The organism is Halomonas flagellata (assembly GCF_022487945.1).
Lineage (GTDB): Bacteria > Pseudomonadota > Gammaproteobacteria > Pseudomonadales > Halomonadaceae > Halomonas > Halomonas flagellata.
In genome coordinates, this window is sequence record NZ_JAKVPY010000014.1 from 55,530 (window position 1) to 112,055 (window position 56,526).

Sequence of the window (56,526 nt, forward strand, 5' to 3'; positions counted from 1 at the left end):
GGTCAGGGTCAGCGGTGGCGCCGCCTGGCCGACGGCCGGAAAGTCGCCGGCCACGTCCACCGGGACGCCGGCGCGGGTTACCTGTTTCATGCGAACTCCTCGTTCGTGGCGGGATAAGACATGTCAGGGATGCTGCGCCTACAGCCTACCCCAGTCGCCGGCCGCCGGTCAGCCTCGGCGCGTCTCGTCGCGAAGCGCCACCAGGGTCTCGGCAAGCCGGTCCCGGCCCAGCCGGTGCATCTCGGCGATATTGCGCTCGGGGATCTGTGCCGGATCATCGGGGTAGTGGGCCAGCGCCTGCTCCAGGCTCGCCTCGCGCAGCAGGTGCAGCATCGGCCAGGGCGAACGGTTGGTGAAGTTGCCGGGGTCATCCGGCTCAGCATCCTCGAAGCAGTAGTCGGGGTGAAAGCTCGCCAGTTGGTAGATCCCCTCGTAGCCCTGCCGGGTCAGCAGTTTTTCGGCGATGGCCAGCAGGTCGAGGTAGTCATCGAAGTCCTCGACGCCGCGGGTCAGCACCAGCAGGGTGGTCTCGATGCCGGGGGTCTCGTCGAGCCGCTCGCACTCCTCGATGAGCGTCAGCAGGGCGGTCTCCCAGTCGTCGGCGGCCACCTCGGCATAGCGAATGGTGCCGCGGGCGAGCTCGCGGCCGGCGAAGGGGCAGACATCGTGGGCGACCACGAAGGTCTCGACCCAGGTGCGGGTCGTGGCGAGATAGCGGGAATCGGGCGAAGTCATGGCGGGGCTCGGCAGGGGGCGGCCCCCCATGGTCGACCGCCGTCGGCCGGATTGCAAAGCCGCATGCCATGTCGCAGCATGATGGCTCGGCCTTCGAGGTAGGCTGCCCTTCCCGAGGCCCACCAGCGAACCGACAGAGGACCGCCATGGCTGACAGCCCCCTGCCCCGGGTCCGACTCCCGGCCACCGCCGCCCAGCCTGCTTGCGACCTGCCCGCCATCGGTCAGGGCACCTGGTACATGGGCGAGGGCCTGGCCCCGCGGCGCGACGAGGTGCGCGCCCTGCAGCAGGGGCTCGAGCTCGGCCTGACGCTGATCGACACCGCCGAGATGTACGCCGACGGCGGCGCCGAGGAGGTGGTCGGCGAGGCCCTCGCCGGCCGTCGCGACAGCGCCTTCCTGGTCTCCAAGGTCTACCCTTGGAACGCCGGGCGTGACAACGCCATCGCCGCCTGCGAGCGCAGCCTCTCGCGACTCGGGACCGACCACCTGGACCTCTACCTGCTGCACTGGCCCGGCAGCATCCCCCTGGAGGAGACCCTGGAGGCCTTCGAGCGCCTGCGCGAGAGCGGCAAGATCCGCCGCTTCGGCGTCTCCAACTTCGACGTGGACGAGATGGAGGCCCTCGCCGGCGTCCCCGGCGGTGGCGACTGCGCCGTGAACCAGGTGCTCTACCACCTCGGCTCCCGGGGCATCGAGCACTCGCTGCGGCCCTGGCAACGCCGCCACGCCATGCCGCTCATGGCTTACTGCCCGCTGGCCCAGGCCGGCGGCCTGCGCCGCGAGCTGCTCACCCACCCCGAGGTGCTGGACCTGGCCGCGGGGCTCGGCGTGACCCCGGCCCAGCTGCTGCTGGCCTGGGCCATCCGGCCGGTCGAGGGCCGGCGCGACGTCTTCGCCATCCCCAAGGCGGTGCAGCGCGAGCATGTCACGCAGAACGCCGCCGCGCTGGCCATCGAGCTCGACGACGAGGCCCTGGCCCGGCTCGACGCGGCCTTTCCGGCACCCGACCGCAAGCCGCCGCTGGATATCGTCTAAAAGGACCGGGAGGCCAGCCGATCGGCCAGCCGCGTCGGCTCGGGCAGCTTGGTGCACCCCAGGCAGCGCACCACCCAGTCGAGTGCGGTGGCAAGCGAGACCCGGTGCCCCGGCGAGACGAAGACCGGCTTGACGCCGCGGCGCGAACGCAGCACGGCGCCGATGGTCTCGTCGCCGTCCACCAGTGGCGCCCAGTCGCCGCGCTCGGGGCCCGGCTCGGCGTGACACCCGCAGAGCCGCGACTTGGCCACCCCGATGGTCGGCAGGTCGAGCCACAGCCCCAGGTGGGAGGCCACCCCCAGTCGCCGTGGATGGGCGATGCCCTGGCCGTCGACCATCACCAGCTCGGGCCGCACCGCCAGCTTCTCGAAGGCCGCCAGGGCCGCCGGCACCTCGCGAAACGACAGCAGCCCGGGAATGTAGGGCATGCGCGTGGGCTCCCGGTGCACGGCCTCCTCGACCACCTCGAGCCCCGGCACGGCCTTCTCCCCCAGGGCCAGCACCACCACCGCGGCGCGGGTGACCTCGCCGTCCTGCTCGAAGCCGATATCCACCCCGGCGATGTGGCGCACCGGCGCGAGGCGATCCTCGCGCTCCACCCGCGGCGCCAGCCGTGTCTGCAGGGCGATGGCCTCCGGCGGCGCGAGGTCCCAGTCGTGCAATGGTGGCGAAATCATCGCGCATCTCCCTGATCGTCGTCTCCTGTCGCGTTAGACTACGGGCTTTCCACCGTGATGGACCACCGGGAGATGCAGGTGAAGCTGATCCACACCGCCGACTGGCACCTGGGCCAGAGCTTCCATGGCCAGGAGCGCCACGAGGAGCACCGCGCCTTCCTCACCTGGCTGCTCGACACCCTGGCCGAGCGCCAGGCCGATGCCCTGCTGGTCGCCGGCGACCTGTTCGACGTGGTCAACCCCTCGCTGCGGGCCCAGGAGCTGCTCTTCGAGTTCATCGTCAGCGCCCACGAGCGCCTGCCGAGGCTCGACATCGTGCTGATCGCCGGCAACCACGACAGCGGTAACCGCGTCGAGCTGCCCGCCCCGCTGATGCGCCGCCTGCGCACCCACGCCCTGGGCCGGGTCCGCTGGTGCGACGACGGCAGCCTCGATGCTGAGCGGCTGCTGGTGCCGCTCACCGATGCCGAGGGCGAGACCCGTGCCTGGTGCCTGGCGCTGCCCTTCCTGCGCCCGGCGGAGGTGACCGGCAACGGCATCGCCCGCGACATCACCGACGACATCGACGGCGACGGTGGCAATGACTATGTCGCCGGCATCACCCGCGTGCACCGGCAACTGATCGAGGCCGCCCGCCGCCGGCGCGTCCCCGGCCAGGCCCTGGTGGCCATGAGCCACGCCCACCTGCACGGTGCGGCGGTCTCCGAGGCCAGCGAACGGCCCATCGTGATCGGCGGCGAGGAGTCGATCTCCGCCAGCCTCTTCCCCGCCGACATCGCCTATGTGGCGCTGGGCCATCTCCACCGCGCCCAGCGCGTCGGCGAGGCGCGCATCCGCTACAGCGGCAGCCCCCTGCCGCTGGACTTCAGCGAGGTCGACTATCCCCATCAGGTGGTGGAGGCGACCCTCGACGGCGAGGCCCTGGCCGGCGTGGAGCCGATCCTCGTACCCCGCCCGGTGGCCATGCAGCGCCTCGGCCCCGCCCCCCTGGAGGCCATCCTCGCCGAGCTGGAAACCCTCGAGCACGACCCTGCCCTGCCCCGGGAGCGCTGGCCCTGGCTCGAGGTCCGCGTCGAGCTCGACGCCCCGGCCCCCGACCTGCGCGCCCGCGTCGAGGCGGCCCTCGAGGGCAAGGCGGTGCGCCTGCTGCGACTCCAGCGCCGGCTGCCCGAGGTCGCCCGGGATGCCCGGCCCACCCGGGTCAACCTGGAGGACCTGGGGCCGCGACGGCTCTTCGAGCGCACCTGGCAGGGCCGCTGGAGCGAGCCCCCCGGCCCCGAGATCATGGCGGACTTCGACCGCCTGCTGCAGGACGTGCTGGACGACGCGAGCCGGGAGGAGACCCCATGAAGATCCTCGCCCTGCGCCTGACCAACCTGGCCTCGCTGCCCGGCCCGCTGGAGCTCGATTTCACCGCACTGCCGCTGCGCGATGCCGGCCTGTTCGCCATCACCGGCCCCACCGGCGCCGGCAAGAGCACCCTGCTCGACGCCCTCTGCCTGGCCCTCTACGGCAGCACGCCGCGGCTGCGCCAGGCCCCCGGCCGCGATGCCCCGCTGCCGGACGTCGGCGAGGAGACACTGAATACCGCCGACCCGCGCACCCTGCTGCGTCGCGGCACCGCCAGCGGCCATGCCGAGGTCGACTTCCTCGGCCGCGACGGGCGCCGCTACCGGGCCCGCTGGGCGGTGCGCCGGGCCCGCGAGAAGGCCGAGGGCCGCCTGCAGGCGGTGGAGCAGTCGCTGCGCGACCTCGACGACGACCGCCTGCTGACCACCCAGAAACGCGAATTCGACCGCCTGCTGCCCGAGCGCCTGGGCCTGACCTTCGACCAGTTCACCCGAGCCGTGCTGCTGGCCCAGAGCGAGTTCGCCGCCTTCCTCCAGGCCGACGACAACGAGCGCAGCGACCTGCTCGAGCGTCTCACCGGCACCGCCGAATACTCCGCCATTTCCATCGCCGCCTACCGGCGTGCCAACGAGGCGAAAAAGCAGGTTGATGCCCTGGAAGCCCGGCTGGCCGACGATCGGCCCGCCGAGCCCGAGGCCCGTGCCGAGCTCGTGCGTGCCGCCCGCGACAGCGATGCCGCCCTGGCCGCGCTCGACCGGCAAGCCGGGACCCTGACCGTCCGGCGCGATGCCTTCCAGCGCCATCGCCAGCTTCATGACGAACGGGAGGCAGCCCGCTCACGCCATGCCCGGGCCGAACAGGCCTGGCAGGCACTCGCCCCGCACCGCGCGGAGCAGGCCCAGCTCGAGGCCCTGGCCCCCCAGCGCCACCGCTTTGCCCATCGGGAACGACTCGAGGCGGACCGGGCCCGCCTCAACGAGGCCCGGACCGCCACCCGCCACCAGCTGGCCCAGGCCGAGCAGGCACTCGACCGGCATGTCACGACACTGCAGGCCGCCGAGACGGCGCTGGCCCAGGCGATGCGGGACAGCGACCAGGCCCGACCGGCCCTCCAGGCCGCCCGCGGGCAGGCCGCCCGCCTGGCCGGGCTCGACCGGGAGATCGCGCGAAGCGAGGCCGAGCAACGACGCCAGCGTGACGAGACCGACGGCGTGCAGCGGGAGCTGGCCGAGACCCGAGCGGCCAGCCAGCGGCGACGCCGGGAACGCGACGACCTGGAGGCGAAGCTGCAGACGCACCTGGGCGACGACACCGATATCGGCCGCGCGCGGGGGGCCTGGCAGGCCGCCTTCGAGGCCGCCGCCCACCGGCACCTGGCGCTGGAGGCATTGCAGGGTGCCTGGCAGGCCGCGATTCGCGCCCGGGAGCGCCACGCCGCTCTCGAGGAGAGCCGACGCCAGGACCAGGCGACCCGCGAGCGACTGCTGGTGGAGGGACGCGAGGCCGCCATCCGCCTCGAAGGCCTGGAAGCCGAGCAGCGACGCCTGGTCGAAAGCCTCGAGCGGCTGCGCGCCGCCCGCAGCGAGAGCGTGGTCTGGCTACGCGACCGGCTGCGGGAGGGCGAGCCCTGCCCCGTCTGTGGCGGACGCGACCACCCCTGGCGACACCATCCCCCCGAGACGCCGGAAGCCGCCCGGCTCGCTGCCACCGAAGCCGAGGAGGAGCGCCAGCAGCAGGAAGCCGAGACGCGAACCGCCGCCGCCCGGGAACGGCACCACCAACTGCAGGGCGAGTATCGCGCGCTGGACGCCCGACTCCGGCAGCACGAAAAGGATCTCGAGCACGCCGCCCGTGAGCGTGCCGAAGCCGACGACACCCTGGCCGGCCAGGCGCTGGTCACGGAGCTCGAGCCCGTGGCCGAGACCGAACGGTCCGCCTGGCTGACACGAGAGCTGGCGACCGCACGCCAGGCACGCGACCGGGCCCGCGAGGCGCTGCAGACGATCGAGGCCGCCGAGGCGCGCCTGGCGCCACTGCGCGAGGCGCTCCAGCGTGACGAACTCACCCTGGGCAAGCTCGCCACCCGGCAGGAGAGCCTGGAGGAGGCCCAGCGGCGGCTCGCGGCCGAGCTCGCTCCCCAGCGCAAGCAGCGCCAGGCGCTGGCCGAGGAGTTGGCCGAGGTCCTGGGCGAGCACGCCTCGCCGGATGCCTGGCAGGCGGCCCTGGAACAGGCCGTGGAGAACGCCCGGGCGGGACTGGAGGCTGCCCGACGTGACCACCAGGCAGGACAGAGCGAACGGGACCGGCTCGACCAGCAGGCGACCTATCAGCGCCGGCAGGCCGAGACCCTGGCCAACGAACGCGACGAGCTCGTGCGCAGCCTCGATGCCTGGCGTCGCCGGCATCCCAAGCTGGACGACGCCACCCTGGCGCGACTGCTGGCCGTGGACGAGGCCGGGATCGACGCGCGCCGCCAGGAACTCGAGAGCGCCGATCGCGAACGCCACGCCGCCGGGGTCAGCCTCGACGAACGCCAGCGGGCCCTGGTCGCCCACCGTCGAGACGCCTTCCCGGAGATCCCGGCCACCACCCCCGAGGAGGCGATCGAGGCCAAACTGCATGCCCTGAGTCAGCGACTCGACGAGGAGGAGCGCGACCTGGCGCCGCGACGGCAGGCCGCCCGTGACGCCCGCGACGCCGCCATGCACGCCCTGCGCGACGACGACCGCCGGCGCGACCGCCAGCGCGAGGGCCGGGCCGAACTCGACGCCGCCCGGGCCGAGCAGGTGCGCTGGGGGCGGATCAGCGAACTGATCGGCTCCGCCGACGGCAAGGCCTTCCGGCGCATCGCCCAGGCCTACAACCTGGAGCGGCTGCTGGACCAGGCCAACGCCCACCTGGGCGGCCTGACCCGCCGCTACCTCCTGGAACGCGGCGGCAGCCCCCTGGGCCTGCTGGTGGTGGACCGGGACATGGCCGACGAGCGCCGCTCGGTGCACTCGCTCTCCGGCGGCGAGACCTTCCTGGTCTCCCTGGCCCTGGCGCTGGGCCTGGCGTCCATGGCATCGGGAGAGCTCACCATCGAGTCGCTGTTCATCGACGAGGGCTTCGGCAGCCTCGATCCGCAATCCCTGGCGCTGGCCATGGAGGCGCTGGACGGCCTGCAGGCGCTGGGCCGACGCGTGGGGGTGATCTCCCATGTCCAGGAGATGCACGAGCGCATTCCGGTGCAGGTGCACGTGGAGCCGCTGGGCAACGGCACCAGCCGGGCGAGGTTGGTCAGTGTGTGATGGATAACGCCCGCGGCTCTGCATGGGCCGCCGGCGCACCGAGCGTCCTTCGGGTAGGAGCACGGCTACGCCGCGCGATCCATCGCGAAGCGATGGCACACCCCTTGCTCGCCATTGCCGATGCGCATAGGCTGTGCACATAACCTTGGCGAGGCAGTAACCATGCAACAGATCTACGACACCCGAGCCCCCAAGAAGCCGACAAACGTCAGCATCAACAGTGACTTGCTTGAAAAATCCCGGAGCCTGGGCATCAACCTCTCCGCAGCCCTGGAAAGAGCCCTCGCAGAGCAGGTCCGTGCCGAGCAGCGCGCCAAGTGGCAACGGGAGAATGCCGGCCCCATCCAGGCGTACAACCGATTCGTTGAGGAAAACGGAACGTTCAGCGATGGCGCCAGGAAGTTCTGATGGCCCAGTTCTGCGTGTATAAGAACAAGAACCCGGCATCACGCAAGCAGTACCCCTACCTGCTCGACATCCAGAGTGACTTGCTGAGCGAGCTCCGCACCACCGTTGTTGTTCCCCTTTGCTCTCCCAGCCTGGCAGGAGGGATGCAAATCACTCAGCTGAACCCAAGCCTTGACATCAATGGCGAATGTTTCATCGCCATGACACAGGAGCTTGCCTGCATCGACAGGCAACGCCTTGGAGTCATGGTCTGTGACCTCCACCACTACCGAGAGAAGATCATCGCTGCTGTCGATTTCATGATCTCTGGTATATAACGCAGAAGATGCCGGGGAAGAGAAAGTGAATATCTTTTTTTGATGCCCTTTCTTTTCATCGGCTCAATGCTTAACTGAACACCTGCGACTGAAGTCAAAATGGAACCCCGCCCTCATCTTCCATTTCATCTGATTCAAGAGGTGAGTCAAGGTCGAAAATAGAGCCTTCCACTGGCATCAGCTCCCACAGCTCATTCTGATGGAGCCAGACCGGATCAGCATTCTCCTCTATGAACTGATCTACAGGCATACCATCCACGGTTGGCGACCGCTTTATCCTGACTTGCTTGCCATTCATGAAGACCCACTCGTATTTCTTTTTCCGCTCTGCCTTCGCGGCCTTTCTGGCCCTCTTTTGAGCCGGCGTGAGCTTCTTCTTCACCAATTTCTTCTCAACCAAAGCGCTCCCTGAACCCCTGCTTCGCTTCCCCGATGAAGGGAAGCAGCTGGTCCTCGGAGATACGAACAACAGCAATGCCCTGCCTCTCCGCTTCGGCGGCCATGAACGTTGCTGGCTGTTCGCTCGGCACAAAGAGCGTCTTGGGCCACCGCTTCTTATGCGCTTTACCTTGCTTCAACAGACGACGCGATTCCAGCTTGCTTGGCCCTGCACTCCTTGCCGATACCGATGCGGAACTAAGGATGAAACAGCTGGCGGCATCCATGAGCGCAAAGAAATCAAAGTCACCATCTTGCTCCGTGTGGATTGGCCGATCATTCAGCTTGAACGCGACCCACGCTTCGTTGACTTGAAACTGATTTGGATGACACATGTCGTCTCCTGGTGTGGCGCCTGACAACCAAGCTCAGTCGAGCAAGGATAGCGGGGCGTTGTAATGCCCCCCTGATTTCCTTTCTGGCTCATCATATCAGCCTCTAATGGCTGATCTCGTAGATCTCATGGCACTTTCCAACACATCGCACAGGCAATCCAACTCTTCCTGCAATACAGAGTCCCCCACCTCTTGAATTGACCTGCTCAGATCTCCAACTATTACCTCCAGCCAAAACCTGCCGATCACCACTTGGTGGGGAAATGGAGGTACGTCCCCGATTTCCCAAATACTGGCCGGCGCCGGACTTGGTCTCGTTGGCGTTCTTCTCCAGCAGGCCCTCGTAGAGGTCGCCGAGGCCGTCCTTCTGGGCGCTGAACCAGTCGATCCGGTCCAGATCGCTGATCAGCTGCTCCAGGTGGTGCGGCTCGCGCAATCGGGTCTGGGCATCGGTGTAGATGGCGGCGATCAGCCGGTCCTCGCTCTGGGAAAGGTCCACCAGCATCTGGCGGTAGGTAGTAGTTGAGCAGGGTGAGGCCCGAACGGCGCGTCAGATCCGGCCAGCGGTATCCTTCCGGCAGGGCGTGGGTGTTGAGCAGCCCGGCCTGGGTGTTCTCGTACTCCATCTTGATGAACAGCAGCAGCACTAGCTCGGTGACGTAGTCCGAGTAGTTGATGCCGTCGTCGCGCAGCACGTCGCAGAGGTTCCACAGCTTCTGGACGATGTCGTTCTGGGTCATAGGGGGTCCTGTCGGTGGCCGGCCACGCCGGCCTTATTTCAATTTGGCGCCGAAAGTAAAATAAGCGGCGGCACTATTTTAGGTACGGGACGATCTCGTTGCTGTCCTCGGTCATCAGCCTGACCAACTTGGGGTGCACGAAGAGCTTCTCACGCCCGGCACGGATCTCCTTGAGCACGCCGATCTCGCATAACTGCTGCAGATAGCTCGAGGCCGTCTGGCGCCTGGCAATGTCGCGCTCCACCAGGTTATTGATGCGGCAGTAGGGCTGCTCGAAGATCACCTGCACCAGCTCATGACTGTAGACCCGGGGCAGCGCCTGCTGGATGTAGCCCGTGGTCTCCTCGATCAAGGCGCGAGTCGCCGCGATCTTGTCGGTGGTCCAGCGGGCCGTGTATTCCACGGCCTTCAGCATGTACAGCAGCCATTCCTGCCACTGCCCTTCATGCGTCACCGCCAGCAGCAGGCGGTAGTAGTCGGGCTTGTGGAGCACGATGTACCGACTGAGGTAGAGGATCGGCAGCGACAGCAGCTGTTGCTCGATCAGGTAGAGGATGTTCAGCACCCTGCCCGTGCGCCCGTTGCCGTCAGTGAAGGGATGGATCGCCTCGAACTGGTAATGGGCCACGGCCATCTTGATCAGGGGATCGATGCCATCTTCTGCATGCAGGTAGCGCTCCCAGTTGCCCAGCAGCTCTCTCAGGGTGTCCTCTCCCATCGGCGGGGTATAGATCACCTCACCGCTGGCCTGGTTGGCCAGGGTGGTGCCCGGCACCCGGCGAATCTCCATGTCGACTCCCTTGATGGTGCTGCAGATCTCCACCGCCGTGTTGGTGCACAACGGCCGCCTGGCCAATTCGCGATAGCCACGGTTCAGTGCGGTGCGATAGCGCAGCGCCTCCTTGGTGGCCGGATCGGCGTAGGTATCCTCCTGGGCGAACTGGAAGAGCCGGTCGGTGGTGGTGACGATGTTCTCGATCTCGGAACTGTCACGGGCTTCCAGCAGGGGCAACAGGTTGATGAGTAGCCCTTGGTTGGGCAGCAACTCCCCCGCCTGCTTCAGCTCCGCCAGGGCCGCACGAGCCGGAATACAGGCCTTCAGCACCGCCGGCGTCTCGAGCTCCGCAGCCGGGGGCAGCGGCGGCAAGCCATTGTGAGGTTGGTCGGGGCGCCAGCTCATGTTCATTTTTTCCTCAAAAATCGACACGTCACCAGCTTATGTCGATGGCGTCGACATATCCAGAGGACGTGTCGAAAAAATGGCGATCTTTAAACATGTGGCGACGACATGTCGTTGGCATCGACATGTCTCAAGGACGTGTCGAAAAAATCGCGATTCTTGAACATGTCGTGACGATATGTCGATGGCGTGGACATCTCAGCTCGCCTCCCTGAGGGCGTCGTTCAGGGAGGCGAGCACCCACTGCTCGTAGCAGATCAGCGTTAAGTCCGACAGCCTGCTACAGCCGGATACGCTCCATGAACCCGCCCCAGAACAGCCGCTTGCCGTCGAAGGGCAGCTTGGCGTGGTCCAGCATGTCGGCCAGACGGGGGTCGTTCATCACCTGTTCGAGGATGCGATTGCGATCCTCGCAGGAGGCGTAGCGCACCCAGGCGAAGATCACCGTCTCGCCCGGCTCCAGCTTGACGCTCCGGGGAAAGGAGGTGTGCTCGCCCGGCTTGACGTCATCGGCCACGCACTCGACGTACTCCAGGGCCCCGTACTCCTTCCAGATCTCGCCGGCATGGCGCGCCAGGCGCAGGTAGTCATCCAGCCGCTCGAGCGGCACCGGCAGGACGAAGCCATCGACATAGCTCATGGGACTCTCCTCCCTCGACGAGAGGGACAGTCTGCAGAGGGTAACCCTTCATAGCGTGGATCAGGACGGGGCCGCCCTCAAGCGCGGCCGTCGCTCAGCCCAGATGTCGGTCGCACACCGCCATCAGCTCGCGCTTGTCCTCGAAGCCGATGCCCAGCCCGCGGGCCAGGCGCTGTCCATAGGTGATGGGGACCTCGAGCGAGACCAGGGTGTCGGCGAAGAAGCGGTTGTGGGTGGCATGGGCGATGGCCAGACCGTCGGCCGCTCGTGTTAGGCTGACAGCGGACCGATTCACTCAGGACCCTCTCATGATGACCGCCAAGCAGTTGCTCGAGCGACTGGTGGGCTTCCCCACCGTCTCCCGCGACTCCAACCTGGAGCTGATCCACTTCGTGGAAGCCTTTCTCGACGAATACGGTGTCGAGCACTGGCGCATCGAGAACGATGATGGCAGCAAGGCCAACCTGCTGGCCCGCATCGGCCCGGCGGTGGCAGGCGGCGTGGTGCTCTCCGGCCATACCGACGTGGTCCCGGTGGACGGCCAGCCCTGGTCGACGGACCCCTTCATGCTGGTCGACAAGGACGACGGCCGCCTCTACGGGCGCGGCAGCTGCGACATGAAGGGCTTCATCGCCTGCGCCCTGGCCCAGGTACCGAGCTGGGCGAGAATGGAGCTGGAAAAGCCGATCTACCTGGCCCTCTCCTACGATGAGGAGGTCGGCTGCCTCGGCGCCCCGCGCATGATCGAGCGCCTGCTGGCCGATCACCCTCGCCCGGCGGCGGTGATCGTCGGCGAGCCGACGATGATGCAGCCGGTGGTGGCCCACAAGGGCAGCACCAATCTGCGCACCACCGTCACCGGCCGTGCTTCCCACTCCAGCCAGGTCAACCAGGGGGTCTCGGCGATCCATGTCGCTGCACGGCTGGTGACGAGGATCGAGGACGTGATGGCCGAGCTCAGGGCCGAGGGCCGCGTCGATGAAGCCTTCAACGTGGTCCACTCCAGCCTGCACGTGGGCAGGATCAGTGGTGGCACGGCGATCAACATCATGGCCCGGGAGTGCCGCTTCGACTGGGAGATCCGCCACCTGCCCCAGGATCGCTTCGAGGACCTGCTCGGGCGGGTCGATGCCTATGCCCGGGAGCTCGAGGCACGGATGCGCGAACGCGCCCCGGAGGCGAGCATCGTCACCGAACCGCTGACCCGTACCGTGCCGGCGCTGGCCGACGACAACAATGCCGAGGTGCTGGCGCTCTGCTGCGAGCTGCTCGGCGAGCGGCCCGCCGGCGCGGTGGCCTACGCCACCGAGGCCGGCCAGTTCCAGCGCGAAGGGCTGCCCACGGTGATCTGCGGCCCCGGCAGCATCGGCCAGGCCCACCAACCGGATGAATACCTCGAGCTCGAGCAACTCGAGGCGGGCACCCGCTTCATGGAGCAGCTGGGCGCACGACAGCGTCACGGCTGAGCGCCCCTGCTGTCACGGCGATCGCCCCGGTCGCGGGGCGGTCGCCGGACGTTGGTCGGATTGTCAAAATGTTCAACATATGACACCGTACAACGAAATTTCCTCGGGAATCCGCCCGTGAAGGCAAGATCGCTCAAAGCGTCCCAACGTCCCAGTGTCGCCGACTTTCTGGCCGAGGCCATCTTCTCCGGTCGCTATCAGCCCGGGGACTTCGTGCCCAAGGAAATCGACCTCTGCGAGCAGTTCGCCATCAACCGCTCCGCGGTGCGCAGCGACCTGCGGCAACTGGTCGATGTCGGTATCATCGAACGCATCTCGGGGCACGGCTCCAAGGTCCGGGACTACGAGGCGTGGAACATCCTCGACCCCGCCGTGACCGAATGGATGACTCGCTACGCCTCCCCCAACCCGAAGATCCAGCGCGAAATTCTCGCCTTCCGCCTGGATGTCGAACCCTATGTCGCCATGACCGCCGCCAGGCGTGCCAAGGCGCGCGACCTGGTCGCCATCGAGGAGGCCTTCGAGGGCATGGGGCAGAACCTGCACAAGGCGAGCAGTCCCGAAGATCGTCGCCTGCACAGCGATTATGACGTCGCTTTCCATATCGCCATCTACAAGGCGACCCACAATATCGTCTGGGCCCAGCTCTCGCATATCCTGCGCCCCTCCATCTACCTGCTGATCGAGATGTCCAATGTCAGCACTGCCAACCCCGAAGAGAGCCTCGAGCGGCATCGCCAAGTGATGGAATGCATTCGCGCACGCCAGCCCCGCGACGCTTTCCTGGCGGCCCAGGCGGTACTCGAGGGCACTGCCCAGGCACTGGGCATCGAGCCCGGGGAGAACATCCTGGGCCGCGACCTGGGGTTGGCAACGACTCAGTGATACTCGGTGGACCTCCGATAGGCTGCCGGCATCACGCCGCTCACGCACGGCTTCACCCGAAACAGCCCGCCGGCCAGCCCCTCTTCGTCACGCTCCACAGCCGCGCTGGTAATAAACAACTGATCCAACCGTGGCCCAGCGAAGGTGCAGGACGTCACCCGCGAGGCCGGTAGCGTCAAGGTCTCGTCCAAACCGCCATCGGGCCGGAATCGGCTCACACGACCACCATCCCAGTGCGCGACCCAAAGCCCACCTTCGACATCGCAGGTCATGCCATCGGGAAACCCCTGGGTCGCGTTAAAGCGCACATGTTCGCGCTTGTTGGACAATTCACCATCCGGCGAAAGGTCGAAGGCGTAGATGACGCCCAGCGGCGTATCGCTGTGATACAGGGTAGCGCCATCGGGGCTGATGGCCGGGCCGTTGGCGACTCGATAACCGGTATCCACGCGTACCGGACCGTGCCGATCCAGACGATATAGCGAGCCAATGGGGCGCTCGGCATCATCGTCCATGGAGCCGAACCACAAGCGGCCCTGGGGGTCGACCTTGGCATCGTTGAAGCGGTTGCCTGCCGGCTCGTCGCCGGGAGTTGCCCATTCGGCGACGATATTCGGCCCGCTCTCGCTCAGTCGCAAATGCACCAGTCGCGAACGCAGTCCGGCAATGAAGCCATCGCCATCCTCTCGGGGCGCCAGCCAGCAACAAGCTTCCTCCAATGCCCAGCCATGCGTGTCACCGCTGGCCAGGTCATAGGCATGCAGGCGTGCCCTGAGGATATCGACGAAGACCACCCACCCGGCGGCGCCAAGCCCCGGGCACCATAGGGGGCCCTCGCCGAGCATCGACCGGCCGCGCCACACGCATTCGATCTGCGATGCATCCACCATGGTGCTCAACCTCAGTGTGAATGACGCGGCACCTCGGCGCCGCGCTTGCCGACCAGGAAGTCGAAATCGCAGCCCTCATCGGCTTGCAGTACATGCTCGATGTAGAGCTGGCGATAGCCGCCATCACTGGCGATGCGCCGCGACTTCTCGGTGGGGTCGCTCTCTGCCAGGCGGGCCTCGAGCTCGCCATCGCTGATGTCCAGGTGCAACCGCCCAGCCTCGCAATCGAGCTCGATCCAATCGCCATCGCGCACCGCCGCCAGCGGCCCGCCGGCGGCGGCCTCGGGTGCCACGTGCAATACCACGGTACCGTAGGCAGTGCCGCTCATCCGCGCGTCGGAAATGCGCACCATGTCGGTGATGCCCTGTTCCAGCAGCTTGGCCGGCAGCCCCATGTTGCCGACCTCGGCCATGCCGTGATAGCCGCGCGGCCCACAGTGCTTCATCACCAGGATGCTGTCGGCATCGACTTCCAGGTCGGGGTCGTTGATGCGCGCCTTGTAGTCGTCGAAGTTCTCGAACACCACCGCGCGGCCGCGGTGGTGCATCAGCTCGGGGCTGGCCGCCGAGGGCTTGAGCACCGCCCCGTTGGGGGCCAGGTTGCCTCGCAGCACGCACATGCCACCATCCTCGCGCAGGGGGGTATCCAGCGGGCGAATCACCGCATCGTTGTAGAGCGGGGCATCGGCGACGTTCTCCCACAGCGTCTTGCCATTGACCGTCAGGGCGTCCTTGTGCGGCAGGCGATCGGCCTCGCCGAGACGCCGGAGCACCGCGGGCAGCCCGCCGGCGTAATAGAACTCCTCCATCAGGAAGCGCCCCGAGGGCTGCAGGTCGACGATGGTCGGGGTGCCGCGGCCGATCCGGGTCCAGTCGTCTAGGTCCAGGTCGACGCCGATGCGTCCGGCGATGGCCTTGAGGTGGATCACCGCATTGGTCGATCCGCCGATGGCGGCATTGGTGCGGATGGCGTTCTCGAAGGCCTGGCGGGTCAGCACCTTGGACAGTGCCAGATCCTCGTCGACCATTTCGACGATACGCATGCCGGAAAGGTGCGCCAGCACGTAGCGGCGTGAATCCACGGCGGGAATCGCCGCGTTGTGCGGCAGCGAGGTCCCCAGCGATTCGGCCATGCAGGCCATGGTCGATGCCGTGCCCATGGTGTTGCAGGTGCCCGCCGAGCGCGACATCCCCGCCTCGGCGGCCATGAAATCGTGTATCGAGATCTTGCCGGCCTTGACCTCCTCGGAGAGCTGCCAGACCACGGTGCCCGAACCGATGTCCCTACCCTGGTGCTTGCCATTGAGCATGGGCCCACCGGTGACCACGATGGTCGGCAGGTCACAGCTCGCCGCCCCCATCAGCAGCGCCGGCGTGGTCTTGTCGCAACCCACCAGCAACACCACAGCATCCATGGGGTTGCCGCGAATCGCCTCTTCGACGTCCATGCTCGCCAGGTTGCGAGTGAACATCGCCGTGGGGCGCAGGTTGGACTCGCCGTTGGAGAACACCGGAAACTCCACCGGATAGCCGCCGGCTTCCAATACCCCCTTCTTGACGTGCTCGGCGAGCTTGCGGAAGTGGGCGTTGCAGGGTGTCAGCTCCGACCAGGTGTTGCAGATGCCGATGATCGGCTTGCCCTGGAATTCGTGATCGGGAATGCCCTGGTTCTTCATCCAGCTGCGGTACATGAAGCCGTTCTTGTCGGCACTGCCGAACCACTGGGCGGAACGCAAAGGACGCTTGCGATCGGTCATACACATATCTCCTGCAAGGAAAGCGAATCAGGCGCGCTGGCGTCGGGTCTGCTTCCAGCGGTCGAACATCACAGCCAGCAGCAGGATGGCGCCACGCACCAGCTACTGATAGAAGGTCGGCACATTGAGCAGGCCCTGGCGTTCTACAATCACCGTTGCTTGTTGCATGACCTACATTATCCAAGAGGACCATAACCAACCAATGCCTATACTCGTCATATTTGATATTTTTTTATATATCACTCCATCGGAAGATCCGATGCTGTCGGCGTTCTGGCCAGTGATTGGTTTCTTCGCATGCGACTAAAGTTGTGCCATTCCCAGCTGTTCAAGGCCCTTGACGAGAAGAACAACCTGTATCGTGCCGCCGAGCAACTCGGAATGAACTCTGGGTTCTTATAAGTAGTCACTGAACTTAACGAAAAGTGACATCGAGCATACGCCATAGGTGGGCATGTCATGCTTAGATGATCCGCAGGCAGCGAGCTGTACACTCGGATCGACCGAGCGCATAAGCCTTGCGGTCTCTTTGGCAATGCGCCCGTATTCGTCTGCAGTCTTCTGGCAGATCTGCCAGGGACCATCCATTTCATTGCCCAGGCACCAGAACTTGATAGCGTGCGGCTCTTCGACACTATGCTGGCGACGCAACTCAGAAAACGCAGTCCCACCGGGATGATTGCAGTACTCGAGGAAATGCCGCGCCTCATCGGGGTCACGATCGACGACCAGCCGAGTAGTAATCATCTCTTCAGTACTCCCTGGAAAAATGACAAAGGCGTGCAGCCTGCCATCCGTGAGTTACGGATGTGTAATGTCAGATCCCTTCCTCAAACATCGGCTGACCCCGATATGTCAAAAAAACATCCTTAATGTACGGGGCTAACCTCTTGCATGTACAGATCGGGGTTCAATCTTTTGCCTGATTCACTATCAAAAAGATGCAACCCATTTTTCGACATTGCCAAACGCACTTTATCGCCTGGCCCAAGAGACAGCCGGTCACGAAAAGCAGCTGTGACATTCTCGCCACCCAAATTCAAGATCACCTGAATTTCCGAACCAGTCGGCTCGATTACTACCACTTTAAATTCAGTCCCTTCCTCGGAAACCTCAAAATGCTCGGGCCTGATCCCGAGAACCAATTCACGGCTGGAATCAATATCCACAGGATATGGCAGCCGCAGCGTCTCACCAGACTGCGTCAGAAAACATTGAGGATCAGCTCCATCCACTCTCCCCTTGATAAAGTTCATTGAGGGAGATCCCATGAAACCTGCGACAAAGAGATTCTCCGGATGGTCATAGAGTTCCAAGGGACTACCAATTTGTTCAATATAACCATCATGCATGACCACGATCTTATCGGCCATCGTCATGGCCTCAATCTGATCATGCGTCACATAAACGATCGTCGTTTTCAACTTTTGATGCAAAGACTTTATCTCGGCTCGCATTTGTACACGCAGCTTGGCATCTAAGTTAGAAAGAGGCTCATCGAACAGAAAAACCTTTGGATCGCGGACAATCGCCCGTCCCATGGCGACCCGTTGACGCTGTCCTCCAGAAAGCTGTCGAGGATAACGGTCCAAAAGATTCGTCAAGTTAAGTATACGTGCCGACTCATCGACTCTCCGTTTCTGTTCCGCTTTATCCTTTTTCTTCATCCTGAGAGAGAAACCCATGTTTTCCTCAACCGTCATATGAGGATAAAGGGCATAAGACTGAAAGACCATCGCAATGTCTCGGTCTTTCGGGTGCTTAGTGTTCACGACCTTTCCATCTATCAATATTTCACCGCCAGTGATGTCTTCGAGACCGGCAATCATGCGAAGCAAGGTCGACTTCCCACAGCCTGATGGGCCCACCAAGACAACGAACTCGCCATCTTCTACATGGATGTTGACATTATGTAGAACCTGTTGATCAGCGTAAGCCTTCACGGCATTCATTATTTCAACTGAAGCCATAGGTATTATTCCTTATCTCGGACTTTGATTGCATTGGCATAACCTGATGCTTTACACACTCAATCGAGGTATCGCAACGTTAATTCACGGCCTTACCATGATGGCACTCAACCCTTGACCGCTCCCATTGTGAGCCCACGAACGAGATGCCGCTGTAGCAGCAGCATGATGATCACAATCGGCAACATGATGCCGATTGCGCCTGCGGCTGCCAGAGATAAGCTAGAGATATCCTCCCCACCGAAGGAAGCGATTGCCACCGGAAGGGTTTTTGTGTCGACTCCAGTCAGTACAAGGGCAAACAGAAACTCATTGTATGAGAGCAGCAGACTAAACAAGGCCGCAACGGTCATCCCGGGTCGTGCGAGAGGTAGAATCACGGTACGGAAGGACTGCCAACTGTTACACCCATCAAGCGCGGCCGCTTCATCCAGATCGCGAGGAATATCCAAAAAGAAGCCATGCATCAGCCAAATAGTGAACGGTTGATTTATTGCGATCAACGCCAGGATCAACAGCACATAGCTGTCGATAAGATTCAGGAAGCTCCCCATCACGAAAAACGGTATGGCCAGCAGCATGTGTGGGAACATCCGTACGGTGAACAGGGCACTGAGAATTGGACCAGAACGCTGGCGAGGAATACGTGACAGGGCAAAGGCCGCCAAACTTCCAATCGGAACGGAGACAAGAACTGTTCCAGCCGACACAATAAGACTATTGGACAAGTACTGGATAAAATCATGGTCGAGCCATACTTGCTTGTGATACTCAAGCGTCGGCTCGAAGACTAGCGTTGGCGGTATGGTAAAGGCGTCCGCCGGATGTTTCAGTGACGTCAGGATGGCCCAGAGCAAGGGAATGAGGTTGAAGAACGTAAAGATGCATAGCGCTGCAAATAGCAGTATCTGGCCTCTGTTGAGCAACGCGCTGCTTCCAGGGGCAGTCTTCCGGGCCTCTTGGCCTCTTTTGCTCAGCACCTTTTCAGTAGTGACAGTCATCGACATTCAGTCCCCCCTCCTGTAAATACGAGTTAGAACTTTATTGATGGTGAGAAGAATGATGGCGACGACGACCAAGGTAATGACACCCAAAGCAGACGCCTTGCCAATATCCAACATCCGGAAGCCCAGCTGGTAAGTATACATGGTGATGGTTTCGGTCGCAGTGCCGGGGCCGCCACCAGTCAACACATAAATCGTGTCGAAGAACCTGAATGCATCCATTAGTCGGACCGATACCGTGAATATGATCGCAGGTATAAGTGCCGGAATGATGATGTGGCGAAGAATCTGCCAAGCGTTTGCACCATCGATCTGTGCGGCGCCAACCAGCGACTGGTCAAGCGTTTGTAGCGCAGCATAGAGAACCATCATGATCAGTGGCGTGAAGATCCAGGCATCGGCGAGTATGACACTGATTTTTGCCCATATCGGATCGCCCAGCCAGTCCGGCGGAGTAATATCGAGGCCCAGTAGCGTAGCGTCCAGAAGCCCAAAGTTCGAGACCAGGATCCACTTGATAAACAGCGCAGCGACCACCGGCGTTACAATGTGCGGCAGGAACAGCAGCATGGTGAAAAGGCGGGCGCTGAACTTCAGCTTATAGATGCCGAGCGCCAACGCAAAACCCACCACAAACTGGAGGCCTACCGACCCGAACGCGATGATAATCGTCGTCCAGAATGATTGCCAAAGACGCGCCTCAGTGAACAGCTCAATATAATTGCCGAGGCCGATGAAGGTGCGCTCTGACGACCCTAGGTAATAGTCGAAGAAACTGAGGTAAATCGCATATCCCAATGGCCAAAGCAGGACCACGGTCAACAGTCCGAAGCTGGGCAAGAGAAACCACCACAAACCCCTTTGCCAACGTACCATATGTCAGTCCTATCGGAGATTACAGACAACGGCACCACCGCCCTCTCCCGCCCGCTGGTGCCGACGTGCCGGTCGTTAGTCGTAGTAACCACGCGAGGCCAGGAGCTCTTCGGTCTCCTCCGCAGCCTGGTCTAGTGCGGCTTGTACTTCCATTTCACCGATCACCGCCTGCAGGATGTACCGGGTCACGATCTCACCTACATCCAGAAAGTCAGGTATCGCCGGGAATGCCTGACCTGTTTCAAGCGCCTCGCGCGCGGCTGGATACCACCGATATTTCTCAGCGAGTTCGGGATCTCCCAACACCGAAAGACGTGGCGGCATAGCATATTCTGCCCCCTTACGCATACTCTCCTGGCTGGCAGCGGTTGCCAGCATCTGAAACATTTCCTCCTTGTCGGCTGAAGAAAACTTGGAAATCGCGAACCCGTCATTGGCAATCCGCGCGCCACCGCCAGGAGGTGCCGCCCATTCGAACTCACCGACGAAGCGCGACTGAGTCGGGTCATCCATTGCTGCGGCTCGGGTAAACCATTGCAGGCCCATCGCAGCCAATCCTTGCTGAAGATTGATGGTCGACTCATCATTTGCATGAGAGGTGAAGCCCCGGGGAGCATGCTCAGCCATCTCTTTCATTTTTTTAATAGCGGCAACCCCTGCCTCGTCATTAAATATGGGCTTCCAGTTCTCATCGAACCAGCCATCGCCGATGGCATTGATGTACCAGTGTGCTTCGTTCAAGGCGGCGTCAACCGGCTTCAGAGACATGATCGTCCCGGCCATTCTGTTGCTGTCCAGAGCTGCAGCTGCCTGCTTGTACTCTTCCATAGTGGATGGTGGTTCTATGCCGTTCTCTTTCAGCAGATCGGAACGATAGAAAAAGAGCTCTGCATTAGACATGATCGGCATTGAATAGATATGACCGTCATAGCTTACCGCATCCACAACGGATTGCGGAAAATCCCCGAGGTTATATTCTTCCTTGTATTTTTCCCAAAGCTCATCCAGTGGTTCTAGCCAACCATTTGCCGCGAAGCGCTTCAGCGACGCATCGTTCAAGTAGAGCACATCGATTGCATCCGATCCTGATGACATGGTAATAGAGGCAAGCTCAAGCTCCTTGTCAATCGGCATCAGCTCGACGGTCACACGCCCGTCATCCAAGGCCCCCTTCATCTGTGATGTATAATATTCTAAAGCTGGCTGGCGGTGGCTTATGATACGGATGGTCTCTTGGGCCCATGCCTCCATCGTCAGAGTCGACCCAATTAGCAAGGCAGAGGTTACACCTAGTGCCAGCTTTCTCTTCATTACTTTATTTTGCATATCATGACTTTCCATTTCATTTTACTGTAATAAGAAAAAATCAGGACCAACTCCAAACCTTTTACCTCGCTAGCGAGCCCCCGGCTGACGGCATGAGACTGCACCATGGCCATCTCGATTTGAAAACATTGTCGATGCCATGTCTGTTCTTGAAGTTGGATGAGCAATAGTCGTGACCATGAAGATGGAAGAGAGTGACATGCTGCTTTCTCCTGTCGCCCCCGAGCCCGGGGGTTGTTGTATTTGGGTGGCGCACCACAGCACCGGTGCGTCAAGGTTCAAGCTAGCCAGGCCACCAGATAATCAACCAATGTCACAATTGGCCATTTTTGATATATTTTTTGTTATCAGAACAGCGAGAGGAGTGCTGCCGTGAGGATCCTGGATGATGGCTGGTTTCTGCGCGTGCGACTAAAGTTTCGCCATCTGCAGCTGTTTCTAGCCCTGGACGAGCAGCGTAACCTGCACCGCGCCGCCGAGGCGCTGGGCATGAGCCAGCCGGCAGCCTCCAAGTGGCTGGAGGATATCGAGTCTCAATTGGGCGTGAAGCTTTTCGACCGCCATGCCCGGGGCCTGCTCCTCAACTGGTACGGCGAGATCCTGGTACGCTACGCCCGCACCATGCTCTCCGAGCTGCGCCGAACTGAATGCGTTGCGCGCGGAGAGTGCCGGTACGGTGGCGGTGGGTACCGTCATGGCACCCGCCGTGACCCTGCTGACCAGCGCCATCGAAAGGGTGCATCGCGACCGGCCAGCGCTATGAGATCCTCGACCTCGCTCAGCGTGGCACCAGGCGGCTTTTCCAACAGCACCGCCTTGCCATGTTCCAAGGCGAGCCGCGCCCGGGTGTGGCGCAGATGCGTCGGCGTGCAAATCGCCACCGCCTGAAAATCCGGCACACCATCGAGCATAGCCGCCGCTCGCCTTCAGCTTCTGGCGGCGGGCCACGAGCTCGGCAAGTCGATCAGCAGCCGTACCTCGCTTCGCTCGAGGTCGATGCGCAAGCGATCGTCGGTCCCGAGCAGCGCCAGGCCACCGCCGTGGGCTGCAACAGCGATTCGCCATTGGAGAACACCGGGAACTCCACCGGGTAGCCTCCGGCTTCCAACACCCCCTTCTTGACGTGCTCGGCGAGCTTGCGGAAGTTCGCGTTACTAGGCGTCAGTTCCGACCAGATGTTGCAGATGCCGATGATCGGCTTGCCCTGGAATTCATGGTCGGGAATGCCCTGGTTCTTCATCCAGCTGCGGTACATGAAGCCGTTCTTTGTCGGCGGTGCCGAACCATTCGGCGCTGCGCAGCCTGCGTTTGGTGTCGGTCATGGGTCACTCCTTGTCGAGGGGTCGCGGCCGGTGGCCAGACCCGGATGCGGCAAAACTTGCCCCCGCCGAAATGTAGTCGATACATACTAAAGTATATGTTGAACAAATATATAATATGTTGAACATTTAGGCACCCGCTACGGGGCACGCCCGTCGTGACATTCGCGTCACAACAAGAACCTTCAATGGAGAGTTCATCGGCTACGTGCTGGTGCGCTTCCCGAGAAGGCCCGAACTCGGCCCACCACTGACCGAGGCCGCGGCGATGGGCGTGTTCGGGGTGCTGCTGCCGTTCATCGCCATCCAGCTGGTGGTGCTGTTCGCGCTGCTGTTCTGGCTCCAACTGGCCATGTGGCTGGTGGGCTGAGCAAGCCGCCGGAGGCATTGCGACAAGGGTCGTCGCCTTGCCTCCCCGCGACGTCCGACGGGCTTTACTGCATCGATGAAAAGGACAACATCATGACGACACAACGACTTACATATCTGGAAAAGATCGGCTTCGGCAGCGGAGACATGGCCATCAACGTGGTCATCTCCTCGATGTTTCTGGTCATTTCCTACTTCTATACCGACATCTTCGGCCTCAAGCCCTCCCACATGGGGACCCGGCTGAGTCAACCCAAGTGATGGCGTCTTCCCCTTCGTCTGCTTCCGCCAAGGAGTCCACCATGTCCCTGTCTCCCGAGCCTCTTATCGAACAGCGTGCCGATCCCTGGATCCTCGAGCACGCCGGGTGCTACTACTTTATCGCTTCGGTGCCCGACTATGACCGCCTGGAGATCCGCGCCGCGGACACCATCGCGGGTCTGGCCAAGGCGCCTGCTACCACGGTGTGGCGCAAGCCCGACACGGGTCCGCTGCGCGAGCTTATCTGGGCGCCCGAACTGCACCATCTCGATGGCGTCTGGGTGATCTACTTCGCCGCCGCGCCGTCCCGCGAGATCGTCGATGGCCTCTTCCAGCACCGCATGTATGCCATCACCTGCACAGCGGCGGATCCGATCGCCGGCCCGTGGAGCGAACCGCAGCGAATAGAGACACCCCTGGAGAGCTTCTGCCTGGATGCCACGACCTTCTGCCACCGGGGCCGCCACTACTACGTCTGGGCGCAGAAGGACCCGGAGATCGCCGGTAACTCGAACCTCTATATCGCCGAACTGGCCGGGCCAGACCGCCTGGCCGGGCCGCCGACCCGCCTCAGCGTGCCCGAGTACGAATGGGAAAAACGCGGCTTCCTGGTCAACGAGGGGCCGGCAGTGCTCAAGCGTCATGGCCGGCTCTTCCTCACCTACTCGGCCAGCGCCACCGACGAGAACTACTGTGTGGGGCTGCTATGGGCCGACGCCGACAGCGACCCGCTCGACGCGACGAGCTGGTCGAAATCGCCGACGCCGGTGCTCGAGAGCGATACGGAGCGCCACATCTTCGGCCCCGGCCACAGCGGCTTCACCACCAGCGAGGATGGCACGACCGACCTGCTCGTCTACCACGCTCGAACCTACACCGACATCCAGGGCGATCCGCTGTGGGATCCCAATCGCCACACCTACGTCAAGCCGATCCGCTGGGACGACCAGGGGTTTCCCGATTTCGGGCGGGCCGGTGAAGACACCTTGGTGCCGGCAAGGGACGCCCAATAGAAACAACATACAAATTTAAATGTTATACATACCCAAAGGTCCGGCGCTATGATAGAAGCACTTTGGTGCTCGGCCGGTACCTGACACACCGCTCCAGACCTGGAAGCCGAGGAATCACGCGATGCGAATCATCCAATGCCTGCATCAGGACCAGCCCCGCGCGGCCCTGGTCGAAAACGAACAAACCGTCCGCCTGACCGATGGCGACACCTACAGCCTGGCGCATCGCGCCATCGCCGCCGGCCGGTCGCTCAACGAGGTCGTCGAGGCCGCCCTCACCGAGATGCGGCTCGACTACCAGCAGCTGGTCGACGAGCGGCGCCTGCTGCCGCCGCTCACCCACCCCGACCCGGCTCACTGTCTGGTCACCGGCACCGGCCTGACCCACCTGGGCAGCGCCGACACCCGTTCGGCGATGCACGCCAAGGCCCAGGCCAGCGACGACGAGCTGACCGATTCCATGCGCATGTTCAAGCTCGGCGTCGAGGGCGGCAAGCCCGCCGCCGGCGAGACCGGCGCCCAGCCGGAGTGGTTCTACAAGGGCGACGGCGACTGCGTGGTGGCCCCGGAAACCGCCCTGCCGGTGCCAGCCTTCGCTGCGGACGCCGGCGAGGAGCCGGAGCTCGCCGGGCTCTACGTGATCGGCGACGACGGCCGCCCCTGGCGGGTCGGCTACGCCATCGGCAACGAGTTCTCCGACCACGTCACCGAGCGCTTCAACTACCTGTGGCTGGCCCACTCCAAGCTGCGCGCCTGCAGTTTCGGCCCGGAGCTGATGATCGGCGAGCTGCCCGAACACCTGGAGGGCACCAGTCGCATCGTGCGCGACGGCGAGACCCTGTGGGAGAAGCCCTTCCTCACCGGTGAGGCCAACATGGCCCACAGCCTGGCCAACCTCGAGCACCATCACTTCAAGTACGCCGGCTGCCGCCGCCCCGGCGACGTCCACGTGCACTTCTTCGGTACCGCCACCCTGAGCTTCGCCGATGGCATCCAGACCCGCGACGGCGACCGCTTCGAGGTCGCGCTGCCGGCGCTGGGCCGGCCGCTGCGCAACCCGCTGGCGTTCGAAACTCAAGCACCCGATACCATCGTTCATTCCCTGTGACTCCGGGAGGTTCCATGACCCTGGCAGGCAAGCAACTCATCGGCCAGCAGGCCGTGACCGCCAACGGCGCGGCGATCCACGCCATCGACCCCGCCACCGGCGAGACCCTGGCGCCCGCCTACCCCGGGGGCGGCAAGCAAGAGGTGGAACAGGCCTGCGCCCTGGCCTGGGCGGCCTATGCCACCTACCGCGGGTCCTCGCTGGAGGACCGCGCGACCTTCCTCGAGACCGTCGCCGCCGAGATCGAGGCGCTGGGCGACACCCTGATCCAGCGCGCCATGGCCGAGACCGGCCTGCCCCGCCCGCGCCTGGAGGGCGAGCGCGGCCGCACCTGCGGCCAGCTGCGCCTGTTTGCCTCCGTGGTGCGCGCCGGCGAGTGGCTCGACGTGCGCATCGACTCGGCACTGCCCGAGCGCGAGCCGATGCCGCGCGTCGGCCTGCGTCAGCGCCACGTCGCCCTGGGCCCGGTGACGGTATTCGGCCCCAGCAACTTCCCACTGGCGTTCTCCGTGGCCGGCGGCGACACCGCCGCGGCGCTGGCCGCCGGCTGCCCGGTGGTGGTCAAGGCCCACTCTGCCCACCCCGGCACCTCCGAGCTGGTGGGCCGTGCGGTGCAGGCCGCGGTGGCCAAGTGCGGCCTGCCCGAGGGCGTGTTCTCGCTGCTGTTCGGCGCCGGCCGCGAGGTCGGCCAAGCCTTGGTCGCCGACCCGCGCATCCAGGCGGTGGGCTTCACCGGCTCGCGCGGTGGCGGCACCGCGCTGATGGCCACCGCCCAGGCTCGACCGCAGCCGATCCCGGTCTACGCCGAGATGAGCTCGATCAACCCGGTATTTCTGCTGCCCGAGGCGCTGAAGGCCCGTGGTCAGGCCATCGCCGAGGGCTTCGTGGGGTCGCTGACCATGGGTGCCGGGCAGTTCTGCACCAACCCGGGCCTGGTGATCGGCGTCAAGGGCGAGGCGCTCGACGCCTTCCTCGCCGCCGCCGGTCAGGCGGTCGAGCAAAGCACCGCCCAGACCATGCTCACCCCGGGCACCCACGAAGCCTACCAGCAGGGCGTCAGCAGGCTCTCTGGCCATCCCAAGGTACGCGAAGTGGCCCGCGGCCAGGCAGAATCCGGGCCCAACCAGTGCCAGGCCGGCCTGTTCGCCACCACGGCGGCCGACTTCCTGGCCGATGAGACTCTGCAGCACGAGGAAGTATTCGGTGCCTGTTCACTGGTCGTCGAATGCATCGGTCCCGACGACCTGAAGCGAATCGCCGAGGCCCTGGAAGGCCAGCTGACCGCCACCCTGCAGCTCGACGACGGCGACCTCGAGGCCGCCAGGACGCTGCTGCCGACGCTGGAACTCAAGGCCGGCCGGGTGCTGGCCAACGGCTGGCCCACCGGCGTCGAGGTGTGCCACGCCATGGTCCACGGCGGCCCCTACCCAGCCACCTCGGATTCGCGCACCACCTCGGTGGGCAGCGCCGCCATCCAGCGCTTCCTGCGCCCGGTGTGCTACCAGAACCTGCCGGCGGGCCTGCTGCCCGAGGCGCTGCAGGACGGCAACCCGCTAGGCGTCAGCCGGCTGGTGGACGGCAAGCGGGAGGCCTGAGGAGATCCGATGACACACAACACCACATTCATCCTGCCTGAAGACGCCGACCGCGCCCTGCTGGTCGGCCGGGTGTGGCGCGACGCTCGGCAACAACGTCAACCTGCGTGACATCGAGGGGAGCAGCGTCCTGCTGTTCCTGGGGACCATGTTCTCGCCGATACAGGACCGCGAGGGCCAGGGCTTCAGCCACCATGTGGGTGATACGGTGACCATCGCCACGCCATCGCTGGGCGCCCTGGTCAATCGCGTCGACCGCGCGGACCGGCTGCCGCTCTGGACCTTCGGCATCCGCCAGTGGCATGCCTATATGGCAAGACGACGCTGAGCGTCGCCCCTCCCCCACGCTACCGACAAGGGCGGCCCGATGGGGGCGCCCCTGGCTGTTACGGAATCGCGATTACCGCCGCGTTAATACGGCCCGTGCTCCACCGCCTCGTCCCGGGACGCCTTCACCCCAAAGGGCGTCGTCGCCATGCCCCGCACCCCGGGCACCACCCGGAACAGCCCGCCGGCCAGCCCCTCGGCGTCGCGACCCTCCGCCGCGGTGGTTATGTAAAGCGTCTCGAGGTGCGGCCCGCCGAAGGCACAGGACGTGACCCGCGAGGCCGGCAGCGGCAGGGTCTCGTCGAGGCGGCCGTCAGGGTGGAAGCGGCTCACGCGGCCACCCTCCCAGTGGGCGACCCACAGGCCGCCCTCGGCATCGCAGGTCATGCCGTCGGGAAAGCCCTGGGTCTCGCCGAAGCGGATATGCTCGCGCTTGTTCGACAGCGCGCCGTCGGGCGCGAGATCGAAGGCGTGGATCACCCGGCGCGGGGTGTCGCTGTGATAGAGGGTGCGGCTGTCGGGGGCGATCGCCGGGCCATTGGCGACCCGGTAGCCGCCGTCCAGGCGCCGAAGCTCCCGTCCTACCAGGCAGTACAGCGCTCCGCTGGCCGCGTCGGCGGCGTCGTCCATGGACCCGAACCACAGCCGTCCTTGCAGATCAACCTTGGCATCGTTGAAGCGGTTGGTGGCGGGCTCGGTTGGGGTGGGCCAGTCGGCGACGACCCGTGGCCCGCTCGGCTCGAGGCGCAGGTGGACCAGGCGCGAACGCAGCGCGGCGATGAAGCCGTCGCCGTCGTCGCGCGGCGCCAGCCAGCAGCAGGCCTCCTCCAGCGGCCAGTCACGGGTCTCACCGCGGGCCGGGTCGAAGGCCAGCAGGCGGGCGCCGAGGATATCCACGAACAGCAGTTGCCCCGCGGCGCCGCGCTCGGGGCACCACAGCGGCCCCTCGCCGAGCCGGGCGCGCCCGCGCCACACGCATTCCAGCATTCCAGCATCAACCATGAGATCCTCCGTTCTAGACGTGTCTCGCGAGACGAGGCCCCGTCCTCGCCGGGGCGTCGGCGTGTCGGGCGCCCACACTTTAGTCGCAGGGCGTGGCTGCCCCAGGGCGGATGCGCTATCCCTTGACCCCCGAGGAGATCATCACGGCCTCGGTCACCTTCTTCTGGAAGATGAGATAGGCGATCGCGACCGGTGCAGCCCCCAGGAGCGCCACGGCCATGACCCGCGCGTAATTGACCCCGAAGGTATCCCTGACCTGGGTGATGCCGACCGGGATCGTCATCATATCTTCCGAGGTAATGACAAGGAACGGCCAGAAGAATTGGTTCCACGCCATGATGAAAGTGATGATCGCCAGCGCGGTAGTGATCCCCCAATTGAGCGGCAGGTAGACCTTGAACAAGAGTGTATATTCTCCGCCCCCGTCGAGCAGCACCGCCTCTCGCATCTCCTTGGGCACCGCATCGAAGAACTGCTTGTAGACGATGATCACCACCGGAACGATGAGCTGTGGCAGGATGATGCCCGCCCAGGTGTTGACGAGCCCGAGATCGTTCATCAGCACGAACTGGGTAACGACGAGCGCCTGGGAGGGGATCATGAAACTCGCCAGCACCACAACATAGAGCGTGCGGCGGCCGGGGAACCGCATCTGCGAAAGCGCATAGGCGCACATCATGCCCGAGATGAGCACCAGCGCTGTGATGATGAGCGATGTCCCGATCGAATTGACGTACCAGGTCAGGATACTGGAGTTGAAGATCGAGTCGATATAAGGCGTCAGGTTGAACATGTCGGGCAGAATTCCCGCGCCCTCACTCACCACATGGTCCTCGGTCCGAAGCGAGGTGACGAATGCCCAATAGAGCGGAAAGATCCAGATCGCGGCAGCGATGAGTGTGATGACGAGCAGGATGCCATTCTCGATTCTCCGGACACTGATGCTTGCCTTCCGGACATCAGGAGTCGGTATCTCAGTACCGAGACGACCATTTTCGATTCTCCGGACACTCATTTGCGCCCTCCGATTCTCAGGAGTTGGAATTGCAGCACCGAGACGACCATGATGACGACAAACAGCACCAGCGCCACCGCCGAGGCATAACCGCCATTATTGAGCTGGAAGGCCTCGCGATAGACCATCATCAACAGCACATAGGAGGAGTTGAACGGGCCGCCGCCGCTCAAAAGATAAACCTGGTCGAACAGCTTGAGCTGCAGGATGAGCTGTAGCGTCAGGACCAGTGCGGTGACCGGCCACAACAGCGGCCAGGTGACCTTCATGAACAATTGCCGCCGGGTCGCGCCATCGAGCGAGGCGGCCTCGTAAAGATCGGTGGGAATGTTGCGAAGCCCCGCGATGAAAAGCAGCACATTGAAGCCGTTGGTCCACCAGATCGTGACGGCAGCAACCGTGGGCATCACCCATGCCGGTTGTTTGAAGACGGCCACCGGCTCGCCGGCAAAAAACGCAATGACCGGCTGGAGAATGCCGAACTGGAAGTCGAGCATCCACGCCCAGATCTGGGTCACCACCGAGACCGGCAAGATATAAGGGAGAAAGAAGATCGCCAGAACGAGGGCCTGCATCCTGCCCGAGAGCCGGTTGACCGCCAGTGCGATCGCCAAGGCGATCACCGTGGTGGGCACGACCGTCAGAAGGACGAAATAGCCGTTATTCTTGAGCGAGGTGTAAAAGAGGTTGTCCGTCAGGAGTCGCCGGTAGTTTTCCAGTCCTACCCACTCGCCGGAACCGATCAGCGGTGCATTGGTGAAGCTCAGCTCTATCACGCGGATCGTGGGATAGAGAAATACGAGACCGAAGATGAGAACGAATGGCGCGATCAGTGTCATCGCCACCGCGATGTGCTTGCGCCGGTTTGTGATCATAGCCAATTGCGGATACCTCCTTGGGCGCCGTGCCGCTCACAGGCGAGCGGCACGGGCTATGCACGTCAGTTGAGCAGCGATTGCAGCTCGCCCTGCATCTGCTCGGCGGCCTGCCGGGGCTCGAGGAAGCCGTGGATCGCCGGCGCGATGATGTTGAGCGCCGCATCATAGACCGGCGAGGCCACGCCCGCGATGGTCGAGCGAGGACCGTAAGCCGCGGTATCCGCGAGCGAGGAGTAGCTCGAGTTCGGCTCCATCTGGAGGAAGTCATCGCTTTCAGCGACGGGCAGATAGGCCGGGATGTGGCCGGCCTGGGCCCAGCTGACGGCGTTTCTTTCCATCCAGCCGATGACGGTCATCACTGCTTCGCGCTTTTCTGCGGACATCTCCTCGTTACCCTGGATCGGGATGGCGAAGGCGTGGCTATCGGCCCAGGTCGCCTCTTCATCGAGCAGGGTCGGCACCTGTGCGGCGCCCCATTCGAACCCGAGCGTTCCCTCTTCCTGCATGTCGGTCATCGTGGGCACTTCCCAGACGCCATTGAGGTGGAAAGCTGACTGACCGGACGTAAACATCGCCACCGAAGCCTCGTATTCGGCCTGCTCGGGCTGATAGCCATTGTCACCCCAGCTCTTCATGATCTCGATCGCGCGCACGGCCTTGTCGAAATTGTCGCCGGGCAGGACCTCGCCGTCCTCGATGAGCGTGCCGCCCTGCTGACTGAGGAGCGTATAGAACACGCGCCAGACACCACCCGGACCACCGGTCTGGTAAGCGAGCGGGGTCTTCGAGCCATTGTCCTGGGCCGTCTGCAACGCGGCATTGAGATCCTCGAGGCTCTCGATGCCGGTCAGCATGCCGTCTTCATCGAGATAGTCGGTGCCTTCGAGATAGCTCTTGTTGTAGTAGAGGATGATCGAGTGGATATCGAAGGGCACGGCATAAAGCGTGCCGTCTTCGTCGGACGCCGCATCAACCGCGCGGTCGAAGAAGTCGTCGGTCGAAAGTCCTGCTGCCTCGAGATCCGCATCGGTAATTGGGGTCAGAATGCCTTCCGAAAGCGCGAGCGGAACGCGCGAGAGGTGGTAGGTCATCACGTCCGGCCCCTGCCCGACCGCGGCGGCAGTGCGTACCTTGGTGTAGAACGGCACCCCCCATTCGGACGTCGTCCCGTTGATGGTGATATCGGGGTGCTCGTCGTTGAACCGGTCGATCAACGCCTTCATGCGCACGCCGTCACCGCCGACGAAAAAATCCCACCAGACCACTTCGGTCTGGGCGAGAGCTGGTACCGCAATGGCAGATGTCGCCGCGGCGAGCAGCATGGACTTGAATAGCTTCATGGTGTCCTCCCTTGGAACGAACTCGCGTCACCCGATCCAATGCCAGGCACGCACAAAAATAGCGACGGCCACATGGCCTACCGCAAGCGCTGGCCTTCCTTGGAAAAGACCAGAACATCATTCGAATCAGCCCAGACGGGTACGGTCTCTCGCCTATGCGATTCCCGCTCCCCGCGGCGCTCGATCACGACCTCCTGGCCGTCTGCCAATCGCGTATGCAGATAGGCGACGCCACCGAGATTTTCGGTCATCTCGATGGTGGCGGTGAAGCCTCCCTCGCGCAGATGCAAATGCTCGGGTCGGATGCCCAGCGTCACCGGCTGCCCTTCCTCGAGGACCGTATCCTTGACATGCGCTTCGAGCGACTGGTTTTCGGTGCCCTCGATCTTTGCCACTATCCCCGCTTCGGTGTGCTCGGTGACGGTGGCGGGGAGGAAGTTCATGGCCGGAGAGCCGATGAACCCGGCAACGAACTGGTTGGCCGGGTCGTCATAGAGCTCGAGCGGCGGCCCGGCCTGCTGAACCACGCCTCCGCGCAGCACGAAAATCTTGTCAGCCAGCGTCATTGCCTCGACCTGATCGTGCGTCACATAGATCATGGTCGCCCCGATCTGCTGATGAAGGCGCGTCAATTCGAGCCGCATCTGAACGCGCAATTCGGCATCGAGGTTCGAGAGCGGCTCGTCGAACAGGAACACCTTTGGCTGGCGCACGATGGCCCGCCCGATGGCCACGCGCTGTCGCTGGCCGCCCGAAAGCTGGGACGGCTTTTTGTCCAGCTGTTCTTCGAGCTTGAGGATGCGCGCGGCCTCCCTGACCTGCTCGATCACCTTCTGCTTGGGCGCACGCGCCAGCCGCAGGCTGAATGCCATGTTCTCGAAGACGCTCAAATGCGGATAGAGCGCATAGGACTGGAACACCATCGCGACCTCGCGCTTGGCCGGCTCGGTCTGGGTGACGTCTCTGCCCTCAATATCGATCGAGCCCTCGCTCGTCTCCTCGAGCCCCGCTATCATGCGCAGCAATGTCGACTTCCCGCAGCCAGAAGGCCCAACGAAGACGGCGAATTCTCCCTTGGGAATGTCCATCGACACATCGTCGATGATCTGGACCGACCCAAAGTCCTTGTCGACGGATTTGAGGCGAACTCCGGTCATGACATGACTCCTCTGCCCACATCGAGCCGCAGCACGTGATAGGACAGCGGCGCGAGTTTACCCTTGACCTGGACGTCCTCGACGCCAAGCCCCGTACCATCACGCGGCGCAACCGCATCCGGCTTTCCCGGTCCGTTTGTGTCGCGCAGGCCGAACCCTTCCATCACCTTGTGCTCGATGACCCTCGCCTCGGTGAAACCGGTAAGCGAGAAATCGAGCTCGGCGGCTTCCTCGAGATGACGGTTGACCAGGAACAGCGTGACCGTTCCGGCCTGTTCGTCATGCACCGCGGCGGCATCGAGATAGCTCACATCGTCGGCCACCTTGCAGTCATAAGTGGGCCCATCGACGGAGACATTCAGCGCTATCCCGCGCCCGTAGAGCGAAGCGAATTGATAGGGATAGTAAATCGTCTGCCGCCAGGCCAGCCCGCTCTTTTCGGCACGGATCGGGGCAATGACGTTGACGAGCTGGGCGATACACGCGATCCGCACACGGTCGCTGCGTCGGATGAACTCGTTCAAGAGCCCGGCGACGAACAGCGCGTCCTCGAAATTGTAATCCTCTTCGAGCAGGTCCGGTGCTTCCGGCCAGTCCCATGAGCGCCAGCGCCGCGAATCCTCTTCGCGCCGGTGATACCAGACGTTCCACTCATCGAAGCAGATATAGACATCGTTCCTGGCACGCTTCTTGGCTTTGACGAAATCTATGACCCCGCCGATGGCCTGGATGTAACGCCCCGTCTCCTCGATCTTGGCGAAGTAGTTCAGCGTATCGTTACTCGAATTTCCGAAGTACTTGTGCAGCGAGATATAATCGACATTCTCGTAGCACTCTTCGAGAACCTCGCGCTCCCAGTCCGGATAGGTCGGCATCTGGTCGTTGGACGAGCCACAGACGATCGTCTCGATATTGCTGTCGAGGGCCTTGAGAGCCTTGGCGGTCTCGTCGGCGAGACGACCATATTCCTTGGCCTCCTTGTGCCCGATCTGCCAGGGGCCATCCATTTCGTTGCCCAGGCACCACATCTTGACGTCGTAAGGCTTGTTCACGCCATGGCTGCGGCGAAGATCCGACCAGTAGGTGCCCGAGGGATGGATCACATATTCGGCGAAGTTGCGCGCATCCTCGAGGCTTCTCGAGCCGAGGTTGACGGCGAGCATCATCTCGATATCCGCCATGTCGGCCCATTGCGCGAATTCATTGATGCCGATCTGGTTGGTCTCCTTCGACCGCCAGGCGAGATCGAGTCGGACGGGGCGCTGATCCTTGGGCCCGACGCCGTCTTCCCACCGATAGGCCGAAACGAAATTGCCGCCCGGGTAACGGATGGCCGGGATCTTGAGATCGCGCACGAGTTCGAGAACGTCCCGACGGAAGCCGTTGGCGTCGGCCTTGGGGTGGTCCGGCTCATAGATCCCTGAATAGATCGCCCGGCCCATGTGCTCGATGAACGCCGAATAGAGCCGATCATCGATATGACTGATCTTGAAATCCCGGTGCAGCGACGCACGAATGCGCATAAAGCCCCCTCCCGTGGTAGCGTACAGTTCAGGTCCGCGCGGCCCGGTCATGCGCCTGGCCCACGGAATGGATGTGCTCGTCGTACCCTAGTGGGCGCGGATATAACCATCCAATACGGTTTTGGTGAAATATCGATATAGTTTTTTATATTTATCGATCCTGGCGACCGATACGGCGGAGCTGTGTCGCCGCCGCAGACCTCGTCACCTGCGACTAAAGTGTGGCCGCTCGACACGTCGACGCCCCGGCGAAGCCGGGGCGTCGAGGGCATATCCGCGGAATGCTGGGGTGGCGCTACTTGCCCGCGTCCCGGGCCGAGAAGACGTAGCGAGTCTGGCTGCGGTAGGCCTCCCCCGGTCGCAGCAGGGTCGAGGGGAAGGCGGGCTGGTTGGGCGAGTCGGGAAAGTGCTGGGTCTCCAGTGCCAGCCCGAAGCGCTGGGCATAGGGGGTGGCTGCCTTGCCGATCAGCGAGCCGTCAAGGAAGTTGCCCGAATAGAATTGAAGCCCCGGCTCGCTGGTGAGAACCTCCATCACCCGGCCACTGCCCGGGGCCTCCAGGCGGGCCGCCATCATCAGCTCGCCATCGCCGCTCTCCCGGCGGTCGAGCACGAAGTTGTGGTCATAGCCCTGCCCCCTCGCCAGTTGGATGTCGTCGTCCTTGATGCGGGCGCCAATGGCGACCGGGTCGCGGAAGTCGAAGGGGGTCCCCGCCACGGGACGGATCTCGCCGGTGGGGATCAGCCCTTCGTCCACCGCGGTGAAGGCCTCGGCGTAGAGCGTCAAGCGATGGGCGAGGATGCCTTCGTCACGGGCTCGCGCCGCGGCCACGCCCTCGAGATTGAAGTAGCTGTGCTGAGTCAGGTTGACAGGCGTGGGCGCCGTGGTGGTGGCATGGTAATCGATGATCAGTTCATCGCGGTCGGTGAGCGAATAGGTCACGCGAGCCGTCAGCTCCCCCGGGTAGCCCTGATCGCCGTCCGGGCTACTGGTAGTCAAGACCACGCCCACGCCGCGCTCTGAGACGAAAGGGTCAGCGTTCCACAGCTTGCGATCAAACCCTTGGGCGCCACCATGCAAATGGTTGCATCCATCGTTGGTCGCCAGTGCATATCGCTGTCCCGCGATACGGAACTCGCCTCCGGCGATGCGATTGCCGTAGCGCCCGATCAGGGCGCCGAAGTAGGGGTTGGCCGCACCATAGGCTGGCGACAGATAGTCCTCCAGGCGATCGAAGCCCAGTACGATGTCGTCGAACCGCCCTTGGGCATCGGGTGTCATCAACGACACGATGATGCCCCCATAGGGCGTAACCGCCATGCTCAGGCCATTGGCGTTGGTCAGTCGATAGAGTGACACCTCACGGCCGTCTGGCAGGGTGCCGAAGGTCGAGGTCTCGATGCCTGGCGATGTTGTTGCAGGGGAAGGTTGCATACTCGGCTCCTGATTATCGGCGGCCACGACCGCCGAGATGTGTTGGTTTCCGTCCAGCACCAGCCGCGATGGCGCCATCTTGCCGGGGAGAATACCAAGGCGGTTCATGGCGATTCCTCTCATGGGGTGCCGCAACAAGACATGGCACCAGGCGCGCCTCACACTGGACAAGCCATCTGATAACCATTAAAACTATTATTACAAAAATATGATACTCAAAAGGATATAACCCTATGACGAGGCGCGATCCGCTGGGCGAGCTATCGCACGATTGGTTTCTCGACGTCCGACTCAAGTTACGTCATCTACAGCTGTTCCAGGCACTCGACGAGCAGCGCAACCTGCACCGCGCCGCCGAGGCGCTGGGCATGAGCCAGCCCGCCGCCTCCAAGCTGCTCGGCGACCTGGAAGCCCGACTGGGCGTGAGGCTCTTCGAGCGCCATGCCCGAGGCCTGACGCCCAACTGGTACGGCGAGGTGCTGGTGCGTCACGCCCACAGCATGCTGTTCGAGCTGCAGCATACCGGCAACGAGCTCGCCGCCCTCCGGGCGGGCAATGCCGGGACAGTGACGGTGGGCACGGTGATGGCCCCGGCCGTGACGCTGCTGACCAGCGCCATCGAGCGCGTGCATCGCGACCGCCCCGGTCTCAAGGTCAGCGTCGAGGTGGGGGTCAGCAAGGCCCTGATCCCGCGCCTGCTGGAGGGCGAGCTGGACTTCGCCATCACCCGCGTCCCGGCGGGCTTTCCGATGGAACGGTTCGTGTTCGAGGAGATCGGCGAGGAAGATATCTGCTTCGTGTGCCGGGAAGGTCATCCCCTGACGGGGCGCTCTCCCCTGACTCTGGAGGACATGGCGGCCTATCCGTGGTCGCTTCAGCCTCCCGGCGCCCTGATGCGCCAGCGGGTCGACAGCCTGTTTCTTCACCACGGGGTATCGCCCCCGGCACGGATCGTCGACACCCCGGACGTGCTGGTATCCCTGGCACTGGTCGACAAGTCGGACACCATCACCGCCACCACCCGCGAGGTGGCAGGCCTGCTATGTGCACCGCAGCGCTTCCGCATCCTGCCCTTGCAGGATGCGCTCAGCGTACAGCCCTACGGCCTGGTGAGCCTGCGCGATCAGCGGCTGTCACCGGGGGCCGCGGCGCTGATGACCACCCTGCGCGAGCTCGTCGCCCACCAGCGCTACCGCGAGGCGGGCTGAGCCACTACTCGATGAAGGGCTCGGTGGCCTCGCGACGCCCGTAGAGGAAGGCATCCGCGACATGGCGCAGCGGCGCGACATCGACATCGGAGACACGGCCGGCGACCAGTTCGGCGAAACGGGCATACAACCCGACGTATTCCCGCTCCTCGGCCTCGAGCACGACCTGCCCGTCGACGACCAGGCGGCTGCCGCCGTGGGTCAAGCTCAGCCGGCCATCCTCGGTATCGACATGGATATCCCAGGTCTGGGGACCAGTCTGACGGAAGTCGAAAGCTGCCTGGATCGGCGTCTCCTGCGCATCGCTGAAGGCCAGCTCGGCAGCAATCGGCGTCTGACAGTTGCTCGGTACGGCAAGCCTCGCTGAACGCAGAAAGAACGGTTGCGGAAGAATCTCGGTGACGATGGACAGGGCGTTGATTCCCGGATCGAAGACCCCCATGCCACCGGGCTCCCAGATCCATGCCTGGCCCGGGTGCCAGACCCGCACGTCTTCCTTCCACTCGATCTCGATGCGATGAATTTCTCGTTCGGCCAGCCACTCCCGTGCCTGGGCCACACCGGGAGCGAAGCGTGAATGCCAGGCCGCAAACATCGGGCAGCCCCGCCGCTCGGCCAGCGCCATGAGATCCTCGACCTCGCTCAGCGTGGCACCAGGCGGCTTTTCCAACAGCACCGCCTTGCCATGCTCCAAGGCGAGCCGCGCCTGGGAGTGGCGCAGATGCGTCGGCGTGCAAATCGCCACCGCCTGCAAATCCGGCACACCATCGAGCATGGCCGCCAGTGAGTCATAGCCGTCGATACCTTCCAAGCGGGCATACGGATCGGCGGTCGCTACCAAGCGAAAGTCAGGACTGGAGTCAATGGCCGGCAGGTGCTGGTCACGAGCGATCTTGCCAACACCCACCAGGCCGATATCGATGCTACTCATATGGATAGCCTGTCGTTGTGGTGAGAGGGGCATTCTGAGGCCAAGTCATGGCCTGCGTAAAACGCGACACTACCAAAGTATATGTTAAACATGGTTATCATATGTTAAACATTCAGAAGCATTCAAACGACGTCAACCGACACGATCGCCAGGGGTGCTGTCGTTCATGCCGATGACGCCCTTTCAACTACTATGAGGAAATCACGCCATGCGCTTGATTCAATGCGAATATCAGCACCAGGTTCGGGCCGCCCTGGTCGAAAACGAGCAACAGGTCAGGCTGCTCGATGCCGACACCTACACCCTGGCACGGCGCGCTATCGCTGCCGGCACGCCGCTCGGCGACATCGTCGAGTCCTCGGTGACCGAGACTCGACTCGACTACCAGAGACTGATCGACGAACGCCGCCTGCTGCCGCCGCTGACCCATCCCGACCCGGCCCATTGTCTCGTCACCGGCACCGGCCTGACCCACCTGGGCAGCGCCGACACCCGGTCGGCGATGCACGCCAAGGCCCAGGTCAGTGAGGCCGAATTGACCGACTCCATGCGCATGTTCAGGCTGGGGGTGGAAGGCGGCAAGCCTCAGGACGGCAAGCCCGGCGCCCAGCCGGAGTGGTTCTACAAGGGGGATGGCGACTGTATCGTGGCGCCCGAGGCCGAGCTCCCGGTGCCCGCCTTCGCCGAGGACGCCGGCGAGGAGCCGGAGCTGGCCGGCCTCTACGTGATCGGCGACGACGGCACCCCCTGGCGGGTCGGCCACGCCATCGGCAACGAGTTCTCCGACCATGTCACCGAGCGCTTCAACTACCTGTGGCTGGCCCACTCCAAGCTGCGCGCCTGCAGCTTCGGCCCAGAGCTGCTGGTGGGCGAGCTGCCCGCGCACCTGGAGGGGGTGAGCCGCATCGTGCGCGACGGCGCGACGCTGTGGGAGAAGCCCTTCCTCACCGGCGAGGCCAACATGGCCCACAGCCTGGCCAACCTGGAGCACCATCACTTCAAGTATGCCGGCTTCCGACGTCCCGGCGACGTCCACGTGCACTTCTTCGGCACCGCCACCCTGAGCTTCGCCGATGGCATCCGGACCCGCGACCGTGACCGCTTCGAGATCGACCTGCCCGCCTTCGGGCAGCCACTGCGCAATCCGCTACGTTTTGAACCAGCGACACCGGCTAGCGTCGCGATTCCCTCGTTATAACCCAGCAGGAGCACGATCATGACACTGCAAGGCAAGCTACTCATCGGCCAGCGGGCCGTCAGCGGACACTCACCCCCCATCAACGCCATCGACCCCGCCACCGGGGAAGCCCTCGAACCCGCCTACCCCGGCGGTGGCCAGGCCGAGGTCGAGCTGGCCTGCGAGCTCGCCTGGGCGGCCTTCGACGCCTACCGCGAGACCTCGCTCGACGAGCGTGCGGCCTTCCTCGAGACCATCGCGTCCGAGATCGAGGCGATCGGTGACGAGTTGATCGAGCGCGCCATGGCCGAGACCGGCCTGCCCCGGGCGCGCCTCGAGGGCGAGCGCGGCCGCACCTGCGGCCAGCTGCGCCTGTTCGCCGACGTGGTGCGCGCCGGCGAGTGGCTCGACGTGCGCCTCGACCCGGCGCTGCCCGAGCGGGCGCCCCTGCCCAGAGTCGACCTGCGCCAGCGCCACATTGCCCGGGGCCCGGTGGCCGTGTTCGGCGCCAGTAACTTCCCGCTGGCCTTCTCGGTGGCCGGCGGCGATACCGCCTCAAGCCTAGCCGCCGGCTGCCCGGTGGTGGTCAAGGCCCACTCGGCCCACCCCGGCACCTCCGAACTGGTCGGCCGTGCCGTGCAACAGGCCGTGGCCCAGTGCGGCCTGCCCGAGGGCGTCTTCTCGCTGCTGTTCGGCTCGGGCAACGAGATCGGCCAGGCGCTGGTCGCCGACCCGTGCATCCAGGCGGTGGGCTTCACCGGCTCGCGCGCCGGCGGCACCGCACTGATGCAGACGGCCCAGGCCCGCCCCCAGCCGATCCCGGTGTATGCCGAGATGAGCAGCATCAACCCGGTGTTCCTGCTACCCGAGGCGTTGGCCGCCCGCGGAAGTGAGATCGCCGAGGGCTTCGTCGCCTCGCTGACCATGGGCGCCGGGCAGTTCTGCACCAATCCCGGCCTGGTGATCGGCGTCAAGGGCGCGGCGCTGGACGCCTTCGTCGCCAGCGCCGGCGAGGCGATCCAGGGCAGCGCCGCCCAGACCATGCTCACCCCGGGCATCCATGGCGCCTACCAGGACGGCGTGGGCGCCTTGGCCGGGCATCCCAAGGTGCGCGAGGTAGCCCGCGGCCAGGAAGGCGACGGCCCCCACCCGTGCCAGGCTGGGCTGTTCGTCGCCGCGGCGAGCGACTTCCTCGCCGACGCGGCGCTGCAGGGCGAGGTATTCGGCGCCACGGCGCTGGTGCTCGAGTGTGCCGACCTCGACGAGATGGCCGCCGTGGCCGAGCAACTGGAGGGCCAACTCACCGCCACGTTGCAGTTGGACGACGGCGACCTCGACGCCGCCCGGACCCTGCTGCCGACGCTCGAGCGCCGTGCCGGCCGGGTGCTGGCCAACGGCTGGCCCACCGGCGTCGAGGTGTGCCACGCCATGGTCCACGGCGGGCCCTTCCCGGCCACCTCGGACAGCCGCAGCACCTCGGTGGGTAGTGCGGCGATCCAGCGCTTCCTGCGCCCGGTGTGCTACCAGAACCTGCCGGAAGGCCTCTTGCCCGAGGCGCTGAAGGACGGCAACCCGCTGGGCGTGAGCCGACTGGTGGACGGCAAGCGCGAGGCCTGAGGAGATCCGATGTCACACAACACCACATTCATCCTGCCTGAAGACGCCGACCGCGCCCTGCTGGTCGGCCGCGTATGGCGCGACGCTCGGCAACGATGTCAACCTGCATGACATCGAGGGACGCAGCGTCCTGCTGTTCCTGGGGACCATGTTCTCGCCGATACAGGACCGCGACGGCGAGGGCCAGGGCTTCAGCCACCATGTGGGCGATACGGTGACCATCGCCACGCCGTCGCTGGGCGCGCTGGTCAACCGGGTCGACCGCTCGGATCGGCTGCCGCCCTGGACCTTCGGCATCCGCCGGTGGCTGGCCCACCAGCAGCGCCACTGAACCCGACCGCCACGCCACGACGAAAAACGGGCCAGGGGAAGAATTCCCCCGGCCCGTTGCCTGGTGACCTGCCGACCGCCACGGCGTGGCGATCGGCCTACCCGATCCCTCAGCCGCGTGACTGGCGGCGGATCGGCGCCTCACCGTCGTCGCGACGGCGACGCGGGGCACGCTCGGTGACACCGTGGTCCTCGCTGATCTCCAGCGGACGGCCGGCCACCCGGGCACGGGCCATCTTGGCCAGGATGCTCGCCGGCAGCGAGCTGGGCAGCTCGACCACCGAGAAGGCGTTGCGGATATCGATGCGACCGATGCGTGCGCCCTCGATGCCGCCCTCGTTGGCGAGTGCACCGACCAGTTGACCCGGCTTGACGCCATCCTTGTGACCCACGGCGACACGATAGCGGGTCATGCCCTCGCTGGGGCCGCTCTCGCGGCGACGCGGCGGCTTGCCGTCGCGGGCAGCGCGGTCGTTGTCGCGACGCGGCGCCTGCAGGCGACCGATCGGCGCCTCGTCGGCACGAGCCATGGCGGCGAAGGCGCAGGCCAGCTCGATGGGATCGTGCCCCTCCTCGACCAGGCGCTCGACCAGGGCATTCTGTTCCTCGGCGCCCTTGGTCAGGGAGGCGACCACGCGCTGGTGGAAGATCTCGTCGCGATGGGCACGGATGGCGGCCTCGTCGGGCAGCGGCATCTCGCTCAGCTTCTGGCCGGTGGCCTGCTCGAGCCAGCCTACCTTGCGCCCCTCGCGGAAGCCGACGAAGGTGATCGCCACGCCGGTGCGGCCGGCACGGCCGGTACGCCCGATGCGGTGGGTATAGGCCTCGGCGTCCTGGGGCAGGTCGTAGTTGATGACGTGGGTGATGCGCGGTACGTCGAGGCCGCGGGCGGCCACGTCGGTGGCAATCAGCACATCGACCTTGCCACGCTTGAGGCGCGTGATGGTGCGCTCGCGCAGGCTCTGGTCGAGATCACCGGAGAGGCTCGCCACGTTGACGCCACGGGTCGAGAGCTGCTCCATCAGGGTGGTGCAGGCGGCCCGGGTGCGCACGAAGACGATGGCGCCGTCGACGGGCTCGACCTCGAGGATACGCGACAGCGCCTCCAGCTTGGCACCGCCGTCGACACGCACCATGCGCTGGTCGATGCTCGCCGCGGTACCGACCCGGGCCTCGATGGCCACCTTGACCGGGTCGACCAGGTAGCGATTGACGATGCGCTCGATCTCGGACGGCAGGGTGGCGGAGAAGAACACCCGCTGGGCGTCCTTGGGCGTGTCGGCGACCACCCGCTTGACGTCGTCGATGAAGCCCATGCGCAGCATCTCGTCGGCCTCGTCCAGCACCAGGGCGGAGAGACCGTCGAGGTTGAGGCTGCCGCGATCCAGGTGATCGATCACCCGGCCGGGGGTGCCCACCACCACCTGGGCGCCGCGCTTCAGCGCGCCGAGCTGCTCGCGGTACTCCTGGCCACCGCACAGGGTCGCCACTTCCAGGCCCTTGAGGTTCTGGCCGTACTTGCTGAACGACACGGCCACCTGCTGGGCCAGTTCACGGGTCGGCGCCAGCACCAGCACCTGGGGCTCGCGGCGGTCGAGCTCGAGGCGCGACAGGATCGGCAGCGCGAAGGCAGCGGTCTTGCCGGTGCCGGTCTGGGCCTGGCCCAGCATGTCACGGCCTTCCAGCAGCGCCGGAATGGTCTGCATCTGGATCGGCGAAGGGATCTCGTAGCCCAGGGTTTCGACGGCAGAGAGAACGGCAGGCAGCAGGGCCAGATCGCCGAAGCTCGGCGAAGCGACAGAAGTCGAGGTCATCAATCACACCTTGGTAGGCCGGCGATGGCCGGCAAATCACATTGAGGCATCCCCGACGCAAGCAAACGGTCGGGCGCACTGCGCCTGTCGTGGGGCCGTCATGGCCAGAGGGCAGAGCGAGTCACGGTATCGGGGACGCCGGTCGCACCTGGCATCCGGTTCGCGCCTCGAGGGCTGGCGAACCGCTAAGGCGACCTTTCTGCGCCGATGTCGCCAGACTGGCGGCATCTGATTGGCGCTCCATCTTCACATCTCGGACACTGGCGGTAGATGACCGCAGGTCTCGGTGATTCGGCTCGAGCACTCGGCTCAGGCGAATCGTCATGATGGCGGGGTCAGCACATGCGAGGAGCGCGCATGCTACCATCGGCACTCAGCGCTGGCCAGCCTTTTCGAGGATGGCGTTCATCGCGCCCCTTGGCCCCCCTTCCCTGCCAGGAGTTTGCCATGCCGAGTCTCTGGGTCGACGCCGATGCCTGCCCCAGGGTGGCGCGCGAGATCATCGTGCGCGCCGCCGAGCGCACCGCCACGCCGACCTGGTTCGTGGCCAACCATGCCATACCGCTGCCGCCCTCGAAGTGGGTCAGGGCGCTCGCGGTGAGCCATGGCTTCGATGCCGCCGATCACGAGATCGTCGCGCGGCTGGTCGCCGGCGACCTGCTGATCACCTCGGACCTGCCGCTGGCCATGGAGGCCATCGAGAAGGGGGCCGCGGTGATGACCACCCGCGGCGAGATGCTCGACCGGAGCAACATCCGGGCCAGGGTCCAGATGCGGGACTTCATGGAAACCCTGCGCGCCAGCGGCGAGCACACCGGCGGGCCCAAGGGCTATGCCGACACCGACCGTCGCGAGTTCGCCAATGCACTGGATAGGTGGCTGGCGAAGAACGCCTGATCCATGACGCATCTGCACCCTAGGTCCAGATGCGACTGACACAAGACCTGCCATGGAAACCCTGCGCGCCAGCGGCGAGCACACCGACGGGCCCAAGGGCTATGCCGACACCGACCGTCGCGAGTTCGCCAATGCACTGGATAGGTGGCTGGCGAAGAACGCCTGATCCATGACGCATCTGCACCCTGGGTCCAGATGCGACTGACACAAGACCTGCATGGAAACCCTGCGCGCCAGCGGCGAGCATACCGGCGGGCCCAAGGGCTATGCCGACACCGACCGTCGCGAGTTCGCCAATGCACTGGATAGGTGGCTGGCGAAGAACGCCTGATCCATGACGCATCTGCACCCTGGGTCCAGATGCGACTGACACAAGACCTGCATGGAAACCCTGCGCGCCAGCGGCGAGCATACCGGCGGGCCCAAGGGCTATGCCGACACCGACCGTCGCGAGTTCGCCAATGCGCTGGATAGGTGGCTGGCGAAGAACGCCTGATCGAAGAATGCGCTTCGCTCATGCCTGTCCCCGACGCCGCTCACGCTGGCGACACTTCCGTATCCCAACAAGCGTTGCTGGAAAATCAGCTGGTTGATGGTGTAATTGCGGTAGCTTGCCAACGCTGGGAGGCCCTATGGGGTCAGACCCCGGCGGTGCCGAAACCGCTCGTCAAGTGCACGATGACAGACCTGGCAACTTGGCTGGGGTCTGACCCCATAGGGGCAGGTCTCGGCGACTTTTCCGGCGAACGCGCTGCCATCGTCGAGATCTTCGTAGGGATCCTCGGTGCCTTTCGAACCCCGCTGCTCAGCTCTTTTCCCGAATCCCCTTCCCCGGCCATCGCTCGCGGTCGTGGGGCCGGTCGAGGTCGAGCCGCGGCCCCACTGGCACGATGCGCGTCGGGTTGAGTGTGTCGTGGCTGTAGTAGTAGTGGCGCTTGATGTGGTCCAGGTTCACCGTCTCCTTGATGCCCGGCCACTGATAGAGCTCGCGCAGGTAGTTCGACAGGTTCGGGTAGTCCTCGATGCGCCTCAGGTTGCACTTGAAGTGACCGTGGTAGACCGCATCGAAGCGGATCAGGGTGGTGAACAGCCGGATGTCGGCCTCGGTCAGCCACTCGCCGGCCAGGTAACGGCTCTCGGCCAGTCGCGACTCCATCCGGTCCAGCGCCTCGAACAGCGCCACCACATGCTTCTCGTAGACGGCCTGCTCGGTGGCGAAGCCCGACTTGTAGACGCCGTTGTTGATGTGGTCGTAGACATCGGCGTTGACCGCATCGATGGTCCGGCGCAGGTCCTGCGGGTAGAAATCGAGCCGATTGCCGGTCAAGCCGTCGAAGGCGTCGTTGAAGATCCGCAGCAGATCCGCGGACTCGTTGTTGACGATGCGGCCTTCGCGCCTGTCCCACAGTGCCGGCACCGTGACCCGCCCGGTGTAGTGCGGGTCGGTCAGGGTGTAGAGCTGGCGATGGTAGTCGACGCCGTTGACCGGGTCGCCACTGGAGCCCTCGCTCGTTTCATAGGTCCAGCCCTGGTCGAGCATCAGCGGGCTGACGTGGGAGACGCCGACCAGGTCGTCCAGCCCCTTGAGGCGGCGCAGGATCAGGGTGCGGTGGGCCCAGGGGCAGGCCAGGGAGACATAGAGATGATAGCGCCCGGCCTCGGCGGGCAGCCCCGGCTGGCCATCCGGCCCCGGGCCGCCATCGGCGGTGATCCAGTCGCGCAGCTGGGCGGATTCGCGCACGAACTCGCCGCCGTGCTTGCGGGTGTCGTACCACTGGTCATGCCAGACGCCGTCGATCAACAGGCCCATGATGTCCTCTCGTCAGTAACAGGGATTTACACCAGAGCCTAAAGCGATTCCATCGAATCTCAAGCGCATCCTTTGCGACAGTTCATTCGACCATATCGAATGGTTCGACCTCCGAGCAGATCGCCACCCCCTGCTGGAGGGCATTGGCCATGGCGTGGGTCGCCGGTCCCGCCCTGTCCCGGTCGCGATGGATGAGCTGAACGGGTATCTCACGGATACCACCGGCGGTGAGTGGCAACGGCTTCAGCCGGCCTTCGTTCAGGGCGCCGAGGATGCGCGTCTCCGGCACCCAGGCGAAGCCCAAGCCGCGCTCGAGCATGTCGATGGAGGAGTGCAGATGGCTCAGGGTCCAGCGCTGCTCGGCCTTCAGCCAGCCGGAATCCATCGACTGCCGCAGCGCCGAGTCACGCACCACCAGTTGCCGATACTGGACCAGGTCGCGCAGGTCGAGCGGGCGCGCCAGCCGGTGCAGCGCGTGGTCCGGATGCGCCACGGCGATGAAACGTACCGTGACCAGCGGCTCGCCCAGGAAACCCTGGGCGGCGATCCCCGAGACCACCAGGTCGGCGCTGCCGTCATAGAGCATCTCGATCCCCCCGTTGAGCACCGTCTCGTGCAGTTGTACCCGCACATGGGGGAATTCCTGCGAGAAGGTCTCCAGGGCACGGGCCAGGGCATCGGGCGGGAAGACCTGGTCGACGGCCAGCACCACCTCGGCCTCAAGCCCCTCCGCCAGGCGCACCGCCACGTCTTCCAGCGAGGCGGCGCTCTCGATCAGCTGGCGCGCACGGCGCAGCAGCATCTCGCCTGCCTCGGTCAGACGCACTTGCCGTCCCACCGGCTCGAGCACCCGCACGCCGAGCTGCTCCTCCAGCTTGTGCACCGCATGATTGAGGGTCGAGGGACTCTTGTGGATGGCCTCGGCGGCCCGGGCGAAGCCGCCATGGTCGACCACCGCGGCCAGCATCTGCCATTGGGTCAGGGTGACTCGTGACATTTCGATTTCCTCGAAAACTCAAAGCGAAACATTGCGCTTAATTTTCGAAAAATCCGACCTAAAATGCCAGTCAAACCTTGCAAGAACGGAGAAATCCCATGGCCTCCACCAGTACACTGCGTCGGGTCGAGCAGCAGCAGCGCAGCCACCCCAGCCAGGACGGCGACGGGGTCAGGATCCAGCGGATCCATGACTTCGGCGGCGGGCTGGACCCCTACCTGATGCTCGACGAACTGGGCTCGGATCGCCCCGACGACTACATCGGTGGCTTCCCGCCCCATCCCCATCGCGGCATCCAGACCCTGACCTACGTGATCCACGGCGGACTGACCCACGAGGATCACCTGGGTCACTCGAGCACCATTCGCGCCGGCGATGCCCAGTGGATGCACACCGGACGTGGCATCATCCACTCGGAGATGCCTCTCACCGACAGCCAGGGCCTGCACGCTTTCCAGCTGTGGCTGAACCTGCCGGCCCGGGACAAGCTGAGCCCGGCCACCTACCGGGACGTGCGCTCGGCCGAGATGCCCCGCCTCGCCGGCCAGGGTGCCGAGCTGATCGCCCTCGGCGGGCGCTGGCAGAGCACCGGCGGCGAGCGGGTCGAAGGCCCACTCGATGCCCTGGCCGGCGACGGGGGCGTGGCCCATGTGCGCCTGGAATCGGGCGGCGACCTGACACTCGAGGCGGATGCCCCCACCCTGCTGGTCTACGTCTTCGACGGCAGCCTGAACGTCGGCGAGACCGTCGTGCCCCGCGGCCAGCTGGCCCGGCTGGGCGGCGGCGACCGGCTGTCGCTGGGCAGCACCGAAGGCGGCCAGGCCCTGTTGCTGGCCGGCCATCCACACCGGGAACCGATCGCCCATTACGGGCCTTTCGTGATGAACGAGCATGCCGAGCTGGGACAGGCCCTGCGCGACTATCGCGATGGCACCCTGACCGGCCCCTGAGGCAATCCGATCGAGGTAGGGGTTGATTTTCCCCGCGTCATCGGCTCCAATGAAGAATTAGTAAACAGTGTTCGCATTGCACAAGCCGATCCCTCCCAACCGTGGATCGGCCCTCTACTGTATGCACATACAGACTAGGCACGCCATACATCATGGGTTATGGTTCTGATGCCTATTTTTATTCTATTCATTATTCATTGGCCTCTACCCATGTTGCGAATCCTCCATTCGCTGCCCCGCACACACAAGCTGTTACTGTTACCCGTTGCCACCATGGTCACAGTGCTGGGCGCACAGAAAATCGTCACCTCCTTCCAGGATGTCCAGCGTGAAAACCAGCCGCTCGACACCGTCCTCGTCCCCCTCGATCCCGACACTCAACCCGGCCTTCCCTCGCTGAGCTTCGACCGCAGCCCAGTGGCCGGCGCTATCGAGATGGCATCGCTGGCCCTCGATGCCACCCGCGAGCATGTGCCGCTATCGCGTCTCACCGCCTCTGAAGTCGTCGAGGTCGATTTCGTCACCGCCGCCGAGAGCACCGAGAATCAGCGGGTGCCACTGGCGCTGGCCAGCGTCGAACACGAGGCCCCGGAGCCGGCCGATAACGCCCCGGTCCCCGGCCCGATGCTCGATGATGGTGCGCTGCACATGGCGGTCGTGATCGGCACCCTCTCCAGCGGCATGCTCGATCATGACGGGACCCTGGTCGCCGATGCCACCTCCTATGAAGAGGTCTCCGAAGAGGAACTGATCCTGTTCGGCGATGGCCCGGTTTTCCTCGAGGAAGAGATCGCCGCCAGCGAGCCCTACGTGCCCGAATGGGAGACCTATACGGTACAGCAGGGCGACACCTTTGCGGTCATGGCCCAGGACCACCTGGGGCTGGGCTACAGCGAAGTGCTGGGCCTGCTCGAGGCGCTACCCGACCAGAACGTGCTGACCCGCTGGCGGGCCGGCAACAGCTTCGAGTATCAGCTCGACGAGGAAGGCAAGTTGCTGACCCTGCGGGTGATGCGCAATGCCCGCAACGGCTTCTTCATCGAGCGCGGGGAAGATGGTTTCGAGGTCGCCACCATCGAACGCGCCGGGGAAGCCACCCAGCGTCTGTTCGCCGGCACCGTCAGCGGCAGCTTCGCCCGATCGGCCCAGGCGACCGGCCTCTCCAGCTCGGAGGTCAGCCAGCTCTCCCGCCTGCTGGAGAAGAAACTGGACTTTCGCCGCGACACCCGTCGCGGCGATCGTTTTCAGGTGCTGGTCGAGTCCGATATCGTCGACGGCCAGAGCCTCGACTCCCGCGTGCTGGCGGTGCAGTACGATGGGGCCCGCATGGACCTGACCGTGGTGCGCAACAGCACCGACAGCAATTTCTACACCCCGGAAGGCGAGAGCCTCGACCCGGCCTTCAACCGCTACCCCTTCGAGGGCAGCTACCGCCTCAGCTCCAACTTCAATCCGCGGCGCAAGCACCCGGTCACCGGACGCATCAGCCCGCACCGCGGCACCGACTTCGCCATGCCCATCGGCACGCCGGTCCAGGCGCCGGCAGACGGCCAGGTGGAGAAGGTGGGCAACCACCCGCTGGCCGGCCGCTACGTGGTGGTACGCCACGACAACGGCTACCGCACCCGCTACCTGCACCTGTCACGCCCCTTGGTCAGCCGCGGCGACCGGGTCAGCATGGGCGAGCGCATCGCGCTTTCCGGCAACACCGGCCGCAGTACCGGGCCGCACCTGCACTACGAGGTGATCGTCAACAACAACCAGGTCGATGCCATGAAGGTCGACCTGCCTGAGAACCAGAGCCTGTCCGGCGATGCCCTGCTGGCCTTCCAGCGCGATGCCGAGCCCCTGCTGGCCGCCCTGCAGAGCGGCGAGACCGGCACCGTGGTCGCCCGCGCGCAACAGCCCGAAGCGAGCGACGACGACGACGAGGGCTGAGCCCCCGCCATCCGAGCCCCACCCAGCGCCCCGCCCACGAGCGGGGTGCTGTCCTTCCGGGGGATGACACATCCCCTCGCCGGCCAGGTAGACTGAACGGGTTGCACGGACCGGAGTCCCCGCTTGTCCTCGCCCCATATGCGCCGCGCCGTCCCCGCCCCACCCACCAACGGCAACCGCCTGAGCGCCTTCTTCGGTGTCTTCCGCTACAGCCACCGGGCGCTCGCGCTGGTATGGCAGACCTCCCGCTCGCTGACCCTGGGGCTCGCGCTCTGCACCCTGGTCGCCGGGGTGCTGCCGGCGGTGGCGGCCTGGCTCGGCCAGCTGATCGTCGATGCCGTGGTGGCCGCCATGGCCCAGCATGGTGAGACGGGCAGCGTCGCGTGGTGGCCGGTGCTGCGCTACGTGCTGGCCGAGGCAGGGGTGATTGCCGCCATCGCCCTGGCCCAGCGCGGGCTCTCGGCCCAGCAGTCGCTGCTGCGAGCCCTGCTCGGCCAGAAGGTCAACGTGATGATCCTGGAGAAGGCCGGCACCCTCACGCTCGCCCAGTTCGAGGACTCGGAGTTCTACGACAAGCTGACCCGGGCCCGCCGCGAGGCCTCGATCCGTCCGCTGGGGCTGGTCAACAAGACCTTCTCGCTAGCGCAGAACGCCATCTCCCTGGTCAGCTTCGGCGTGCTGCTGGTGCAGTTCTCGCCCTGGGCGATCCTGATCCTGGTGATTGGGGCCCTGCCGGTGTTCGTCTCCGAGGCCAAGTTCTCCGGCGATGCCTTCCGGCTGTTCCGCTGGCGCTCGCCCCAGACCCGCATGCAGATGTACCTGGAGACGGTGCTGGCCCGGGAGGACAGTATCAAGGAGGTCAAGCTGTTCGGCCTCGAGCCGCTGCTGCTCGACCGTTACCGCAGGATCTTCGACACCCTCTACGGCGAGGATCGCCGCCTGACGCTGCGCCGCGAGACCTGGGGCTTCCTGCTCGGCCTGCTGGGTACCCTGGCCTTCTACGGCGCCTATGCCTGGGTGGTGGTGGAGACCGTGACCGGCCAGCTGACACTCGGCGAGATGACCATGTACCTGATGGTCTTCAAGCAGGGCCAGGCGGCGCTCTCGGCGAGCCTCACCTCGATCAGCGGCATGTACGAGGACAACCTCTATCTCTCCAATCTCTACGAGTACCTGGAGCAACCGGTGGACGCCGAGACCGGCACCCGCACCGCCGGCGCCCGACCCGGAGACGGCATCCGCTTCGAGAACGTGAGCTTCACCTACCCCGGCGCCGAGACACCGGCGCTGTCGGGCATCTCGCTGCACCTCAGGCCCGGCGGCAGCCTGGCCCTGGTCGGCGCCAACGGCTCCGGCAAGACCACCCTGATCAAGCTGCTCACCCGGCTCTACGCGCCGAGCGAGGGGCGCATCCTGCTCGACGGCAGCGACCTGCGCGACTGGGACGTGCAGGCACTGCGCCGGCGCACCGGGGTGATCTTCCAGGACTTCGTCCGCTACCAGCTCAAGGTCGGTGAGAACCTGGGCGCCGGCGACGTGACCGCCTTCGCCGACGAGGCGCGCTGGCAGGAGGCTGCCCGGCGCGGCCTGGCCGACGACTTCATTGCCGACATGCCCGGGGGCTACCACACCCAGCTCGGGCGCTGGTTCAAGGGCGGCCAGGAGCTCTCCGGTGGCCAGTGGCAGAAGATCGCCCTGTCGCGGGCCTACATGCGCGAGAGCGCCGACATCCTGGTACTCGACGAGCCCACCGCGGCCATGGACGCCGCCGCCGAGGCCGCGGTGTTCACCGACTTCCGCGAACACCGGCACGACAAGATGACCATCCTGATCTCCCACCGCTTCTCCACGGTGCGCGCCGCCGACCAGATCCTGGTGGTCGAGGGCGGCAGGATCCTCGAGCGGGGCGACCACGACAGCCTGATGGCGGCCGATGGTCGCTATGCACGGCTGTTCCGGCTGCAGGCCAAGGGCTATCGGTGACGCCTATAGCACCAGCGGCCGATCCAGCGCCTGCAGCTCACGGAGCAGCCAGCGGGCTGCGCTCCAGGTTGACCCGGGATCTGGGAGATGCGCTCGCCCACCGGTACGTTCAGGCCGCCACCACCACTTCTAGCCCGCCTATGTTCGCAAGGCGCTCGCGCAGCAACGGCACAGCGCCATGGAGGGCGAGCGCTTCCACGGCCTGATCACGCGCATCGCCCCCTCCACGACCTGCGTTTGCGCATCGACTGAACGGGAGACTGAGTCGCTCCCGGTTTCGTTGATGCCGTTCAGTCCTTAAAGACTGGGTCTGGGATTTGAAGGGTTCTGTCGCAGAAGCGTGTTCTGGTCGATCATGTATTCCGTCGAAATCTGGTAGGCGGCCGCACCGAGCGCCCGTGCGATGCTGCCGAAGTGGCCCGGCCTGATGTCGGGTCGAATCACGCCCTGCATGTCCAGCCGATCGAGCTGCCTTTCCACTTCGCCGACAAGACGATTCCGGATCGCGGGTGGAAAGGCACCGTCTATTACCACGGCCTGAAAGTCGATGACCGCAAGGGCGGAAATGATGGCATGGGCCAGGCTGCGACCAGCTCGGCTCATCCAGGTGTGCACAAGCGGTTCCACCGCGTCCCAATCGTTGTGCTCGAAGTCGATCTTCGGCAACGGGTCACCGCCCTTATCGGCGATCATACGTTCGAGGACGACAAGAGAGGCATGATCGACGAGACGGTCGCCCCCGGGCTCGTCTGGCACACGCAACGGCCCGAAGCCTCCTGAATTTCCGCGGCGTCCGGGAAAGACGCTCCCGTTTAAGACGACGCCACCACCGATAAAAGTACCCACGAAGAAATAGACAAAATCCTGTGCCGCATTAGGAGGCCCGAACACCAGCTCGGCCCGGCAGGCGGCGGTGCCATCGTTTTCCACTGTGATCGGCCAGGGCACGACCTGCTTTAGTTCCGCCACCAGCTCGAAATTCCGCCACGAATCCATCTCGCTCTGCGGGGCGCCGAAATCCGCGGTCCAACTCCACAGCTCGAAAGGCATCGCGACATTCATCGCGACGATGTCGCCCCCCCCTTTCCCTGCCGACTTCAGAAGCGGGGGCAGCTCCTCCTTCACGAAGCGGAGCATGGCAGCGGGCGTTGGATACGAATGTGGCTCGGTGCGTCGAGCGAGAATTCCGCCAACGAAGTTCACCACGACCAGGTCGAATGTCCGTCGACCAATCTTGAGTCCCACGTAATGCCGCGCATCCGGATTCAGCATCATGGGTACTGAAGGCTGCCCGATACGTCCACGGATCGGATTACCTCGGAGAAGCAACCCCTCGGCCTCGAGCGCGCGGAAGATGACGGATACCGCATTCGGAGACAGTCCCGTCATCCTTGTGGCCTCTGCCTTTGTGACTCTTCCGTGGTTGCGCACGAGGTGCAGGATCAAGCGTTCGTTGACCCCCCTCACCGTCGTCAGATTTGAACCCTTCAGCGGATGCTCACTCAGCAGCTCTTCCTTATCATTGCCACCCATCTTCATCATGAACCTTGGATATATGGAATAATGGCAGTACTTGTGCCACGAGGTAGAGGCAGGGACCCGCGCCGTTACCTTCCCTGCTTTAACGGGCACAATAACAAGCAGCGAACAGGATGGCGACAGTTGAACCAGCTCCAAGGATACCAGCTTGACGCCCGCGGTATGTAGGCCCGGGCCTGGGACGAAATACCCGAGCGCACGGTATCCACAACCGTCCCCTCAGCCGCGAGGTCCACCACGATACCTTGCAGCAGAGCGATGAATCCGAGCGAACCGCCCTGCCTCCTTTTCGTTTCGGGTGTCAGGCATGCAGATCGTGGCTGGTTTTCTCTTGTAGAATCATGACGTTCCGGCAAGATCCCGCTCCCGGAGAAGAGGCCCGTCCGTCATGGGTGACACCGCACCCTCGCCCCGCTCCCCGCCGCAACGGCGTGGTGCGTCTCGAGCCCAGCGGTGGCCACATCGCCGGCAATCGGGCGCGGTCTTCGGGGAGGGGGGAGGGAGGGCGATAGCCATATGGCCTGGCAACACGATACCCGACAGGCCAGACGTTACACTTTGGTCTTAGAGATCGCCGCTGCCATTGACAAGCGTTACTCACCGCACCTTAAATAGTCGATACACCATTTGAGGTGTAAGGGGAAATTGCAAGGCAACGAAACGCGTCGATGGGATATTCCTCGACGTGGAGGAGTGGCATATGCCTCAGTCTTGCAATTCCCATTTTCCTTTTCATACTAATTACTTCATAATGAAGTATTAAATAGTCTCAGAGATAGCCCTTACTCGAACCGGAGGATAACAATGACTATAACCAAGCCCAGCATCGCCGGACTCATCGCCGCCATTGCGCTAGCGGGTGCCGCACTGCCAGGTGCCGCCATGGCAGAGGAAAACAGGACCAGCGCCTGTCTGATCACCAAGACCGACACCAATCCTTTCTTCGTCAAGATGAGGGAAGGCGCCGTCGCCAAGGCCGAAGAGCTCGGTATCGAGCTCAAGTCTTTCGCCGGCAGGATCGACGGCGATCACAAAACCCAGGTTCAGGCCATCGAGACCTGCATCGCCGACGGTGCCGAAGGCATCCTGCTCACTGCCTCGGACACCTCCGCGATCGTGTCAGCCGTACAACAGGCCCGCGACGCGGGCGTCCTCGTGATCGCGCTTGACACGCCACTCGATCCGGCAGAGGCGGCCGACGCAACCTTTGCCACGGATAACTTCAGGGCTGGCGAGTTGATCGGCGCCTGGGCGGCCGGCCAGCTCGGAGACGATGCGGAAAGCGCACGCATCGGCCTCCTGAACATCAATGTCAGCCAGCCTTCTGTCGGCGTGCTGCGCAATCAGGGTTTTCTTCAAGGCTTCGGCATCGATCTCGGCGACCCGAACAAGTGGGGCGACGAGACCGATCCGCGCATCGTTGGCCAGGACATTTCGGAGGGAAACGAGGAAGGCGGACGTGAGGGGATGGAAAACCTGCTCATCGAAGATCCGATGATCAACGTGGTCTACACGATCAACGAGCCGGCCGCCGCCGGGGCGTATCAGGCGCTGAAGGCGATCGGACGCGAGAACGATGTGCTGATCGTGTCGGTCGACGGCAGCTGCTCTGGTGTGGCCAATGTCAGGGACGGCGTTATCGGCGCCACCGCTCAGCAGTATCCATTGCTCATGGCGTCGCTCGGCATCGAGGCGATCAAGGAGTGGGCCGATGAGGGTGTCAAGCCGGAGCCAACACCGGGCAAGGATTTCTTCGACACCGGCGTTTCGCTGGTGACCGATCAGCCTGTTGAAGACATCGACTCACTCTCGGTTACCGAGGGTATGGAGCGTTGCTGGGGCTGATCATCTGTCCGTAAAGCGACGGGGGCGGCGGCGACGCCTCCCCTTCCACTCCCCAGGGACTGTTGACGCGATTGCACGTCAACGGTCGGACGTCTCCCTGTCCATACCAAGACGATATTCGCATTATATCCCGAGAGGACCCCATGGCTAAAACCGACTTGAAACGGCAAGATGGCGAATCCGCTCTTGCCGGTGCCAGTGAGAGCGTTGCCGAATTCGAGGATCATCGATCCGGCTTCGTCCCAAGGCTGCAGCACGCGTTGCACATGAACCCCTCGATCGTGCCCTTGATTGTGCTCATGCTCTCGATACTCCTCTTCGGTGCCTTACTTGGCTCCAAGTTCTTCTCGCCCTTCGCGCTTACGTTGATCCTGCAGCAGGTTCAGATCGTGGGGATCGTCGCCGCCGCCCAGAGCCTTATCATCTTGACGGCGGGCATCGATCTCTCGGTGGGTGCGATCATGGTGATTTCCTCTGTAGTGATGGGACAGTTCACCTTCCGCTACGGTATCCCCGTCCCTATCAGCATCCTGTCCGGCCTTCTTTGCGGCATGTTTTTCGGATTTATTAACGGCCTGCTCGTGTCCAGGGTCAAGCTTCCGCCCTTCATCGTCACGCTCGGCATGTGGCAGATCGTGCTCGCCGCGAACTTCCTCTACTCGGCCAATGAAACGATACGGGCCCAGGACATCGAGGCCCATGCTCCGCTCCTGCAGCTATTCGGCGCGAAATTCAACATCGGCGGCGCGGTCTTTACCGTGGGTGTCGTCTTCATGGTGGCATTGGTGCTGGTGCTCGCCTATGCGCTTCGCCACACCGCCTGGGGCCGTCATGTCTATGCAGTGGGCGACGACAAGGCAGCCGCCGAGCTCTCCGGCGTTAAAACGAACCGGGTGCTCATTTCGGTCTACATGCTTTCCGGGCTCATCTGCGCTTTCGCCGGCTGGGCGCTGATTGGGCGAATCGGCTCCGTCTCGCCGACCGCGGGCCAGCTCACCAACATCGAATCCATTACCGCCGTGGTGATCGGTGGGATCTCGCTCTTCGGCGGTCGCGGATCGGTCCTCGGCGCCCTGTTTGGCGCGCTCATCGTCGGCGTCTTCACCCTCGGGCTGCGACTCCTCGGGGCCGATGCCCAGTGGACCTACCTCCTTATCGGCGTGCTTATCATCGGCGCGGTCGCCGTCGACCAGTGGATCAGAAAGGTGTCAGTCTAATGCAAGCGCAAACTCCCATCCTAGAAGCCAAGAACCTCGTGAAGCGCTACGGCCGCGTCACCGCCCTGGACCATTGCGACTTCGAGCTCTATCCGGGTGAGATCCTTGCGGTGATCGGCGACAACGGCGCGGGCAAGTCGACCCTTATCAAGGCGATATCCGGCGCGGTGATCCCCGACGAGGGCCAGGTTTATATGGACGGCAACCAGATTCACTTTGCCTCGCCACTGGATGCGCGCGAACAGGGAATCGAAACCGTCTATCAGCAGCTCGCGATGTCGCCCGCCTTGTCGATCGTAGACAACATGTTCATGGGCCGCGAGCTGTTAAAACCCGGCATTATGGGGAAGTTTTTACGACAGCTGGACCGTCCCGCGATGGAGAAGTTCGCCCGCGAGAAGCTCAATGAGCTGGGACTCATGACGATTCAGAATATCCAACAGGCCGTGGAGACACTCTCTGGCGGCCAGCGGCAGGGGGTGGCCGTGGCCCGGGCCGCCGCGTTCGGCTCCAAGGTCATCATCCTCGACGAGCCGACGGCAGCGCTCGGCGTCAAGGAGAGCCGCCGGGTGCTGGAGCTCATTCTCGAAGTGAAGTCACGCGGTATCCCGAT

At 64.2% G+C, this 56,526-nt stretch carries 54 protein-coding genes and 6 pseudogenes (2 of these 60 running past the window's edge); 28 read left to right on the plus strand and 32 right to left on the minus strand.

Features of this window, described 5'->3' with window-relative positions; all coding sequences use genetic code 11:
* On the minus strand, positions 1–90 hold the start of the coding sequence (gene tpx, locus MKP05_RS12710; protein WP_110283432.1) for a thiol peroxidase. Its footprint begins 411 nt before the window's first position; the window shows 90 of its 501 coding nt (coding positions 1–90); the start codon lies at positions 88–90; the stop codon falls past the left edge of the window.
* A gap of 78 nt (positions 91–168) precedes the next feature.
* Positions 169–735 (minus strand): DUF1415 domain-containing protein, encoded by a 567-nt coding sequence (locus tag MKP05_RS12715; RefSeq protein WP_240568605.1) that lies wholly within the window; start codon positions 733–735, stop codon positions 169–171.
* Positions 736–881: 146 nt separating this feature from the next.
* On the opposite strand from MKP05_RS12715, the gene MKP05_RS12720 reads away from it, so the two are divergent.
* Positions 882–1,772: an aldo/keto reductase gene (locus MKP05_RS12720; protein WP_276316609.1), complete on the plus strand. Its 891-nt coding sequence runs from the start codon at positions 882–884 to the stop codon at positions 1,770–1,772.
* On the opposite strand, the gene nfi is transcribed toward MKP05_RS12720, so the two are convergent.
* Positions 1,769–2,446, minus strand: coding sequence for a deoxyribonuclease V (gene nfi, locus MKP05_RS12725; RefSeq protein WP_240568651.1), 678 nt, complete (start codon positions 2,444–2,446; stop codon positions 1,769–1,771). The genes MKP05_RS12720 and nfi overlap by 4 nt on opposite strands.
* 81 nt (positions 2,447–2,527) lie before the next feature.
* Between nfi and MKP05_RS12730 the strand changes: the two genes are divergently transcribed.
* The 4 genes from MKP05_RS12730 (at position 2,528) to MKP05_RS12745 (ending at position 7,814) form a co-directional block, all read left to right on the plus strand.
* A complete protein-coding gene (locus tag MKP05_RS12730) occupies positions 2,528–3,799 on the plus strand; it encodes an exonuclease SbcCD subunit D (protein ID WP_240568606.1) in 1,272 nt (423 codons plus the stop codon).
* A complete protein-coding gene (locus MKP05_RS12735) occupies positions 3,796–7,089 on the plus strand; it encodes an AAA family ATPase (protein ID WP_240568607.1) in 3,294 nt (1,097 codons plus the stop codon). The genes MKP05_RS12730 and MKP05_RS12735 overlap by 4 nt, the downstream gene beginning before the upstream one ends.
* Positions 7,090–7,251: 162 nt before the next feature.
* Positions 7,252–7,497, plus strand: coding sequence for a type II toxin-antitoxin system CcdA family antitoxin (locus tag MKP05_RS12740; RefSeq protein ID WP_240568608.1), 246 nt, complete (start codon positions 7,252–7,254; stop codon positions 7,495–7,497).
* Positions 7,497–7,814: a CcdB family protein gene (locus MKP05_RS12745; protein WP_240568609.1), complete on the plus strand. Its 318-nt coding sequence runs from the start codon at positions 7,497–7,499 to the stop codon at positions 7,812–7,814. The genes MKP05_RS12740 and MKP05_RS12745 overlap by 1 nt, the downstream gene beginning before the upstream one ends.
* A 94-nt stretch (positions 7,815–7,908) precedes the next feature.
* Here the strand turns inward: MKP05_RS12745 and MKP05_RS12750 are convergent, their stop codons facing one another.
* From MKP05_RS12750 to MKP05_RS12775, 7 genes and pseudogenes are all read right to left on the minus strand, one after another.
* The gene (locus MKP05_RS12750; protein ID WP_240568610.1) at positions 7,909–8,196 is read right to left on the minus strand and encodes a hypothetical protein; all 288 of its coding nucleotides are present in this window, start codon (positions 8,194–8,196) and stop codon (positions 7,909–7,911) included.
* Positions 8,197–8,206: 10 nt separating this feature from the next.
* Entirely contained in the window at positions 8,207–8,587 is a 381-nt protein-coding gene (locus MKP05_RS12755) for a hypothetical protein (protein ID WP_240568611.1), read from the minus strand.
* A 103-nt stretch (positions 8,588–8,690) separates the two neighbouring features.
* On the minus strand, positions 8,691–9,086 hold the full coding sequence (locus MKP05_RS12760) for a hypothetical protein (RefSeq protein ID WP_240568612.1): 396 nt from the start codon (positions 9,084–9,086) through the stop codon (positions 8,691–8,693).
* 163 nt (positions 9,087–9,249) lie between these two features.
* A pseudogene (locus MKP05_RS21880) lies at positions 9,250–9,327 on the minus strand (hypothetical protein); the annotation flags it as partial.
* Between the two features lie 73 nt (positions 9,328–9,400).
* A complete protein-coding gene (gene fic / locus MKP05_RS12765) occupies positions 9,401–10,507 on the minus strand; it encodes a protein adenylyltransferase Fic (RefSeq protein WP_240568613.1) in 1,107 nt (368 codons plus the stop codon).
* Between the two features lie 280 nt (positions 10,508–10,787).
* On the minus strand, positions 10,788–11,147 hold the full coding sequence (locus MKP05_RS12770) for a DUF1428 domain-containing protein (RefSeq protein WP_110283421.1): 360 nt from the start codon (positions 11,145–11,147) through the stop codon (positions 10,788–10,790).
* A 94-nt stretch (positions 11,148–11,241) separates the two neighbouring features.
* Entirely contained in the window at positions 11,242–11,442 is a 201-nt protein-coding gene (locus MKP05_RS12775) for a hypothetical protein (protein WP_240568614.1), read from the minus strand.
* Positions 11,443–11,458: 16 nt separating this feature from the next.
* On the opposite strand from MKP05_RS12775, the gene argE reads away from it, so the two are divergent.
* Both argE and MKP05_RS12785 read left to right on the plus strand, forming a co-directional pair.
* Positions 11,459–12,613 carry an acetylornithine deacetylase gene (gene argE, locus MKP05_RS12780; RefSeq protein WP_240568652.1) on the plus strand — a complete coding sequence of 385 codons (1,155 nt, stop codon included), beginning with the start codon at positions 11,459–11,461 and terminating at the stop codon, positions 12,611–12,613.
* Positions 12,614–12,730: 117 nt separating this feature from the next.
* Entirely contained in the window at positions 12,731–13,498 is a 768-nt protein-coding gene (locus MKP05_RS12785; protein ID WP_240568615.1) for a FadR/GntR family transcriptional regulator, read from the plus strand.
* Here the strand turns inward: MKP05_RS12785 and MKP05_RS12790 are convergent.
* From MKP05_RS12790 to MKP05_RS12825, 8 genes and pseudogenes are all read right to left on the minus strand, one after another.
* Complete coding sequence (locus MKP05_RS12790; protein WP_240568616.1) at positions 13,492–14,388, minus strand: SMP-30/gluconolactonase/LRE family protein; 897 nt, start codon at positions 14,386–14,388, stop codon at positions 13,492–13,494. The two genes, MKP05_RS12785 and MKP05_RS12790, sit on opposite strands and share 7 nt — an antisense overlap.
* Positions 14,389–14,399: 11 nt before the next feature.
* On the minus strand, positions 14,400–16,145 hold the full coding sequence (locus MKP05_RS12795) for an IlvD/Edd family dehydratase (RefSeq protein ID WP_240568617.1): 1,746 nt from the start codon (positions 16,143–16,145) through the stop codon (positions 14,400–14,402).
* Positions 16,146–16,172: 27 nt separating this feature from the next.
* Positions 16,173–16,280, minus strand: a pseudogene (gene araH, locus MKP05_RS12800) (L-arabinose ABC transporter permease AraH); the annotation flags it as partial.
* A gap of 261 nt (positions 16,281–16,541) precedes the next feature.
* Positions 16,542–16,892 carry an alpha-L-arabinofuranosidase family protein gene (locus tag MKP05_RS12805; RefSeq protein WP_276316611.1) on the minus strand — a complete coding sequence of 117 codons (351 nt, stop codon included), beginning with the start codon at positions 16,890–16,892 and terminating at the stop codon, positions 16,542–16,544.
* Between the two features lie 122 nt (positions 16,893–17,014).
* Positions 17,015–18,115 carry an ABC transporter ATP-binding protein gene (locus MKP05_RS12810; RefSeq protein WP_240568618.1) on the minus strand — a complete coding sequence of 367 codons (1,101 nt, stop codon included), beginning with the start codon at positions 18,113–18,115 and terminating at the stop codon, positions 17,015–17,017.
* Between the two features lie 107 nt (positions 18,116–18,222).
* On the minus strand, positions 18,223–19,122 hold the full coding sequence (locus MKP05_RS12815; RefSeq protein ID WP_240568619.1) for a carbohydrate ABC transporter permease: 900 nt from the start codon (positions 19,120–19,122) through the stop codon (positions 18,223–18,225).
* Positions 19,123–19,995: a carbohydrate ABC transporter permease gene (locus MKP05_RS12820; RefSeq protein WP_240568620.1), complete on the minus strand. Its 873-nt coding sequence runs from the start codon at positions 19,993–19,995 to the stop codon at positions 19,123–19,125.
* Positions 19,996–20,070: 75 nt separating this feature from the next.
* Positions 20,071–21,321 (minus strand): extracellular solute-binding protein, encoded by a 1,251-nt coding sequence (locus MKP05_RS12825; protein WP_240568621.1) that lies wholly within the window; start codon positions 21,319–21,321, stop codon positions 20,071–20,073.
* 405 nt (positions 21,322–21,726) lie between these two features.
* On the opposite strand from MKP05_RS12825, the pseudogene MKP05_RS21885 reads away from it, so the two are divergent.
* Positions 21,727–21,858, plus strand: a pseudogene (locus tag MKP05_RS21885) (LysR family transcriptional regulator); the annotation flags it as partial.
* Between the two features lie 155 nt (positions 21,859–22,013).
* Here the strand turns inward: MKP05_RS21885 and MKP05_RS12835 are convergent.
* Entirely contained in the window at positions 22,014–22,232 is a 219-nt protein-coding gene (locus MKP05_RS12835) for a Gfo/Idh/MocA family oxidoreductase (RefSeq protein WP_338072355.1), read from the minus strand.
* A gap of 113 nt (positions 22,233–22,345) precedes the next feature.
* A pseudogene (locus tag MKP05_RS12840) lies at positions 22,346–22,643 on the minus strand (dihydroxy-acid dehydratase domain-containing protein); the annotation flags it as partial.
* Positions 22,644–22,848: 205 nt separating this feature from the next.
* On the opposite strand from MKP05_RS12840, the gene MKP05_RS12845 reads away from it, so the two are divergent.
* The 6 genes and pseudogenes from MKP05_RS12845 to MKP05_RS12870 form a co-directional block, all read left to right on the plus strand.
* Positions 22,849–23,010, plus strand: coding sequence for a hypothetical protein (locus MKP05_RS12845; protein ID WP_240568622.1), 162 nt, complete (start codon positions 22,849–22,851; stop codon positions 23,008–23,010).
* 92 nt (positions 23,011–23,102) lie between these two features.
* Positions 23,103–23,270: a hypothetical protein gene (locus MKP05_RS12850; protein ID WP_240568623.1), complete on the plus strand. Its 168-nt coding sequence runs from the start codon at positions 23,103–23,105 to the stop codon at positions 23,268–23,270.
* Positions 23,271–23,311: 41 nt separating this feature from the next.
* The gene (locus MKP05_RS12855) at positions 23,312–24,283 is read left to right on the plus strand and encodes a glycoside hydrolase family 43 protein (RefSeq protein ID WP_240568624.1); all 972 of its coding nucleotides are present in this window, start codon (positions 23,312–23,314) and stop codon (positions 24,281–24,283) included.
* Positions 24,284–24,404: 121 nt separating this feature from the next.
* Positions 24,405–25,391, plus strand: a complete 987-nt coding sequence (gene araD1, locus MKP05_RS12860) for an AraD1 family protein (protein WP_240568625.1) — start codon at positions 24,405–24,407, stop codon at positions 25,389–25,391.
* Between the two features lie 14 nt (positions 25,392–25,405).
* Positions 25,406–26,986 carry an aldehyde dehydrogenase (NADP(+)) gene (locus tag MKP05_RS12865; RefSeq protein WP_240568626.1) on the plus strand — a complete coding sequence of 527 codons (1,581 nt, stop codon included), beginning with the start codon at positions 25,406–25,408 and terminating at the stop codon, positions 26,984–26,986.
* A 130-nt stretch (positions 26,987–27,116) separates the two neighbouring features.
* Positions 27,117–27,314 (plus strand): annotated as a pseudogene (locus MKP05_RS12870) (fumarylacetoacetate hydrolase); the annotation flags it as partial.
* 83 nt (positions 27,315–27,397) lie between these two features.
* On the opposite strand, the gene MKP05_RS12875 reads toward MKP05_RS12870, so the two are convergent.
* The 7 genes from MKP05_RS12875 to MKP05_RS12905 all read right to left on the minus strand — a co-directional run bounded on the left by MKP05_RS12875 (position 27,398) and on the right by MKP05_RS12905 (position 35,660).
* Positions 27,398–28,315: an SMP-30/gluconolactonase/LRE family protein gene (locus MKP05_RS12875; protein ID WP_240568627.1), complete on the minus strand. Its 918-nt coding sequence runs from the start codon at positions 28,313–28,315 to the stop codon at positions 27,398–27,400.
* A gap of 115 nt (positions 28,316–28,430) precedes the next feature.
* Positions 28,431–29,330, minus strand: coding sequence for a carbohydrate ABC transporter permease (locus MKP05_RS12880; RefSeq protein ID WP_240568628.1), 900 nt, complete (start codon positions 29,328–29,330; stop codon positions 28,431–28,433).
* Complete coding sequence (locus MKP05_RS12885) at positions 29,327–30,205, minus strand: carbohydrate ABC transporter permease (protein WP_240568653.1); 879 nt, start codon at positions 30,203–30,205, stop codon at positions 29,327–29,329. The genes MKP05_RS12880 and MKP05_RS12885 overlap by 4 nt, the downstream gene beginning before the upstream one ends.
* Positions 30,206–30,270: 65 nt before the next feature.
* Complete coding sequence (locus MKP05_RS12890; protein WP_240568629.1) at positions 30,271–31,548, minus strand: extracellular solute-binding protein; 1,278 nt, start codon at positions 31,546–31,548, stop codon at positions 30,271–30,273.
* 77 nt (positions 31,549–31,625) lie between these two features.
* Entirely contained in the window at positions 31,626–32,705 is a 1,080-nt protein-coding gene (locus MKP05_RS12895) for an ABC transporter ATP-binding protein (protein WP_240568630.1), read from the minus strand.
* The gene (gene arfA, locus MKP05_RS12900; RefSeq protein WP_240568631.1) at positions 32,702–34,228 is read right to left on the minus strand and encodes an arabinosylfuranosidase ArfA; all 1,527 of its coding nucleotides are present in this window, start codon (positions 34,226–34,228) and stop codon (positions 32,702–32,704) included. The genes MKP05_RS12895 and arfA overlap by 4 nt, the downstream gene beginning before the upstream one ends.
* 295 nt (positions 34,229–34,523) lie before the next feature.
* Positions 34,524–35,660 (minus strand): aldose epimerase family protein, encoded by a 1,137-nt coding sequence (locus MKP05_RS12905; protein ID WP_240568632.1) that lies wholly within the window; start codon positions 35,658–35,660, stop codon positions 34,524–34,526.
* Positions 35,661–35,893: 233 nt separating this feature from the next.
* Here MKP05_RS12905 and MKP05_RS12910 point away from each other — a divergent pair, with 233 nt between their 5' ends.
* Positions 35,894–36,868 (plus strand): LysR substrate-binding domain-containing protein, encoded by a 975-nt coding sequence (locus MKP05_RS12910; protein ID WP_439108989.1) that lies wholly within the window; start codon positions 35,894–35,896, stop codon positions 36,866–36,868.
* Between the two features lie 4 nt (positions 36,869–36,872).
* Here MKP05_RS12910 and MKP05_RS12915 read toward each other — a convergent pair whose 3' ends face one another.
* Entirely contained in the window at positions 36,873–37,799 is a 927-nt protein-coding gene (locus MKP05_RS12915; RefSeq protein ID WP_240568633.1) for a Gfo/Idh/MocA family protein, read from the minus strand.
* 208 nt (positions 37,800–38,007) lie between these two features.
* Between MKP05_RS12915 and araD1 (MKP05_RS12920) the strand changes: the two genes are divergently transcribed.
* The 3 genes and pseudogenes from araD1 (MKP05_RS12920) to MKP05_RS12930 all read left to right on the plus strand — a co-directional run.
* Positions 38,008–38,997 (plus strand): AraD1 family protein, encoded by a 990-nt coding sequence (gene araD1 / locus MKP05_RS12920; RefSeq protein WP_240568634.1) that lies wholly within the window; start codon positions 38,008–38,010, stop codon positions 38,995–38,997.
* An 18-nt stretch (positions 38,998–39,015) separates the two neighbouring features.
* The gene (locus tag MKP05_RS12925; protein WP_240568635.1) at positions 39,016–40,593 is read left to right on the plus strand and encodes an aldehyde dehydrogenase (NADP(+)); all 1,578 of its coding nucleotides are present in this window, start codon (positions 39,016–39,018) and stop codon (positions 40,591–40,593) included.
* Positions 40,594–40,723: 130 nt separating this feature from the next.
* Positions 40,724–40,924 (plus strand): annotated as a pseudogene (locus tag MKP05_RS12930) (fumarylacetoacetate hydrolase); the annotation flags it as partial.
* A gap of 109 nt (positions 40,925–41,033) precedes the next feature.
* On the opposite strand, the gene MKP05_RS12935 reads toward MKP05_RS12930, so the two are convergent.
* On the minus strand, positions 41,034–42,737 hold the full coding sequence (locus tag MKP05_RS12935) for a DEAD/DEAH box helicase (RefSeq protein WP_240568636.1): 1,704 nt from the start codon (positions 42,735–42,737) through the stop codon (positions 41,034–41,036).
* A gap of 447 nt (positions 42,738–43,184) precedes the next feature.
* Between MKP05_RS12935 and MKP05_RS12940 the strand changes: the two genes are divergently transcribed.
* From MKP05_RS12940 to MKP05_RS12955, 4 genes are read left to right on the plus strand one after another with little or no spacing between them, the layout of a single operon-like run.
* Positions 43,185–43,634 (plus strand): YaiI/YqxD family protein, encoded by a 450-nt coding sequence (locus MKP05_RS12940; RefSeq protein WP_240568637.1) that lies wholly within the window; start codon positions 43,185–43,187, stop codon positions 43,632–43,634.
* Between the two features lie 10 nt (positions 43,635–43,644).
* The gene (locus MKP05_RS12945; protein WP_338072357.1) at positions 43,645–43,800 is read left to right on the plus strand and encodes a DUF188 domain-containing protein; all 156 of its coding nucleotides are present in this window, start codon (positions 43,645–43,647) and stop codon (positions 43,798–43,800) included.
* 51 nt (positions 43,801–43,851) lie between these two features.
* Positions 43,852–43,965 carry a DUF188 domain-containing protein gene (locus MKP05_RS12950; protein WP_439108990.1) on the plus strand — a complete coding sequence of 38 codons (114 nt, stop codon included), beginning with the start codon at positions 43,852–43,854 and terminating at the stop codon, positions 43,963–43,965.
* A 51-nt stretch (positions 43,966–44,016) separates the two neighbouring features.
* The gene (locus MKP05_RS12955; RefSeq protein WP_439108990.1) at positions 44,017–44,130 is read left to right on the plus strand and encodes a DUF188 domain-containing protein; all 114 of its coding nucleotides are present in this window, start codon (positions 44,017–44,019) and stop codon (positions 44,128–44,130) included.
* A gap of 309 nt (positions 44,131–44,439) precedes the next feature.
* Here the strand turns inward: MKP05_RS12955 and MKP05_RS12960 are convergent, their stop codons facing one another.
* The gene (locus MKP05_RS12960) at positions 44,440–45,444 is read right to left on the minus strand and encodes a glutathione S-transferase family protein (protein WP_240568638.1); all 1,005 of its coding nucleotides are present in this window, start codon (positions 45,442–45,444) and stop codon (positions 44,440–44,442) included.
* Positions 45,445–45,526: 82 nt separating this feature from the next.
* The gene (locus MKP05_RS12965; RefSeq protein WP_110283408.1) at positions 45,527–46,441 is read right to left on the minus strand and encodes a LysR family transcriptional regulator; all 915 of its coding nucleotides are present in this window, start codon (positions 46,439–46,441) and stop codon (positions 45,527–45,529) included.
* A 98-nt stretch (positions 46,442–46,539) separates the two neighbouring features.
* On the opposite strand from MKP05_RS12965, the gene MKP05_RS12970 reads away from it, so the two are divergent.
* From MKP05_RS12970 to MKP05_RS12980, 3 genes are all read left to right on the plus strand, one after another.
* Positions 46,540–47,391, plus strand: a complete 852-nt coding sequence (locus MKP05_RS12970; RefSeq protein WP_240568639.1) for a pirin family protein — start codon at positions 46,540–46,542, stop codon at positions 47,389–47,391.
* A gap of 210 nt (positions 47,392–47,601) precedes the next feature.
* On the plus strand, positions 47,602–49,329 hold the full coding sequence (locus MKP05_RS12975; RefSeq protein ID WP_240568640.1) for a peptidoglycan DD-metalloendopeptidase family protein: 1,728 nt from the start codon (positions 47,602–47,604) through the stop codon (positions 49,327–49,329).
* A gap of 138 nt (positions 49,330–49,467) precedes the next feature.
* Positions 49,468–51,312, plus strand: coding sequence for an ABC transporter ATP-binding protein (locus tag MKP05_RS12980; protein WP_240568655.1), 1,845 nt, complete (start codon positions 49,468–49,470; stop codon positions 51,310–51,312).
* Positions 51,313–51,609: 297 nt separating this feature from the next.
* Here MKP05_RS12980 and MKP05_RS12985 read toward each other — a convergent pair whose 3' ends face one another.
* A complete protein-coding gene (locus tag MKP05_RS12985; RefSeq protein ID WP_240568641.1) occupies positions 51,610–52,854 on the minus strand; it encodes an ROK family transcriptional regulator in 1,245 nt (414 codons plus the stop codon).
* A gap of 801 nt (positions 52,855–53,655) precedes the next feature.
* Between MKP05_RS12985 and MKP05_RS12990 the strand changes: the two genes are divergently transcribed.
* The 3 genes from MKP05_RS12990 to MKP05_RS13000 form a co-directional block, all read left to right on the plus strand.
* On the plus strand, positions 53,656–54,696 hold the full coding sequence (locus MKP05_RS12990) for a sugar ABC transporter substrate-binding protein (RefSeq protein WP_240568642.1): 1,041 nt from the start codon (positions 53,656–53,658) through the stop codon (positions 54,694–54,696).
* Between the two features lie 143 nt (positions 54,697–54,839).
* Positions 54,840–55,913, plus strand: coding sequence for an ABC transporter permease (locus tag MKP05_RS12995; RefSeq protein WP_240568643.1), 1,074 nt, complete (start codon positions 54,840–54,842; stop codon positions 55,911–55,913).
* Positions 55,913–56,526, plus strand: partial view of an ATP-binding cassette domain-containing protein gene (locus tag MKP05_RS13000; protein WP_240568644.1) — the 5' portion only. It continues 175 nt past the right edge of the window; the window shows 614 of its 789 coding nt (coding positions 1–614); its start codon is at positions 55,913–55,915; its stop codon lies beyond the right edge, outside the window. The genes MKP05_RS12995 and MKP05_RS13000 overlap by 1 nt, the downstream gene beginning before the upstream one ends.

Coding starts and splice junctions, on each gene's coding strand:
- MKP05_RS12715 (WP_240568605.1), bottom strand. CDS start 735: ATGACTTCGCCCGATTCCCGCTATCTCGCCACGACCCGCACCTGGGTC.
- MKP05_RS12720 (WP_276316609.1), top strand. CDS start 882: ATGGCTGACAGCCCCCTGCCCCGGGTCCGACTCCCGGCCACCGCCGCC.
- MKP05_RS12735 (WP_240568607.1), top strand. CDS start 3,796: ATGAAGATCCTCGCCCTGCGCCTGACCAACCTGGCCTCGCTGCCCGGC.
- MKP05_RS12740 (WP_240568608.1), top strand. CDS start 7,252: ATGCAACAGATCTACGACACCCGAGCCCCCAAGAAGCCGACAAACGTC.
- MKP05_RS12745 (WP_240568609.1), top strand. CDS start 7,497: ATGGCCCAGTTCTGCGTGTATAAGAACAAGAACCCGGCATCACGCAAG.
- MKP05_RS12755 (WP_240568611.1), bottom strand. CDS start 8,587: ATGTGTCATCCAAATCAGTTTCAAGTCAACGAAGCGTGGGTCGCGTTC.
- fic (WP_240568613.1), bottom strand. CDS start 10,507: ATGAGCTGGCGCCCCGACCAACCTCACAATGGCTTGCCGCCGCTGCCC.
- MKP05_RS12770 (WP_110283421.1), bottom strand. CDS start 11,147: ATGAGCTATGTCGATGGCTTCGTCCTGCCGGTGCCGCTCGAGCGGCTG.
- argE (WP_240568652.1), top strand. CDS start 11,459: ATGACCGCCAAGCAGTTGCTCGAGCGACTGGTGGGCTTCCCCACCGTC.
- MKP05_RS12790 (WP_240568616.1), bottom strand. CDS start 14,388: ATGGTGGATGCATCGCAGATCGAATGCGTGTGGCGCGGCCGGTCGATG.
- MKP05_RS12795 (WP_240568617.1), bottom strand. CDS start 16,145: ATGACCGATCGCAAGCGTCCTTTGCGTTCCGCCCAGTGGTTCGGCAGT.
- MKP05_RS12805 (WP_276316611.1), bottom strand. CDS start 16,892: ATGATTACTACTCGGCTGGTCGTCGATCGTGACCCCGATGAGGCGCGG.
- MKP05_RS12810 (WP_240568618.1), bottom strand. CDS start 18,115: ATGGCTTCAGTTGAAATAATGAATGCCGTGAAGGCTTACGCTGATCAA.
- MKP05_RS12815 (WP_240568619.1), bottom strand. CDS start 19,122: ATGTCGATGACTGTCACTACTGAAAAGGTGCTGAGCAAAAGAGGCCAA.
- MKP05_RS12820 (WP_240568620.1), bottom strand. CDS start 19,995: ATGGTACGTTGGCAAAGGGGTTTGTGGTGGTTTCTCTTGCCCAGCTTC.
- MKP05_RS12825 (WP_240568621.1), bottom strand. CDS start 21,321: ATGCAAAATAAAGTAATGAAGAGAAAGCTGGCACTAGGTGTAACCTCT.
- MKP05_RS12835 (WP_338072355.1), bottom strand. CDS start 22,232: ATGCTCGATGGTGTGCCGGATTTTCAGGCGGTGGCGATTTGCACGCCG.
- MKP05_RS12850 (WP_240568623.1), top strand. CDS start 23,103: ATGACGACACAACGACTTACATATCTGGAAAAGATCGGCTTCGGCAGC.
- MKP05_RS12855 (WP_240568624.1), top strand. CDS start 23,312: ATGTCCCTGTCTCCCGAGCCTCTTATCGAACAGCGTGCCGATCCCTGG.
- araD1 (WP_240568625.1), top strand. CDS start 24,405: ATGCGAATCATCCAATGCCTGCATCAGGACCAGCCCCGCGCGGCCCTG.
- MKP05_RS12865 (WP_240568626.1), top strand. CDS start 25,406: ATGACCCTGGCAGGCAAGCAACTCATCGGCCAGCAGGCCGTGACCGCC.
- MKP05_RS12875 (WP_240568627.1), bottom strand. CDS start 28,315: ATGGTTGATGCTGGAATGCTGGAATGCGTGTGGCGCGGGCGCGCCCGG.
- MKP05_RS12880 (WP_240568628.1), bottom strand. CDS start 29,330: ATGAGTGTCCGGAGAATCGAAAATGGTCGTCTCGGTACTGAGATACCG.
- MKP05_RS12885 (WP_240568653.1), bottom strand. CDS start 30,205: ATGATCACAAACCGGCGCAAGCACATCGCGGTGGCGATGACACTGATC.
- MKP05_RS12890 (WP_240568629.1), bottom strand. CDS start 31,548: ATGAAGCTATTCAAGTCCATGCTGCTCGCCGCGGCGACATCTGCCATT.
- MKP05_RS12895 (WP_240568630.1), bottom strand. CDS start 32,705: ATGACCGGAGTTCGCCTCAAATCCGTCGACAAGGACTTTGGGTCGGTC.
- arfA (WP_240568631.1), bottom strand. CDS start 34,228: ATGCGCATTCGTGCGTCGCTGCACCGGGATTTCAAGATCAGTCATATC.
- MKP05_RS12905 (WP_240568632.1), bottom strand. CDS start 35,660: ATGCAACCTTCCCCTGCAACAACATCGCCAGGCATCGAGACCTCGACC.
- MKP05_RS12910 (WP_439108989.1), top strand. CDS start 35,894: ATGACGAGGCGCGATCCGCTGGGCGAGCTATCGCACGATTGGTTTCTC.
- MKP05_RS12915 (WP_240568633.1), bottom strand. CDS start 37,799: ATGAGTAGCATCGATATCGGCCTGGTGGGTGTTGGCAAGATCGCTCGT.
- araD1 (WP_240568634.1), top strand. CDS start 38,008: ATGCGCTTGATTCAATGCGAATATCAGCACCAGGTTCGGGCCGCCCTG.
- MKP05_RS12925 (WP_240568635.1), top strand. CDS start 39,016: ATGACACTGCAAGGCAAGCTACTCATCGGCCAGCGGGCCGTCAGCGGA.
- MKP05_RS12935 (WP_240568636.1), bottom strand. CDS start 42,737: ATGACCTCGACTTCTGTCGCTTCGCCGAGCTTCGGCGATCTGGCCCTG.
- MKP05_RS12940 (WP_240568637.1), top strand. CDS start 43,185: ATGCCGAGTCTCTGGGTCGACGCCGATGCCTGCCCCAGGGTGGCGCGC.
- MKP05_RS12950 (WP_439108990.1), top strand. CDS start 43,852: ATGGAAACCCTGCGCGCCAGCGGCGAGCATACCGGCGGGCCCAAGGGC.
- MKP05_RS12955 (WP_439108990.1), top strand. CDS start 44,017: ATGGAAACCCTGCGCGCCAGCGGCGAGCATACCGGCGGGCCCAAGGGC.
- MKP05_RS12960 (WP_240568638.1), bottom strand. CDS start 45,444: ATGGGCCTGTTGATCGACGGCGTCTGGCATGACCAGTGGTACGACACC.
- MKP05_RS12965 (WP_110283408.1), bottom strand. CDS start 46,441: ATGTCACGAGTCACCCTGACCCAATGGCAGATGCTGGCCGCGGTGGTC.
- MKP05_RS12970 (WP_240568639.1), top strand. CDS start 46,540: ATGGCCTCCACCAGTACACTGCGTCGGGTCGAGCAGCAGCAGCGCAGC.
- MKP05_RS12975 (WP_240568640.1), top strand. CDS start 47,602: ATGTTGCGAATCCTCCATTCGCTGCCCCGCACACACAAGCTGTTACTG.
- MKP05_RS12980 (WP_240568655.1), top strand. CDS start 49,468: ATGCGCCGCGCCGTCCCCGCCCCACCCACCAACGGCAACCGCCTGAGC.
- MKP05_RS12985 (WP_240568641.1), bottom strand. CDS start 52,854: ATGATGAAGATGGGTGGCAATGATAAGGAAGAGCTGCTGAGTGAGCAT.
- MKP05_RS12990 (WP_240568642.1), top strand. CDS start 53,656: ATGACTATAACCAAGCCCAGCATCGCCGGACTCATCGCCGCCATTGCG.
- MKP05_RS12995 (WP_240568643.1), top strand. CDS start 54,840: ATGGCTAAAACCGACTTGAAACGGCAAGATGGCGAATCCGCTCTTGCC.